This is a genomic window from Synechocystis sp. PCC 7339 (assembly GCF_019924095.1).
GTDB lineage: Bacteria > Cyanobacteriota > Cyanobacteriia > Cyanobacteriales > Microcystaceae > Synechocystis.
The window spans coordinates 1,321,753-1,377,219 of record NZ_CP063659.1; the positions used below are offsets into that span (position 1 = coordinate 1,321,753).

Annotated in this window: 61 protein-coding genes (2 of these 61 cut by a window edge); 26 read left to right on the forward strand and 35 right to left on the reverse strand. The window is 47.8% G+C overall.

The window, feature by feature from the left end; all coding sequences use genetic code 11:
- Window positions 1–338, forward strand: the 3' portion of a protein-coding gene (locus IQE94_RS06185) for an O-antigen ligase domain-containing protein (RefSeq protein WP_212716842.1). 934 nt of this gene lie to the left of the window's left edge; only the last 338 of its 1,272 coding nucleotides appear in the window; its start codon lies off the left edge, out of view; its stop codon occupies window positions 336–338.
- A gap of 14 nt (window positions 339–352) precedes the next feature.
- On the opposite strand, the gene IQE94_RS06190 is transcribed toward IQE94_RS06185, so the two are convergent.
- The 3 genes from IQE94_RS06190 to IQE94_RS06200 all read right to left on the reverse strand — a co-directional run bounded on the left by IQE94_RS06190 (window position 353) and on the right by IQE94_RS06200 (window position 3,977).
- Window positions 353–2,719: an NACHT domain-containing NTPase gene (locus tag IQE94_RS06190; RefSeq protein ID WP_223342928.1), complete on the reverse strand. Its 2,367-nt coding sequence runs from the start codon at window positions 2,717–2,719 to the stop codon at window positions 353–355.
- Between the two features lie 96 nt (window positions 2,720–2,815).
- On the reverse strand, window positions 2,816–3,748 hold the full coding sequence (locus IQE94_RS06195; protein WP_212716844.1) for a PleD family two-component system response regulator: 933 nt from the start codon (window positions 3,746–3,748) through the stop codon (window positions 2,816–2,818).
- An 82-nt stretch (window positions 3,749–3,830) separates the two neighbouring features.
- Window positions 3,831–3,977, reverse strand: coding sequence for a hypothetical protein (locus IQE94_RS06200; RefSeq protein WP_223342929.1), 147 nt, complete (start codon window positions 3,975–3,977; stop codon window positions 3,831–3,833).
- A gap of 154 nt (window positions 3,978–4,131) precedes the next feature.
- Here IQE94_RS06200 and IQE94_RS06205 point away from each other — a divergent pair, with 154 nt between their 5' ends.
- From IQE94_RS06205 to IQE94_RS06220, 4 genes are all read left to right on the forward strand, one after another.
- Window positions 4,132–5,172 (forward strand): glycosyltransferase family 2 protein, encoded by a 1,041-nt coding sequence (locus tag IQE94_RS06205; protein WP_212716845.1) that lies wholly within the window; start codon window positions 4,132–4,134, stop codon window positions 5,170–5,172.
- Between the two features lie 130 nt (window positions 5,173–5,302).
- Window positions 5,303–5,755: a PssD/Cps14F family polysaccharide biosynthesis glycosyltransferase gene (gene pssD, locus IQE94_RS06210; RefSeq protein WP_212716847.1), complete on the forward strand. Its 453-nt coding sequence runs from the start codon at window positions 5,303–5,305 to the stop codon at window positions 5,753–5,755.
- 82 nt (window positions 5,756–5,837) lie between these two features.
- Window positions 5,838–6,425, forward strand: coding sequence for a glycosyltransferase (locus tag IQE94_RS06215; RefSeq protein WP_212716849.1), 588 nt, complete (start codon window positions 5,838–5,840; stop codon window positions 6,423–6,425).
- A 78-nt stretch (window positions 6,426–6,503) separates the two neighbouring features.
- Window positions 6,504–6,818 (forward strand): STAS domain-containing protein, encoded by a 315-nt coding sequence (locus IQE94_RS06220; RefSeq protein WP_212716851.1) that lies wholly within the window; start codon window positions 6,504–6,506, stop codon window positions 6,816–6,818.
- Between the two features lie 61 nt (window positions 6,819–6,879).
- Here the strand turns inward: IQE94_RS06220 and IQE94_RS06225 are convergent, their stop codons facing one another.
- The 3 genes from IQE94_RS06225 to IQE94_RS06235 all read right to left on the reverse strand — a co-directional run bounded on the left by IQE94_RS06225 (window position 6,880) and on the right by IQE94_RS06235 (window position 7,825).
- Window positions 6,880–7,371 (reverse strand): transposase, encoded by a 492-nt coding sequence (locus IQE94_RS06225; RefSeq protein WP_212716853.1) that lies wholly within the window; start codon window positions 7,369–7,371, stop codon window positions 6,880–6,882.
- Between the two features lie 85 nt (window positions 7,372–7,456).
- Complete coding sequence (locus IQE94_RS06230; RefSeq protein WP_212716855.1) at window positions 7,457–7,636, reverse strand: hypothetical protein; 180 nt, start codon at window positions 7,634–7,636, stop codon at window positions 7,457–7,459.
- 45 nt (window positions 7,637–7,681) lie between these two features.
- Complete coding sequence (locus tag IQE94_RS06235) at window positions 7,682–7,825, reverse strand: hypothetical protein (protein ID WP_212716857.1); 144 nt, start codon at window positions 7,823–7,825, stop codon at window positions 7,682–7,684.
- 428 nt (window positions 7,826–8,253) lie between these two features.
- Between IQE94_RS06235 and hypA the strand changes: the two genes are divergently transcribed.
- From hypA to IQE94_RS06265, 6 genes are all read left to right on the forward strand, one after another.
- A complete protein-coding gene (hypA, locus tag IQE94_RS06240; protein WP_212716859.1) occupies window positions 8,254–8,595 on the forward strand; it encodes a hydrogenase maturation nickel metallochaperone HypA in 342 nt (113 codons plus the stop codon).
- A gap of 127 nt (window positions 8,596–8,722) precedes the next feature.
- Window positions 8,723–9,214: a DUF4079 domain-containing protein gene (locus IQE94_RS06245; RefSeq protein ID WP_223342930.1), complete on the forward strand. Its 492-nt coding sequence runs from the start codon at window positions 8,723–8,725 to the stop codon at window positions 9,212–9,214.
- Between the two features lie 12 nt (window positions 9,215–9,226).
- Entirely contained in the window at window positions 9,227–10,519 is a 1,293-nt protein-coding gene (locus IQE94_RS06250) for a lipid-A-disaccharide synthase (protein WP_249213892.1), read from the forward strand.
- Between the two features lie 169 nt (window positions 10,520–10,688).
- Window positions 10,689–11,063 carry a 50S ribosomal protein L21 gene (gene rplU / locus IQE94_RS06255; protein WP_212716864.1) on the forward strand — a complete coding sequence of 125 codons (375 nt, stop codon included), beginning with the start codon at window positions 10,689–10,691 and terminating at the stop codon, window positions 11,061–11,063.
- 106 nt (window positions 11,064–11,169) lie between these two features.
- Window positions 11,170–11,433, forward strand: coding sequence for a 50S ribosomal protein L27 (gene rpmA, locus IQE94_RS06260; RefSeq protein ID WP_194014495.1), 264 nt, complete (start codon window positions 11,170–11,172; stop codon window positions 11,431–11,433).
- Between the two features lie 112 nt (window positions 11,434–11,545).
- Window positions 11,546–12,271 carry a M15 family metallopeptidase gene (locus tag IQE94_RS06265; protein ID WP_212716866.1) on the forward strand — a complete coding sequence of 242 codons (726 nt, stop codon included), beginning with the start codon at window positions 11,546–11,548 and terminating at the stop codon, window positions 12,269–12,271.
- 52 nt (window positions 12,272–12,323) lie between these two features.
- Here the strand turns inward: IQE94_RS06265 and IQE94_RS06270 are convergent, their stop codons facing one another.
- On the reverse strand, window positions 12,324–12,755 hold the full coding sequence (locus IQE94_RS06270) for a VOC family protein (protein ID WP_212716868.1): 432 nt from the start codon (window positions 12,753–12,755) through the stop codon (window positions 12,324–12,326).
- Window positions 12,756–12,921: 166 nt separating this feature from the next.
- Between IQE94_RS06270 and dnaX the strand changes: the two genes are divergently transcribed.
- Complete coding sequence (gene dnaX, locus IQE94_RS06275; protein WP_223342931.1) at window positions 12,922–15,378, forward strand: DNA polymerase III subunit gamma/tau; 2,457 nt, start codon at window positions 12,922–12,924, stop codon at window positions 15,376–15,378.
- Window positions 15,379–15,416: 38 nt separating this feature from the next.
- On the opposite strand, the gene IQE94_RS06280 is transcribed toward dnaX, so the two are convergent.
- Complete coding sequence (locus IQE94_RS06280; protein WP_212716872.1) at window positions 15,417–15,641, reverse strand: hypothetical protein; 225 nt, start codon at window positions 15,639–15,641, stop codon at window positions 15,417–15,419.
- A gap of 194 nt (window positions 15,642–15,835) precedes the next feature.
- Between IQE94_RS06280 and ileS the strand changes: the two genes are divergently transcribed.
- Entirely contained in the window at window positions 15,836–18,709 is a 2,874-nt protein-coding gene (gene ileS, locus IQE94_RS06285) for an isoleucine--tRNA ligase (RefSeq protein WP_212716874.1), read from the forward strand.
- Between the two features lie 126 nt (window positions 18,710–18,835).
- Here ileS and IQE94_RS06290 read toward each other — a convergent pair whose 3' ends face one another.
- From IQE94_RS06290 to IQE94_RS06305, 4 genes are all read right to left on the reverse strand, one after another.
- Window positions 18,836–19,705: an aldose epimerase gene (locus tag IQE94_RS06290; RefSeq protein ID WP_212716875.1), complete on the reverse strand. Its 870-nt coding sequence runs from the start codon at window positions 19,703–19,705 to the stop codon at window positions 18,836–18,838.
- 2 nt (window positions 19,706–19,707) lie between these two features.
- Window positions 19,708–20,046 (reverse strand): antibiotic biosynthesis monooxygenase, encoded by a 339-nt coding sequence (locus IQE94_RS06295; protein WP_212716877.1) that lies wholly within the window; start codon window positions 20,044–20,046, stop codon window positions 19,708–19,710.
- A 142-nt stretch (window positions 20,047–20,188) separates the two neighbouring features.
- The gene (locus IQE94_RS06300) at window positions 20,189–21,040 is read right to left on the reverse strand and encodes a bifunctional 2-polyprenyl-6-hydroxyphenol methylase/3-demethylubiquinol 3-O-methyltransferase UbiG (protein WP_212716879.1); all 852 of its coding nucleotides are present in this window, start codon (window positions 21,038–21,040) and stop codon (window positions 20,189–20,191) included.
- Between the two features lie 101 nt (window positions 21,041–21,141).
- Window positions 21,142–22,425 (reverse strand): TldD/PmbA family protein, encoded by a 1,284-nt coding sequence (locus IQE94_RS06305; RefSeq protein WP_223342932.1) that lies wholly within the window; start codon window positions 22,423–22,425, stop codon window positions 21,142–21,144.
- Between the two features lie 243 nt (window positions 22,426–22,668).
- Here IQE94_RS06305 and IQE94_RS06310 point away from each other — a divergent pair, with 243 nt between their 5' ends.
- Window positions 22,669–23,136, forward strand: coding sequence for an ABA4-like family protein (locus tag IQE94_RS06310; protein WP_223342933.1), 468 nt, complete (start codon window positions 22,669–22,671; stop codon window positions 23,134–23,136).
- Between the two features lie 136 nt (window positions 23,137–23,272).
- On the opposite strand, the gene pntB is transcribed toward IQE94_RS06310, so the two are convergent.
- Genes pntB through pntA form a run of 5 tightly spaced genes read right to left on the reverse strand, consistent with a single transcriptional unit; the run spans window position 23,273 to window position 27,610 of the window.
- On the reverse strand, window positions 23,273–24,715 hold the full coding sequence (gene pntB / locus IQE94_RS06315; RefSeq protein WP_223342934.1) for a Re/Si-specific NAD(P)(+) transhydrogenase subunit beta: 1,443 nt from the start codon (window positions 24,713–24,715) through the stop codon (window positions 23,273–23,275).
- A 43-nt stretch (window positions 24,716–24,758) separates the two neighbouring features.
- On the reverse strand, window positions 24,759–25,103 hold the full coding sequence (locus IQE94_RS06320) for a DUF86 domain-containing protein (protein WP_212716884.1): 345 nt from the start codon (window positions 25,101–25,103) through the stop codon (window positions 24,759–24,761).
- Window positions 25,063–25,446, reverse strand: coding sequence for a nucleotidyltransferase family protein (locus IQE94_RS06325; protein WP_223342935.1), 384 nt, complete (start codon window positions 25,444–25,446; stop codon window positions 25,063–25,065). Before IQE94_RS06325 ends, IQE94_RS06320 begins: the two co-directional genes overlap by 41 nt.
- 5 nt (window positions 25,447–25,451) lie before the next feature.
- On the reverse strand, window positions 25,452–25,991 hold the full coding sequence (locus tag IQE94_RS06330; protein ID WP_223342936.1) for a hypothetical protein: 540 nt from the start codon (window positions 25,989–25,991) through the stop codon (window positions 25,452–25,454).
- Between the two features lie 26 nt (window positions 25,992–26,017).
- Window positions 26,018–27,610, reverse strand: coding sequence for a Re/Si-specific NAD(P)(+) transhydrogenase subunit alpha (pntA, locus tag IQE94_RS06335; protein WP_212716887.1), 1,593 nt, complete (start codon window positions 27,608–27,610; stop codon window positions 26,018–26,020).
- A 119-nt stretch (window positions 27,611–27,729) separates the two neighbouring features.
- On the opposite strand from pntA, the gene IQE94_RS06340 reads away from it, so the two are divergent.
- Both IQE94_RS06340 and menB read left to right on the forward strand, forming a co-directional pair.
- The gene (locus tag IQE94_RS06340; RefSeq protein ID WP_212716888.1) at window positions 27,730–28,113 is read left to right on the forward strand and encodes a zinc-ribbon domain containing protein; all 384 of its coding nucleotides are present in this window, start codon (window positions 27,730–27,732) and stop codon (window positions 28,111–28,113) included.
- 149 nt (window positions 28,114–28,262) lie between these two features.
- The gene (gene menB / locus IQE94_RS06345) at window positions 28,263–29,090 is read left to right on the forward strand and encodes a 1,4-dihydroxy-2-naphthoyl-CoA synthase (protein WP_212716890.1); all 828 of its coding nucleotides are present in this window, start codon (window positions 28,263–28,265) and stop codon (window positions 29,088–29,090) included.
- Between the two features lie 84 nt (window positions 29,091–29,174).
- Here the strand turns inward: menB and IQE94_RS06350 are convergent, their stop codons facing one another.
- From IQE94_RS06350 to IQE94_RS06365, 4 genes are all read right to left on the reverse strand, one after another.
- Window positions 29,175–29,438 (reverse strand): hypothetical protein, encoded by a 264-nt coding sequence (locus IQE94_RS06350; protein WP_194014515.1) that lies wholly within the window; start codon window positions 29,436–29,438, stop codon window positions 29,175–29,177.
- Window positions 29,439–29,804: 366 nt separating this feature from the next.
- Window positions 29,805–30,767: a glutathione synthase gene (gene gshB, locus IQE94_RS06355; protein ID WP_212716892.1), complete on the reverse strand. Its 963-nt coding sequence runs from the start codon at window positions 30,765–30,767 to the stop codon at window positions 29,805–29,807.
- Window positions 30,768–30,846: 79 nt separating this feature from the next.
- Window positions 30,847–31,110 carry a glutaredoxin 3 gene (gene grxC, locus IQE94_RS06360; protein WP_212716894.1) on the reverse strand — a complete coding sequence of 88 codons (264 nt, stop codon included), beginning with the start codon at window positions 31,108–31,110 and terminating at the stop codon, window positions 30,847–30,849.
- A gap of 111 nt (window positions 31,111–31,221) precedes the next feature.
- Entirely contained in the window at window positions 31,222–31,401 is a 180-nt protein-coding gene (locus IQE94_RS06365) for a hypothetical protein (protein ID WP_212716897.1), read from the reverse strand.
- A 132-nt stretch (window positions 31,402–31,533) separates the two neighbouring features.
- On the opposite strand from IQE94_RS06365, the gene IQE94_RS06370 reads away from it, so the two are divergent.
- The 3 genes from IQE94_RS06370 (at window position 31,534) to IQE94_RS06380 (ending at window position 33,536) form a co-directional block, all read left to right on the forward strand.
- A complete protein-coding gene (locus IQE94_RS06370) occupies window positions 31,534–32,424 on the forward strand; it encodes an alpha/beta fold hydrolase (RefSeq protein WP_212716899.1) in 891 nt (296 codons plus the stop codon).
- Window positions 32,425–32,925: 501 nt separating this feature from the next.
- Window positions 32,926–33,192 (forward strand): hypothetical protein, encoded by a 267-nt coding sequence (locus IQE94_RS06375; protein ID WP_190599430.1) that lies wholly within the window; start codon window positions 32,926–32,928, stop codon window positions 33,190–33,192.
- Entirely contained in the window at window positions 33,189–33,536 is a 348-nt protein-coding gene (locus IQE94_RS06380) for a type II toxin-antitoxin system PemK/MazF family toxin (RefSeq protein WP_194014527.1), read from the forward strand. Before IQE94_RS06375 ends, IQE94_RS06380 begins: the two co-directional genes overlap by 4 nt.
- A 32-nt stretch (window positions 33,537–33,568) precedes the next feature.
- Here IQE94_RS06380 and IQE94_RS06385 read toward each other — a convergent pair whose 3' ends face one another.
- Complete coding sequence (locus IQE94_RS06385) at window positions 33,569–34,936, reverse strand: cytosine deaminase (protein ID WP_212716901.1); 1,368 nt, start codon at window positions 34,934–34,936, stop codon at window positions 33,569–33,571.
- A 164-nt stretch (window positions 34,937–35,100) separates the two neighbouring features.
- Between IQE94_RS06385 and IQE94_RS06390 the strand changes: the two genes are divergently transcribed.
- The 3 genes from IQE94_RS06390 to IQE94_RS06400 all read left to right on the forward strand — a co-directional run bounded on the left by IQE94_RS06390 (window position 35,101) and on the right by IQE94_RS06400 (window position 37,428).
- Window positions 35,101–35,529 carry a GtrA family protein gene (locus tag IQE94_RS06390; RefSeq protein WP_212716902.1) on the forward strand — a complete coding sequence of 143 codons (429 nt, stop codon included), beginning with the start codon at window positions 35,101–35,103 and terminating at the stop codon, window positions 35,527–35,529.
- Between the two features lie 35 nt (window positions 35,530–35,564).
- A complete protein-coding gene (locus IQE94_RS06395; protein WP_223342937.1) occupies window positions 35,565–37,007 on the forward strand; it encodes a hypothetical protein in 1,443 nt (480 codons plus the stop codon).
- A 244-nt stretch (window positions 37,008–37,251) separates the two neighbouring features.
- A complete protein-coding gene (locus IQE94_RS06400) occupies window positions 37,252–37,428 on the forward strand; it encodes a (2Fe-2S)-binding protein (protein ID WP_223342938.1) in 177 nt (58 codons plus the stop codon).
- Between the two features lie 68 nt (window positions 37,429–37,496).
- Here IQE94_RS06400 and IQE94_RS06405 read toward each other — a convergent pair whose 3' ends face one another.
- From IQE94_RS06405 to IQE94_RS06435, 7 genes are all read right to left on the reverse strand, one after another.
- Window positions 37,497–38,039 carry a DUF192 domain-containing protein gene (locus IQE94_RS06405; protein ID WP_223342939.1) on the reverse strand — a complete coding sequence of 181 codons (543 nt, stop codon included), beginning with the start codon at window positions 38,037–38,039 and terminating at the stop codon, window positions 37,497–37,499.
- A gap of 36 nt (window positions 38,040–38,075) precedes the next feature.
- Window positions 38,076–38,957 (reverse strand): alpha/beta fold hydrolase, encoded by an 882-nt coding sequence (locus tag IQE94_RS06410; protein WP_223342940.1) that lies wholly within the window; start codon window positions 38,955–38,957, stop codon window positions 38,076–38,078.
- Between the two features lie 45 nt (window positions 38,958–39,002).
- Window positions 39,003–39,347 carry a histidine triad nucleotide-binding protein gene (locus tag IQE94_RS06415; RefSeq protein WP_212716910.1) on the reverse strand — a complete coding sequence of 115 codons (345 nt, stop codon included), beginning with the start codon at window positions 39,345–39,347 and terminating at the stop codon, window positions 39,003–39,005.
- 51 nt (window positions 39,348–39,398) lie between these two features.
- The gene (locus IQE94_RS06420; RefSeq protein WP_212716911.1) at window positions 39,399–39,566 is read right to left on the reverse strand and encodes a PCP reductase family protein; all 168 of its coding nucleotides are present in this window, start codon (window positions 39,564–39,566) and stop codon (window positions 39,399–39,401) included.
- A 262-nt stretch (window positions 39,567–39,828) separates the two neighbouring features.
- On the reverse strand, window positions 39,829–41,556 hold the full coding sequence (locus IQE94_RS06425; RefSeq protein ID WP_212716913.1) for a succinate dehydrogenase/fumarate reductase flavoprotein subunit: 1,728 nt from the start codon (window positions 41,554–41,556) through the stop codon (window positions 39,829–39,831).
- A gap of 177 nt (window positions 41,557–41,733) precedes the next feature.
- Window positions 41,734–41,997 carry a DUF6761 family protein gene (locus IQE94_RS06430; protein ID WP_212716915.1) on the reverse strand — a complete coding sequence of 88 codons (264 nt, stop codon included), beginning with the start codon at window positions 41,995–41,997 and terminating at the stop codon, window positions 41,734–41,736.
- Between the two features lie 128 nt (window positions 41,998–42,125).
- Complete coding sequence (locus IQE94_RS06435; protein ID WP_212716917.1) at window positions 42,126–42,662, reverse strand: SH3 domain-containing protein; 537 nt, start codon at window positions 42,660–42,662, stop codon at window positions 42,126–42,128.
- A 153-nt stretch (window positions 42,663–42,815) separates the two neighbouring features.
- Here IQE94_RS06435 and IQE94_RS06440 point away from each other — a divergent pair, with 153 nt between their 5' ends.
- Entirely contained in the window at window positions 42,816–43,820 is a 1,005-nt protein-coding gene (locus IQE94_RS06440; protein WP_212716919.1) for an NAD(P)/FAD-dependent oxidoreductase, read from the forward strand.
- Here the strand turns inward: IQE94_RS06440 and IQE94_RS06445 are convergent.
- The 5 genes from IQE94_RS06445 to purC all read right to left on the reverse strand — a co-directional run bounded on the left by IQE94_RS06445 (window position 43,806) and on the right by purC (window position 51,542).
- The gene (locus IQE94_RS06445) at window positions 43,806–44,669 is read right to left on the reverse strand and encodes a universal stress protein (protein WP_212716920.1); all 864 of its coding nucleotides are present in this window, start codon (window positions 44,667–44,669) and stop codon (window positions 43,806–43,808) included. The two genes, IQE94_RS06440 and IQE94_RS06445, sit on opposite strands and share 15 nt — an antisense overlap.
- A 99-nt stretch (window positions 44,670–44,768) precedes the next feature.
- A complete protein-coding gene (locus IQE94_RS06450; protein ID WP_223342941.1) occupies window positions 44,769–46,265 on the reverse strand; it encodes a SulP family inorganic anion transporter in 1,497 nt (498 codons plus the stop codon).
- A 49-nt stretch (window positions 46,266–46,314) separates the two neighbouring features.
- Window positions 46,315–47,958 (reverse strand): peptide chain release factor 3, encoded by a 1,644-nt coding sequence (prfC, locus tag IQE94_RS06455; RefSeq protein WP_223342942.1) that lies wholly within the window; start codon window positions 47,956–47,958, stop codon window positions 46,315–46,317.
- A gap of 114 nt (window positions 47,959–48,072) precedes the next feature.
- Window positions 48,073–50,583, reverse strand: coding sequence for a BamA/TamA family outer membrane protein (locus IQE94_RS06460; RefSeq protein WP_212716926.1), 2,511 nt, complete (start codon window positions 50,581–50,583; stop codon window positions 48,073–48,075).
- Between the two features lie 212 nt (window positions 50,584–50,795).
- Window positions 50,796–51,542: a phosphoribosylaminoimidazolesuccinocarboxamide synthase gene (gene purC / locus IQE94_RS06465; protein WP_212716928.1), complete on the reverse strand. Its 747-nt coding sequence runs from the start codon at window positions 51,540–51,542 to the stop codon at window positions 50,796–50,798.
- Between the two features lie 165 nt (window positions 51,543–51,707).
- On the opposite strand from purC, the gene IQE94_RS06470 reads away from it, so the two are divergent.
- A complete protein-coding gene (locus IQE94_RS06470; RefSeq protein ID WP_212716930.1) occupies window positions 51,708–52,454 on the forward strand; it encodes an HAD family phosphatase in 747 nt (248 codons plus the stop codon).
- On the opposite strand, the gene IQE94_RS06475 is transcribed toward IQE94_RS06470, so the two are convergent.
- The gene (locus IQE94_RS06475; protein WP_212716932.1) at window positions 52,451–53,938 is read right to left on the reverse strand and encodes a serine/threonine-protein kinase; all 1,488 of its coding nucleotides are present in this window, start codon (window positions 53,936–53,938) and stop codon (window positions 52,451–52,453) included. The two genes, IQE94_RS06470 and IQE94_RS06475, sit on opposite strands and share 4 nt — an antisense overlap.
- Window positions 53,939–54,331: 393 nt before the next feature.
- On the opposite strand from IQE94_RS06475, the gene IQE94_RS06480 reads away from it, so the two are divergent.
- Window positions 54,332–54,976: a MerR family transcriptional regulator gene (locus IQE94_RS06480; RefSeq protein WP_212716933.1), complete on the forward strand. Its 645-nt coding sequence runs from the start codon at window positions 54,332–54,334 to the stop codon at window positions 54,974–54,976.
- On the forward strand, window positions 54,973–55,467 hold the 5' portion of the coding sequence (locus IQE94_RS06485; RefSeq protein ID WP_212716934.1) for a macro domain-containing protein. 1,272 nt of this gene lie beyond the right edge of the window; the window shows 495 of its 1,767 coding nt (coding positions 1–495); it begins with the start codon at window positions 54,973–54,975; the stop codon falls past the right edge of the window. The genes IQE94_RS06480 and IQE94_RS06485 overlap by 4 nt, the downstream gene beginning before the upstream one ends.

Here is a 55,467-nt window from a genome sequence, read left to right on the forward strand (position 1 = left end):
CGGAAGCTCCCATTTGGGGCCATGGCATTGTGGAATCGGGACCCCACGTGGTGGAATATATGCCCATTGGCTCCCACCATACTTGGTACGGTTTGTTATTTGTCAAGGGCATTGTTGGTTTTTATGCTTTGGCCATTCCCATGGTTCTTAGTCTTTTTTTGTTATTAATTAAAGCCCAACGCTATGCAGTGGCGGAGGCGGGATTGGCAGTATTATTTATTCTTTTTCTCTACACTTTTGGGGAAAATTTAGAAATCCTCGCCTATCTTTATTGGCCTGGTCTAATTATCATGGGACTGGGTTTTTATGCTTCTGGCGATCGCCCGGATTATCAATGAGTCAATGTCACTAGCTAAGGTAAGTTGCTAGAAATTGATGGTGCATAGATCAAGAGATTATTTTCCAGTTCTGCCTGCACAGCGGGGCTAACATAACAACCACTGTGGAGACATTTATGGAAGAAAACTAGCCCATGGTAATATTGCCGCAAAAGATTAATTTGGCTGGGGCTTAGTTCAGCTACACAACCAAGCTGATGATGTTGACACACGATGGTTTTCATCCCCTGATACCAATCTGGCCCCTGCATCCGCCACCATTGCAACAGGGACGACTTCTCTTCCATGGGGGAAGGTAGTTGCTCTTTGCAAATTTGTAACGCTTTCGTCAAGGCAGGAGTGAGGGAAAATTTTCTTTCAATATCAAGGGCAAAGCCAAGGTTTAAATACTGCTCAAAAGTAGGATTTTGGGCGAGGGACTGGGCTAAGGAAAGTATACGGATCAATTGTAAATCTAGAGAAATTTCCTGGTGGGGATTTTCACTCAAACTCTGGTCTAGACGGGTAGCTAAATTAAGTCCAAAATCGTAGAGAATGCCCAAATAAAAAGCCCTAATGGCCACGGGTTTATGGTTAGTCTGGAGTAATTCACTTTTGGTATCTAAATATTTTATTACAGCAATTAAACCAGCATCACTGGCCACTAGGTGATCGAGCTCGAATTTCAGTTGCAGTAGAAAATCATCTGCTAGGGGAGCAAGGGAAATGGCCAGAGCAATAACTTCCTGCCAATGGGGATCAGTGAGCCGTTGGGCAATAATTTCGGGGTCATTAACTACGGAATCTGCAATGGCTAATTTTTTGCAAAAAACCCACTGTTGAGCCGTCAAATATTCCTGAAAAATGACATGGGAAAAGCAATACACTGCCTTGGCTTGCTCCACCAAAAGCCCATGTTGCACTTGAATAGCTCGTAGGACATTCTCGCTTTTGAGCCACAGCAAATCCCCACTAACGGGGGCGCTGGCAATGCTAGCTAAATATTGTTGAATAATTAATAAAACTTGATCTTTTTCAAAATAAAAATAACCCTGCGCAAACATGCGGGCAGCTATTTCTGATAATAGTTTTAACTTTTGGGGTAGAGTTAACTCGTTATAGCCATAGTCTGTTTGAAATGCCTGGGAGCGGGAACCCCGGTTAAGCAGAACGTTTAGCCCTTCTTTATACAGTTTGGCTGGTTTACTGGGCAGTTGGGCCCTTTCTTGGAAAGCACAGCAAATTAACTCTAGTAAAAGGGGCGTTTTGGCTAGTTCGAGGACGAAGCGATTTTCTGGTCGTCGAAGATGGGCTAATAACTGGTCGCTTTTGCTAATTTTGTCATTGTCTTCAGGGACAACGGACTGGTTAAACCAATTGTCAATATAGGATTTAATTTGGTGCTCATTGGCATTGGCAACTTCCAGGTATGTAAAACCAGTAAAAAAGTAATTTTGAGCAGCAATGCGGGAAGTAATTAAGATATTATTGTTGGGAAAAGATTGCACAAATTCCTGGATTTTTTGCAGAAATTTTTCACTGGTTTTGCGGGAAATTTCATCCAATGCGTCCAATAGTAACCAGAATTTGCCCTGTTGCAGTAACTCAGTTTGTAGCTCCGGAGTAATCTCTTCGATCACCAATAGGGTTTGGAGATAATCTGTCATACTCCAATCTGGTTCATGCTGTTGGTAGCGTTCAATGTCCCGCAGGGGGATGAAAACAGGGATATGATCGGGCTGAATTTGGCTGTTGTAACACTGTAGAGCTAGGTACTTCAACAAGGTAGTTTTGCCGGAGCCGGGCCGGCCCAAAATGATCAAATGTCCATGGTGGTCGATGGCCTCCTGAATGGATAAACCCATGGGCTGGGGCTGGGTCACACCTTGGAGCAAAGACCCTTGTAAATCATCTACCTCCAACCATTGTTGGTGGCTAAGGTGGGGCAACAAACTCAGATCAGTGTAAATTTCGTCTAAGGCAAACTGCTGGGTCAAGTTAAAGGAAGATTGTACCCTGCTGTACTGCTTAAAGAACTGGTATCTCAACTTAGCTTTGACCGCTAAATAGGTTTCCTCCAAGCTTGGTGGGGGCTGGGGCACGGTGGCTTCCATAACCAGGCGATCACCTGCCTCGATGCTAACGCCTTCATCTACATTGTCAGGGTCATCTTCTCCCTGGGGAAGATCGGCAATTTCCTCCCAATCTAGGCCCAACTGAAAACATAGTTCCATGAAAATGTAACGCTCCACGGGCCTGCCGCTGAGAAACTTCCAGACCGAATTGCGGGTGGAAAGTCCAGCTTCAGTCGCTAAATAAGCCTGGGTCCAGCCTCGTCTGGTCATGGCCTGTTTTGCCCTGGCTTGACCGCTAGAGGAAGACTTGAGGGAACGTTTGCTCATGAATTTTTCCACAACAACAGTTAGCCATCCCAAACCCCATCGCACTACTATTGTTAACTCGGCTGTAGATGGGGGAAGATGGTCGGCTATTCTTTATTATCCATCGGTTTCCTGGAGTAGGAATCCCAGAAGATGGGAAAGATTTTCCCCTTGTTGAGTTACTTCCGTCTCCGCCATATCAAGATCCGATCGCCATTGGATAATCACTAGTCCTAGGGGCTGACCCCGCCAAGCAATGGGCTGAACCGCCGTGGGAAATAGGGCCATGGAAGGCAACTTGGTTGACCAATGGTTCTTTGCCGAAGGAGTCACACCGGCTTTAAACAAAATGCCTCCATCTATTTGCAGGCAAACTAAGGCGGCAAAGTCATCATTAATAGCGGTGAAATCAATCCCCATAGATTCCACTTCCGGATCGATAACCACAAAAGGAATGGCATCGGCGATCGATGCCACCAGCACAATGCGCAATCCGTTGAAAAGTTTTAATGCCCCTGTGAGCATGCCGTTGAGGTAATTTTGGTTAGGATTAGTCTGGGCCAAAGACCGCCAATTTTCTTGCCAGAAACTATCCCAGTTCCTACGGGAAACCAACTCCTTCCGGGCGGCTTCTACTTCGTTGAACAAGGATTTGAGATTAATTAGTTGATGAATGCGACGACGGAAAGAAGACCAGTGGATCGGCTTATTGATGTAGTCCGTTGCTCCGGCCGTAAAGGCTTTATCAATGGATTCTTGATCATCCAAAAAAGTGATCATTAAAATGGGCACTTTATATCCTCCAGGCAGAAGACGGATTTGCTCGCAACAGGTGAAACCGTCCATACCGGGCATAATTGCATCCAACAGTACAATGTCCGGTTGTAACTGGATAAATTTATCGAGGCACTCCTGACCGTTAGTGGCTTCCGCCAACCGATAATTATCCTCTTTAAGAGCCATCAACAGCAGCGATCGGGTGACTCTATCGTCTTCAACCACAAGAACCTTAAAAGTGCGTTGCCCACCGGCCAGATCATCAGACAACATTATTGTGAATAAACCCTGAATTAACGAGAGATGATTGGTGTCATTGCTTGCTTAAAGAAAAAATCTCACTATTGCCTAATTTTTAGAGAAAATAAAGCCCCACAGACCGCCAAAAATAGTTTTCGTGCTGAGGAGGAGTGGTTTTTGTCTTCGTTTCCTGCACGGGTTCGGCCCCGTAAACGGTGAGATAGCCTTGATGGACAGATTTTATTGTAACTATTTTGGGCATGGCATTTCACCCCATTGGGTTAGACGTTTGGAACCGATTAATCAGAAGTTAGACAAATTTGCCCTGAAGTTAAACATTGGCGTCAACAGGAACGTAGGTCCTCGTCCTCCATCATTGGAGTTATGGAAAACGTTTCGCCCCGAGGATGCCTACGATGAAACTAGTCTCTGTGATTATTCCCCTCCACAACACCGAAGCCTACATTGCCGATACAATTCGTTCTGTGCTGGCCCAAACCTATACCAATTTTGAACTCATAGTTGTGGATGATGAATCCAGCGATCAGAGTGCGATGATCGTGCGTCAGTTCAAGGACCAACGGATTAAACTAATTCATCAGAAAAATCGGGGACTAGCGGGGTCGCGCAACACGGGAATTCGCCAAGCCCAAGGTGAATATTTCGCTTTTTTAGATGCGGATGACCTCTGGTTACCAGAAAAATTGGCCAGCCACGTTGAACATCTAGACCAAAATCCCCACATTGGGGTAAGTTTTAGCCGTTCTTCCTTCATTGATGGTCAAGGTCAACCCTTGGGTATCCATCAAATGCCCAAGTTAAAAGACATTGATGCCGGCCATCTCCTCTGCCGTAATCCCGTGGGCAACGGTTCTGCTCCAGTAATCCGTCGCCAGGTATTGGATGATATTGGTTTTTTGGACGATCGCCATGGTTTTCCCGAGTTCTGTTACTTTGACGAAGCGTTCCGGTTGCGGTCAGAGGACATTGAATGTTGGATTCGCATTGCCATTGTGACCGACTGGGTAATAGAAGGCATTCCTGCTGCGTTAACTCTCTACCGTGTCAATAATCAGGGACTGTCGGCGGATGTGGACTTGCAATTCCAGTCCTGGCTCCAGGTAATGGAAAAAACTGCCCAGTATGCACCAGCATTAGTGGCCCGATGGGGCAAACCGGCCAAGGCTTATCAATTGCGTTACCTGGCTCGGCGGGCAGTGCGCTTCCAAGACACACACAACGCCCTGAATTTATTAGGCCAGGCCCTCAGCACCCATTGGCAAATTATTCTAGTGGAACCCCGTCGCACCGGCCTGACCATTGCCGCTGCCTGTTTACTCAAAATCTGTCCCCCTACTTTTTATCAATCCATCGAGGCGATCGCCATTAAAGTTACCGGAGCTCTGCAGGCCAGAAAAATTGAACGGGAAGCCAACGCTTCGTTCCAACTGGTCTAGGGAATTTACTGGGAATTTCATCAAAAGCATTAGGTTAGACAATTACGTAAACACGACTGTAAACATGCCCCCCTCATACTGAAAATTAAGGAAAACGGGGTATGCCCCCACCATCAATGGGATGCAGACAATGAAACTTTTACTGATTAGCTCCAGCGGCGGCCACTTCAATGCCCTATGTCAACTGGCTTCCTTCTGGAAAAACCATGATCGCCAATGGGTCACCTTCCCCACCGCCACCACCTGCAATTACCTCGCCCAGGAAAAAGTCCATTGGGCCTTTGGCCCCACCAACCGAAATTTGCCCAACCTCTGCCGCAATCTGGGTTTAGCCGCCTGCATTATCTACCAAGAACGGCCAGACATGGTGATCACCACCGGAGCCGGGGTAGCAGTGCCCTTCCTTTTATTCGCCAAACTGTTGGGCATTAAAACTATTTTTATTGAATCCTTCACTAGGGTTAATGACCTCAGCCTCTCTGCCAAATTAATTCTGCCCTGTATTGATGTGCTCTATGTGCAGTGGAAACAGTTACAACAGCGTTATCCCCAAGCTAAGTTGATCGAAGTTTCAGTCCAATAAATAGCAATAATCTGATTATTTTTGCATCTTTTCTATTTAAATTTACTAAACCCAATACCCTTCCCAAAAACTAATTCAAGCCATGATTTTAATTACCGTCGGCACAGAAAAATTCCCCTTCAACCGTCTCCTGCAATGGATTGATTATCTAATTCAACAGCAATTTATTAATCCCCAACAAGAAAAGGTACTAATTCAATATGGCAGTTGTACATTTCTGCCCCAAGGGGGAGAAAAATATCAAGTTTTGGTAGAAGCAGATTTTAAAACCATGCTAGACCAGGCCCGACTAATTATTTCCCACTGTGGAGAAGGTAGTTTCGACATTCTCGCCAAACTAAACAAACCCTTTATTTTGGTTCCCCGTAGCCATGGGTTCGATGAACATGTGGACGACCATCAAGTGGAACTGGCCCAAGCCTTAGCCGAAAAGGGAGTGCCCATTGCCTATACCCCCGGTGATTTGGTGCGGTTTCTGACTAACCCTGTCCATGTTGTCGTCCCGGCTCCCAGTCATTGCTATGCCCAGGCCAGTCAGTGGTTAACCCAGACAGCCCAGACGGCTCAACCACCTCGCAGAAGTTCTGTTTATCCAGGCTGGATCAACGCTGTAGTCGAATTTGCTAAGGGCTTAGCCCGCCGTTTACCAGATTTTGCCCAGGAAGGCTAATGTTTTTCCCCAAGGTAATCTGCCAATAACTCGTTCCCCCCTCCCTAACCATATTGTTCACCTTACCAAAACTCCATTATGAATATTTCCTCCTTAGCCCCGATCCCTTACCAACTAGAAATTGTTAATCCAACAATCTATTGCCCGTCGGAGCACATTGCCCCCCAAGAAATGTTCGACTGGATTCACCATGCTCCTTTCTCCACATTGATTATTGATTTGGGACAAGTAAAAACTATCCATAGCAATTTACTGATGATCCTAGCCAAAGCCCAGCATCAGGCAAGAAAAATAAGCAAAACCATTGCCCTGACTTCCGTTTCTCCAGAATGGAAAATTGTCCTGGAGATTTCCAAACTGGATGGCCTATTCCCAATCTTGCCGTCGTTGTAGAGCCAGTTATTATTCACATTCAACCAATCTTCAACTGGGACGGTTACGGCGGATTTGGCGTCTAAGTGTCATAGTAGCAACAATGAGTAAAATAGTTCCGTCTAATTGTGGCAGAATTTAAGATAATGCCGATTGCTGCTAAGTTTTCAACAGATTCTTTGCCTTGAGGTCTAAATCTCCGAATAAAAGCCTTGAGTTCCCACCAAAAATGTTCAATGGGATTAAAATCTGGGGAGTAGCGTGGTAAATAAATCACCTTGGCTCCTGACGCTTCGATCATTTCTTTGACTCCTTGAACTTTATGAGCATTGAGATTGTCCATAACAACGACAGTACCTTCCCAGAGTTGTGGGATGAATTCTTCTTTGACAAAATCTATGAACAGTTCTCCATTCATAGATTTAGGTAATAATTTTAAGCATAAAATCCCCGACAAACTCATTGCTCCTGCATAGTTGAGGCGGGCGCCCCTGTAGACAGAATCAAAGTCATAGGCTCTAGTTCCCATAAGACTTCTCGGCATATCTCGCATAATTCCCAGTAAGATGCCCATTTAGTCAAGAAATACTAAATTTTCAGGTTTCTCTTTCACAATTAAATGCCAATATTCCTTTCTTTCTTGTTGAATTTCTTCTGAGCTAGCTTTGCGATTCCTTTTTGTTTTTTTTTCGTGTTAATCTCAGGGTTTGTAAGAAGCGACACATGGTAGGTTCGCTGATTTTAATACCAGTTTTTTCTAGCCATAGCTCACAGTATTCTGAAAGAGTATAATCGGGATATTCTGCCACCATTGCTATAGCCTGCTCTTCTTTACCCATCAGCTGACTAGGTTTCCCTCCACTTGGAGCTTTTGGACAAACTTGTCACATTTCTCGTTTTAGTTTAAGCAAATCCTGTACCGTTGTTTTGCTCACTTGAAACTGCTTTGCTACTTTTCTAATCGAGGTTTGATCGCCTTCATAGGTCTTGACTATTCTCTCTCTGATGTCCACTGATAGAGCAGACATTTTACTTTTCGGTGAATTTTTACTTATGTTTATCGCCTACTTTACCACTTCGTCATGGAATCCGCCGTATCCCTCTTGCGTCAGGCTGGGCAAGTCGATTTGCTGGAAATCATCGAAAGCCTTTAGCAACAACGGTTTTATGTGGTGTACTTAATAAGATATTGTCTCCCATGATTGTCGAGTCTTGAAAACATTGAAACGCCTCCACATTGAGACTTTTTATGTAGTACTGAAAAATATTCTTTCCGAGATTCAGGAAAGAGGTGCATTTACAAACGTTGTCAAACATTTCGACACTTTATCATTGATTGCTATGGTTCCTCATTGACTTTATGAGCCGAGCTAAACTTAATTTGTTTGAGCTTTTGTGAACATTTAAACTTGTTAAATAAAAGTGTTTTTAGGAAGAATTAGTTGAAGTCAGGTTTATGCATGAAGTTAGTCTGATGGAACAAACTTTGGAGATCGCCATTGCCCAGGCGGAGAACCATGGAGCCAGTAAAATTCACCGCTTAACCCTACGGGTGGGGCAACAGTCTGGGGTAGTGACCGATGCCCTGCGGTTTGCGTTTGAAGTGGTGCGACAAAACACCATGGCCGCTGAAGCTAGATTGGAAATTGAAGAAATTCCCGTTACCTGTCATTGCCAACGGTGCCAACAAAATTTCCAGCCAGAGGATTGGATTTACCGTTGTCCCCAATGCGACCAGATTAGCCAAACAGTACTGGATGGCAAACAATTAGAACTAGCATCTCTAGAATTGAGCTGAGCCTCTGCCAAGTCCCAACCCGGGGAAGAACCGCCGTCACCATGGGCTGTGTTAAATTTCTTTAAGCAACCGTAGCTCAGCTTTTCCCAAGCTGAATTAACTACGACCAATCATCAACTTGATTAAAATGATGTTTCCTCTACTTGCCCTTGAGATTCCTGAACCGGTTAAAATTTATAGCCAATTTGGCCATCCCATCATCATGTGGGCGCTGTTCTTTACTTCGATGTACGCCATGTGGCTGGGATTCCAGTCCCGAAAAATTCGCTCCGCAGAACCGGAAAAGCGGAAGGAGTTGATCCAAAAAGATGTTAAGGGTAAGCATTTTATCCTCGGCTCTCTCCTACTTTCTTTGATGGTTTTGGGCACCATTGGCGGCATGGCTGTTACCTATATCAACAACGGCAAACTGTTTGTCGGCCCCCACTTACTCGTTGGTCTTGCCATGGTCGCTTTAATTGCTACGGCGGCGGCGTTGGTACCCTGGATGCAAAAGGGTAATGAAACGGCCCGTTTAACTCACATCACCCTCAACGTTACCTTGATTGGTTTATTTGGTTGGCAAGCTTTCACCGGGGTGGAAATTGTCCAGAGAATTATTAGCAAATTGGGTTCCTAGGTTGTTACTGTTTTGCAAACTTTGCCCGTATTAACTAATCCCGTTGACGTTTTAATTCTGTCCAATGGCCCAGGGGAAGTGACCACCTGGGTTCGTCCCGTTGTCCATGCTTTGCGTCAACTGCCAAATGGCGATCGCCTGAGAATTTCGGTGATGCTTTCCCCCTGTCCCCATGCCATGGGTAAAGAAGCGGAGGTAGTGCGTAGCTATGGGGAAGTGAATCGGGTGCAGAGCAGTGAACATTTTTGGAATTTCTTGCTCTGGGGTAAAACGGCGGAGTCATGGCCCTGGCATGCCCACGGGGTGGTTCTTTTTTTAGGAGGGGACCAATTCTTTGCCCTGGCGATTGCCAAACGTTTAGGCTATCGTTCTGTGGTCTATGCCGAGTGGGATGCCCGCTGGCCCCGGTGGATTGACTCCTTTGGGGTGATGAATGGACAAGTACGCCAAGCTTTACCCCGGATTTATCAAGCAAAAGCCACCGTAGTGGGGGATTTGATGGTGGATGTGGATGCCACTGATTCCCCAGTAGATCCATCGGCCAAACCGTTAATCGGCCTACTGCCCGGTTCCAAGGCGACTAAACTTAGCCAAGGGGTTCCCCTGGAAGTGGCGATCGCCGTGGAGTTGCATAAAATCCATCCCCAATGTCAATTTGTGCTCTTTTTAGCGCCCACTGTGGATTTGGCCCAATTGCAAAGCTACGGCCAGGTAAAAACCAATCCCTTGGTTAGTGCCATGGGCAACATTGAAATAGAGGTGGTGGAAAAAGAGGGACAAGAACCCTATTTGTTGACCGCCACGGGGTTAAGAATTGATATCTGCCGCCAATTTCCCGCCCTGACGGCATTAAAAACATTAACCTTCGCCTTAACCACAGTGGGGGCCAACACCGCTCAATTGGGAGCTTTAGGTATTCCCATGGTGATTTTATTGCCCACCCAACACACGGAAGCCCTCAAACATTTAGACGGCTTGCCGGGATTAATTGCCCGTATTCCCTGGGTCGGGCCCCAATCCACCCGCTTGATTAATTACCTCATTGCCAAGAAAAAACGTCTTTTTGCCTGGCCCAATCTCTGGGCTGGTCGGGAAATTGTGCCGGAATTGATGGGGGATTTAACGCCCGCTGGGGTAGCTAGTCAATTAACACCTTGGTTAGATGATCCTGAACAGTTAACCCAGATACGCCAAGAATTACAGCAGGCACGGGGCCAATCCGGAGCGGCGATCGCCATGGCCGAGTTAGTCGCAGAACAAATTGCGGTTCAGCAAAAGCCAGTTAGGATGAGTTTGACAAAATAGCTAGCAACTTAGAAAATAGAAGATCGCTTGTCAACTATCCCGCTCGGATCAGGTTACGACAATCATCAGCAAAAAATGCCAAAGCTGGCGGGTTTTTCCTGAAATTCACTGGAATAAACCGGAAAACTTGACGGCGGCATACCTGTACGGCAATCTACGCAAATAAATTATGAGTTACGCCATTATTGAAATTGGGGGCACCCAAGTTCGGGTCGAGCCCGGCCGTTTTTACGAGATTAATCACCTCGACGGAGCACCGGAAGACAGCTATGTTGTCGACAAAGTGTTACTGGTCAAAGACGGCGACAATGTTACCATCGGCCAGCCCTACGTAGCCGGGGCCACTGTGGAAGGGGAAATTCTCTCCCACCGTCGGGGTCGCAAGGTCATTGTTTATAAAATGCAACCCAAAAAGAAAACCCGCAAAAAACGGGGTCACCGTCAAGAGTTAACCCGTCTGTTGATCAAGTCCATTTCCGTTAACGGTAAGGGGATCGCCGAGGCACCCGAAGTGGATGCCAAAACCCCAGTGGTGGCAGGTTAAGACTGACCAGCTAAAGCCACCCAAATTTGGCTAAATTGTAGATTGGGCTAACAAAAAAGCCCCTAACTACCCCACTAATCCAACCTAATCAGGATCATTAATAACCATGGCACATAAGAAAGGAACGGGGAGTACCCGGAACGGTCGGGATTCTAATGCCCAACGCTTGGGAGTCAAACGCTACGGTGGTCAAACCGTCACCGCCGGCAGCATCATTGTTCGTCAACGGGGCACCCAAGTTCACCCGGGTAACAACGTTGGCCGGGGCAGTGATGACACCCTTTTCGCTTTGATTGACGGCGTGGTTAAGTTTGAGCACAAAACCAGAAGCCGTCGTAAAGTGAGCGTATATCCCGCCACTGCTGAATAAAATTTCATTCAGTTAAAGTTTTGAAAATCCTCCAAATTTTGGGGGATTTACTATTTTTTATCCTTTTTTACCTTGGTAATCTGGTTTAAATACCCGTTTCTGCGTCAAATCAATGAAACTTTACCGTTCTGTTTCCATCCAAGATTGTGGTGAATTCCTTGCTCCCATCAATCTTAAAGGTGTTAAGTTGCTCGAGCCCCATCCCTACGAAAAATTGGGCGTCGACTATCAAGGGCGATCGCCATATATGTTACGCATCGGGGTATTAAAAAGATTGGATCAAGCCCGGTTGACCTTGGCTGAGATTGAACCGACATGGCAAATTTTAGTGTTTGATGCCTATCGACCCATCGCCGTTCAGCAATTTATGGTGGATCATACTTTTACCGAAATTGTGGCTAGAGACGGTTTACAGGGGCAAGTTTTAACCTCCGAGCAAAGGGAAAATATTTATCAGCAGGTCTATCAAATTTGGGCTATTCCCAGTTCCAATCCCCTCACTCCTCCCCCCCACAGCACCGGAGCAGCCTTAGACATAACGCTACTGGATCAATCGGGCAAACCTGTAGATATGGGGGGAGAAATTGACGAACTTTCGCCCCGTTCCCAGCCCAATTATTATCAAACAGCACAAGCAAAAAGTGATACTCAAAGGGAAGAATTTAAACGCTATCAACAGCGTCGGGAGCTTTTAAATAAGATTATGGAAAGTGCTGGATTTTTACGACATCCAGGGGAATGGTGGCATTTTTCCCAGGGGGATCAACTCTGGGCATGGCAATATAATCAACAACATCCCGATCGCCAAAAGATTGCCTATTACGGCCGGGTTGAATAATGTTTCAAATTTCGTTTACAAACTTTAAATTTTAAGTGATAAATTTATCTGCCTAGCGATCGCCAATGGCCACAAATTCTTTCACACCAAAAATTGCTTCCCGGTGACGATACCATTTAAATTCCAGGTAATTATGGAAGGGGTCAGCTAGGAAAAAAGTGCGATGCTCCGTCAACTCTCCTCCAAAACGGAGCTTGGGCGGCAAATGATAGGCAATGCCCTGGGTTTCCACTCTGTCACAGAGAGTAAACCAATCCGCCTCGGCGGTGAACACTAAACCAAAATGTCGGGGATAGATGCCCTGTTGTTTTACCAACGGCTCCAGGGTAACGTGGGCCACCACTTGATGGCCATAGAAATCCAGAATTACTGCCTTATCGGTTTCCCTACCGGCCTTGGCCCCCAGGCGATCGCAGTAAAATTCCTTGGTTTTCGGAATATCATTAACGGGGATGGCGAGGTGAAAAATAACAGGGGCTGTCATCGGCATTGCACTCCAGCCTTACAAATCGGCACTGACCCTCCTATTCTAAGCTTCTTGCCCCTTGCCTTTGCTCCCGCCGTCACAGGCTGTTAACTTGACTTCTTTTTTTGCCTTTTGGAGTTAGGCTGAGAATCCCCCTGTTTGTCGATCGCCCGGTTACTCCGCCATGGCTTACGAACCTCTGCACCATAAATATCGCCCCCAGACCTTTGCGGATTTGGTGGGTCAAACGGCGATCGCCGCTACGTTGAGCAATGCCATCGCCCAGGAACGCATTGTTCCCGCTTATCTGTTCACAGGACCTAGGGGAACGGGGAAAACTTCTTCAGCACGAATTTTGGCCAAGTCCTTAAATTGCATAAGTGGCGATCGGCCTACCGCTAGTCCCTGTGGTCAATGTGCCACCTGTCGCTCCATTACCAATGGTTCCGCTTTAGACGTAATTGAGATTGATGCGGCCAGTAATACAGGGGTTGATAATATTCGGGAGATTATTGAAAGGGCCCAATTTGCCCCAGTGCAATGTAGATATAAGGTTTATGTTATTGACGAGTGTTTAACGGGAGATTCACAAATCTTGACCCGCAAGGGCTTAATGTCGATTGATAATCCCCAAATTAAAGGACAGGAAGCTCTTAGTTACAACGAAAATTTACAGCAATGGGAATATAAAAAAATTTTAAGATGGCTTGACAGGGGAGAAAAGAAAACATTAATCATTAAAACAAAGAACTCCACAGTACGCTGTACGGGCAATCATTTAATTAGGACTGAAGAAGGATGGACAAAGGCAGAAGACATCGCCCCAGGAATGAAGATACTATCCCCTGTGAATGTGGATGTGGTACAAGCAAAATCTCTTCAATGGAATACAAATTTCGAGGAAGTTGAATCAGTTACTAAGGGCATAGTAGAGAAAGTTTATGATCTGGAAGTAGAAGACAATCATAATTTTGTCGCTAATGGCTTACTGGTTCATAACTGCCATATGTTAAGCACTGCGGCCTTTAACGCCTTACTAAAAACCCTAGAAGAACCGCCGGAACGGGTTGTTTTTGTTTTGGCCACCACCGATCCCCAGCGGGTGCTACCCACCATCATTTCCCGCTGTCAAAGATTTGATTATCGCCGCATTCCTCTAGAAGCAATGGTTAACCACCTGCGCTACATTGCCCAGCAAGAACAGATTTATATTGACGACCCAGCTTTGACCCTAGTGGCCCAAATTGCCAATGGTGGTTTACGAGATGCGGAAAGTTTATTAGATCAACTAAGTTTACTGCCCGATCTAATTACCCCTGATAAGGTTTGGGATCTTGTGGGGGCAGTGCCGGAGCAGGATTTGTTGACCCTCCTAGAGGCGATCGCCAGTGATAATGCAGAAACGCTGTTGAGCACCTGTCGGCAAATTTTGAACCGGGGACGGGAACCCCTGGTGGTATTACAAAACCTAGCAAGCTTTTACTTAAACTTACTCATTGCCCAAACTGCGCCCCAACGGTCGGATTTAGTGGCGGTGACAGCGGAAACTTGGCAAGCACTCTGCGGTCTGGCTCCCCAGTGGGAGAGGGGGGTAATTTTACAAGGACAACAAAAACTGAAGGAGAGTGAAATCCAAATTCGCAATACCACCCAACCCCGACTCTGGTTGGAGGTGACCCTGTTGGGCTTGTTACCATCAGCCTGTGCAGTGGCAACCGTTGCAGTTCAGCAATCTTCAGCCAAAACATCTGGGGGCCAACGGACAGCCCAGGTAAAACCCAGTAATGTGGTGGCCTTTCCCAATGGCCAGCATAACCATCTAACGGTGGTGGAATCCCCCATTACCCCGCCACCCCCCATTCCCGAAACCATCGAGCCGGAACCAACCCCAGAGTCCCAGCAATCTAGCCCTGGAGTGAGTGATGCCCATTGGGATCTGTCCCAAGTGTGGGAAGAAACGCTAAATAACCTGGGAGCCCTTAGTCAGTCATTATTTAAATCCTTTGGTGCTTTAGTTGGCTTAGTGGGCAACAATGCCACTGTGAGTGTCACCACCCAACAATTGCTGAAAATTGCGGCAGGCAAAAAAGACGAACTGGAAGCTGCTTTGGGGCAAGCCTGCGGCCAATCAATGAAAGTGAATTTGGTGGTGGGCAAACCTTCAGCCCCGGCGCAAACTCCAGCTAGTGCTTCTCCTGCCGCTAAAAGCCACCCTAAACCGCCTGCTTTCACCTCGGAACCAAGCCCTCCTCCGACAAAAACCGTAGCTTCCACTCCCCCGACGTCTCCACCGATCGCCTCTGGAACTGCCACTTCGGAAATTAAACCTTCTCCCCGACGGGAATCCCATGGTCAGCCCAGACCAATACCGCCACCGGAACCAGTCAGCGAAGCCCCTCCTCCAGAAAATATTAGTGAAACTGCTACCCGTAAGGCGATCGAGCAGTTCGCCAAAAATTTTGATGGGGAAATTGTGGCGTCCGATGCCACTCCCCAACAGGGAACTGATAATGGAGAGAATTTGCCGAAAGATCTAGATCAGCCTCCCATGGATCGCAACGAGCATCTTCAAGCGAACCAACCCACCGTGCTCAATCGACCGGCGATCGCCCCGGAAGAAGAAGAAGATTTACCTTTTTAGTGCCTGTTGCTCAGGTCTGACTTTTCACCTAACTGGACCTATGGCTTTTCGGCAAAGAAGCCCTTAACTTTTTCTACCCCCGTTTGCACATCCTGCCAGGAAAGTTTGAGCAGGGAAAACAGGCCCACAAATACCAGGGCAATGCCAATGAGAAAATTACTATCGGCCAAAACTAGCCCAACAACGACGATGAAATAGGGGGAAAGGATCGCGCTAACTTTTTCCACCACCTGGACGGTTTCGGTCTGTTTTGGTTCATTCATAGCCCGTTGTTCCGGAAAAATGAGCAGGTTGATAGAGGATTATCCCTTGGAATTATACTGGCCCGCCAGGGGAGATCAAGCAAAAACCAGCCGATGGCGATCGCCGAGGGGGGAGTAAAACAGCGGTGGATGGGTTAGGAAAACGGGGTAAAATCAGCAAGTATTCCTATGCACAATTCTGCCCTAAAGCCACTGTGACTGAAGCCAAAAGTTATAAAGACACCGTTAACTTGCCCCAAACCCGCTTTGATATGCGGGCCAATGCCAGCAAAAGAGAGCCGGAAATTCAGCAATATTGGCAGGAAAAAGGAATTTACGCCGACCTAGCAGAAAATAATCCCAAAGACTTGTTTGTGCTCCACGACGGGCCGCCCTACGCCAACGGGGCTCTACACATGGGCCATGCGTTGAATAAAGTTTTAAAGGATATTGTTAATAAATATAAACTATTACAGGGCCATAAAATCCACTATGTCCCCGGTTGGGACTGCCACGGTTTGCCCATTGAGCTAAAAGTTTTGCAAAGCTTGAAAAGCAGCGAACGGGCAGAATTAACTCCCCTCACCCTCCGGCACAAAGCCAGGGATTTTGCCCTCAAAGCCCAGCAGGAACAGGCGGTGGGATTCCAGCGTTATGGCATTTGGGGTGATTGGGAACACCCTTATTTAACCCTAACCCCCGAGTATGAAGCGGCCCAAATTGGCGTATTTGGGGCCATGGCGTTGAAAGGTTACATCTACCGGGGTTTAAAACCTGTCCATTGGAGCCCCAGTTCCCGCACGGCATTGGCGGAAGCGGAGTTGGAATACCCGGAAGGGCACACTTCCCGCAGCATTTACGTTGGCTTTCCTGTCACCCAGGCGGGAGAAAAGGCTACAGAAATTCTAGCGCCCTACGTTGATGATTTAGCGGTGGCGATCTGGACCACTACTCCCTGGACTCTGCCCGGTAACTTGGCGGTGGCATTGAACCCAGATTTAACCTACGCAGTGGTACAAACGGAATCCCATATTTTTCAGAACAGTCACCTAATTGTGGCACTGGATTTGGTGGAAAAATTAAGTGAAATCTTTGGGGTCAAATTAACTGTTAAAACCACCATCAAGGGGGAAGCCCTGGAAAATGCCCAGTATCGCCATCCTCTATATGATCGGGTTAGCCCCATTGTCATTGGTGGAGATTATGTCACCACGGAATCCGGTACAGGATTAGTTCACACAGCCCCCGGCCATGGTCAGGAAGATTACATTGTCGGGCAACGGTACGGTTTACCGATTTTGTCCCCGGTAGATGGAGCAGGCAATTTGACGGCGGAAGCGGGGCAGTTTGCCGGTTTAAATGTGCTCAAAGATGCCAATGAAGCGATTATTAATGCCCTCCAAGATCAGAAAGCGTTATTGAAGGAAGAGGCCTATGAGCATAAATATCCCTACGATTGGCGCACCAAAAAACCGACTATTTTCCGAGCCACGGAACAGTGGTTTGCCTCAGTGGAGGGTTTTCGAGACCAAGCCTTAAAAGCTATCAAAGAAGTTACCTGGATTCCTGCCCAGGGGGAAAATCGTATCACTCCCATGGTTGGCGATCGTAGTGATTGGTGTATTTCCCGGCAACGGGCTTGGGGGGTACCTATTCCCGTATTTTACGATGAGGAAACCAATGAGCCTTTGTTAACGGAAGAAACCATTAACCATGTGCAACAAATCATTGCCGAAAAAGGTTCTGATGCCTGGTGGGAGCTAACCGTGGAGGAGTTATTACCGGAAAGCTACCGTAACAACGGGCGTACTTACCGTAAAGGGGAAGACACCATGGACGTCTGGTTCGACTCTGGCTCCTCTTGGGCGGCGGTCGCAAAAGCAAAAAATCGGCCATTAAAATACCCTGTGGATATGTATTTAGAAGGTTCCGACCAGCATCGGGGTTGGTTCCAATCTAGTTTGCTCACCAGTGTGGCGGTCAATGGCATTGCCCCCTACAAAACTGTGTTGACCCATGGTTTTGTCCTGGATGAGAAGGGCCATAAAATGAGTAAGTCCCTGGGCAATGTGGTGGACCCTTACCAGATTATTAATGGCGGTAAAAATCAAAAACAGGAACCCGCCTATGGAGCTGATGTGTTGCGCCTTTGGGTCGCTTCGGTGGATTACGCCAACGATGTGCCCATTAGTCAAAGTATTCTCAAACAGTTAGTGGATGTACGCAATAAAATTCGCAATACCGCTCGATTTTTACTCGGTAATTTGCATGATTTTAATCCTGAAACCGATGCGGTGGCCTATGAAGATTTGCCAGAATTAGACCGCTATATGCTGCATCGAATGACCGAAGTATTTACGGAAGTGACGGAGGCTTATGAAAGTTTCCAATTCTTCAAGTTTTTCCAAACGGTGCAAAACTTCTGTGTAGTCGATCTATCTAACTTTTATTTGGACATTGCTAAAGACCGTCTGTATATTTCTGCTGCCAATGCTCCCCGCCGCCGCAGTTGCCAAACCATTCTCCAGTTAGCGTTGGAAAATTTGGTCAAGGCGATCGCCCCGGTGCTGTGTCACTTAGCAGAGGATATTTGGCAATTTTTACCCTACGAAAAACCAACGGAATCAGTGTTTCAAGCTGGTTGGGTAAGGCTAGAGCCCCAGTGGCAACAGCCGGAATTAGCCCAAACCTGGGTTAAGTTGCGCCAATTACGCACGGAAGTTAACAAAGTTATGGAATCGGCCCGCACAGCCAAGGCGATCGGTGCATCTTTGGAAGCTAAAGTATTAATCCACACCCACGATGAGCATTGGTCGCAGTTACTACAGTGTTATAACCAAGGAGAATCCAATCAAGTGGATACTCTGCGTTATTTATTGCTGGCTTCCCAGGTGGAATTGTCGGAGGATCCCGCTGGAATTAATGCCTTGCAATTCAAGGCGGAAACAGATGAGCTGACCTTAGGCATTACCAATGCAGATGGTCATAAATGTGAGCGTTGCTGGAATTATTCCACCCAAGTTGGAACCTTTAGCAATGACCCCACCATTTGTGAGCGGTGCAATGAGGCTCTCCAGGGAAATTTTTAGATCTCCATGGTCTGAACAGAGTTAATTGAGCCATAGTTCAAGGGATGGTTTCGGGGGTTTTCACGACCCCCTCCCTTAAGTTGGAACTGCCAACAGACTGTTATTCAAGGGAGAAAGACAGCAAAATCACTCCATTGATACCTGAAAATTCACCCAGGCGGAACGGGAAGAATAGGGTTCCACCCAGGCTAACTGCTCGCCGCTATTGAGGGCATTGCGGGGGCCACTCCAAGGTTCCAGGCAAAGATAATCTTTCCCGGCCACAGTCCACAACACCAGAGTTTGGTAAAGTTCGCTGAAGCTAACTTCTATCTTCACATTCCGGTCTGGGTCGACAAAATGGGCCCTTGGTTGGGAAATTTGGGTAAAGGCTAAATCCAATTCCGGGGCAGTGAGGTCCAGTTGGCCATCATAGTCATGGCGATCGCCAGTTTTTTGGTCTAGGTAATCATGGGCGGGAATTGCTAACGTAACCCTTTGCTTCTCTCGGCAAAAAAAGTAGGGATGCAATCCAAGGGAAAAGGGCATTCGGCGATCACCAAGATTGGCAATACGTTGTTCAATGCGGAGGTTATGGCCCTGGAGTTGATAGCTAAAAACTAGTTCAAATTCAAAGGGAAAAGCCTCGAGGGTGGCATCATTGTGGCTCAACCGTAAATCTAACCGGGCACTATCTTGGGCTTGCTGGCCAATTACTTCCCAAGGCAGATCCCTAGCAAAACCATGTTGTCTGAGACGATAACTTGTACCTGCATGGTCAAACTGATCATGGGGCAGATTGCCGCAAATGGGAAATAAAATCGGGATCCCCCCCCGCACCGACAGGGATGGATCTTGGAACCGCTCTTGATCAAAATATAGGACGGGTTGACCTTGAATAGTCCACTCAGTCACCAGGCCGCCCCGCCCCGGCACAAGGGAAAGTCGAGCCAAACTTTGATCGTCTTCCAGATGGTAGGTCAACGGGCGATCGGGAGTAAAACTAATGTTGTACATGGTTAGCAGAGCACCTTGCCGTAGGCTTCCACCTCACTACAAACTTCGTAAATATTGGTGACCGGAGGAACATTGAACAAAGGCCCCATTTCATCCAGAATTTTGCGGTGGACTTCCGTTTGATTCGCTTCCATGTCTTCGATGGTATTCCAGAGAATCACAGCAATGCCTTCATCGGAATTGGGTTTTCTCAGCAGGAAGGCGCCCTTAAAGCCGCTTTTATAGGTGGAAATAGCCTTTTCATACAACCGTTGGGCCTCTGTAAACCGACCGGGTTTAAATTCTCCGATCGCCACATAGGCGCATTTATGTTGTAGGCAGTCAAAAAATTCGGCGGACATAGTTGTTCTCTCCGGCGGTGAAGGGGCCTTACTCTACTTATAAGCCTAGGCTTTGGCCACCAAGACAAATTAGTCATTATTCTTAACTTTCCCCTGCCCAGGGTAAATCCCCACCACCACAATGGCGATCACCCCCAGAAATTTAAGCAAGTTTTTGCCAAAGTTGAATTTCATAGCATAAATGATCCCGAAAAATATTCCCGGCCTGTAATCCTTCCTTCACCAGAGCTTTGGCCTGTTTCCCTAAAAAGTAGTCGAAAATTTTATACAAGGGAGGGACTGCAATCCTAACTAAACTAGCCAAATAAGTTAAAGTCGAAACGCCAAAGGTTTGAAAACTTTGCACACAAAGATCCAGGGTCGGTACAATTTGTTGAGAAATATCATCGCTGTCGAGCAGAACAAAACCAGCCTTTGCCATCGCCATCTGCAATTCATCTTTAATCAAACAATTGGAAAACATCCCTGTTTGATACTGTCCATTTTTACGAAACATATCAGCTAGTAGAACATAACCTCCCGGTTTCACCAAGAATTTCGACCCATCAGCAATGGTGTCTGAAGCCATATATTGGGTACTTTCACTAAAAAGCAACAAGTCATATTTGGGAGCGGAATTAATCCGTTGCAAATCTTCTATAAATCCTTGGAAAGTATTGCTATTAAAGCGAGCTTTACCTGCGGTCTTTTGTAAAAAATTGGACTCCTGAAAAGGATCTGGAGCAATGCCTTCCACTTGTAAACCTTTGCCAATTAGTCGACTGGCATTATCCCCGTTGCCACAGCCCACATCCAGTACAGTTTCGATATTTTGTGGTAAAAATGAGAGCAAGTGGTCAGTATATTTTTCCTGGGCATGGCGAAGTTTGGCCATAGTTAAATCATCTTTTGTCTCCGGAACTGGTTGCCAATAACCATAGTGGAGATGGGAAGATCCTGTCAGATCTTGATAGTACTGAAGCGCGGCGTTTTGGTAGCGAGTAACATTATTCATTCAATTACAGTACCATCAAAGCCTAAACAACCGTTGCGCAAATTCCTGATCGGATTTTTTCAATGGTAGTCAAACTGAAATTTCAGTGCCCAAATATAGCGCTAGGCAGTGATGGATACCCCATCTAAAATAATTGATGGAGTAGCACAGGAACCCTGCCAACGGCGGTCTGACCCCAAAGCGACAATCTGACTTAATAGTTCATAAACATTACCGGAAACCATGGTGTCCTTCACTCTGCCGGTAATTTCGCCGTTCTGCACTCGATAGCCCAAATCCACATTGATGGAAAAATCCCCGGAAATATCCGCTCCTCCCCCAAGAATTTGATCGATAATTAAACCATTGTCCAATTTTTTCAGTAACTGATCAAAACTAGCACTTCCCGGTGTGACCAACATATTGACCAAACCCGGTTGGGGGGCACTGCTTAAGCTGGGACGAAAGCCATTTCCCGTGGTGCTTTTACCTAATTCTTCCGCTGTTTCCTGGTCAGTGTAAAACTGGGCAATTGTCCCTGCCTTAATCAAGGCAAGTTTTTGGGTAGGGCTTCCTTCATCGTCAAAGGGGCAATCAAAGGGAATAGCGGTGGGGTCTTGACTAATATTTAATTCCTCAATGGCTACAGTCTGTCCTAACCTTTCGGCCCAGGGAGAGGAACCTTCCACGATCCGTTGGCCATGGAGGGCTTCCCCCACTGTGTCCCACAGTAAACCGGCGGCTCCACTGGTGAGTAAGGCGGGCATTTTGCCCCCCTGGATTTGTTGATTAACCTGTGCCCAAAGTAGGCGTTGCCTCAGATTTTCCACTACCTGTTTGACGTCAGCCTGACCTCGACATTGCTCCCCATCGTAAATAGCCAGGAAATCTTCCCCCCGAATCCATTCCACCCCGAAATAGTAGCTTAAGCTTCTTTCTGTCCAGGTACAGTCTAAGCCTTCACTGTTGAGTAGGCGGGTGCTGTCGGTACTACAGGCTAATTCCCCACTACAAAGCACTTCCGCAAACTCTGACCGTAAACTGGCGATCGCCGTTTGGCCCCAATCGATTAACTGTTCTACAGAAAAACCTTCCCCTAAACTTTCCCGATATTCGTGCCGGGGGCTAGTAAAGCGGGGCGGATTGGGGGGATTCAGTGCGGCCAGGGCCAAGGCTTTTTCGACTAAAATCCCAGGTTCTACCGGCCCATAGGCCACCGCTAAACCGGCCTGACCATTTTTCCATAATCGCAGGGCTACCCCTTCCGATTCTGAACTTTCCAACTGCTTTAACCGATTAGCTTCAAAAAAAACTGGACGAGAAAAGGAACGAGAGCAGTAAACTTCCGCCGCCTCTGCACCGGCTCGTTGTGCTTGGTCAAGGTAAACCGATAGATCGGTGGTCATAGCAAAGATTTAAACTTAATTCTCTCCCCATTATCAACCTATCAACCCCCATTATCGGGTTGACGGCGATCGCCGCCACAATGCAATACCACCAAGTAGTTGACGGCCTAACCCCGTACAATAGACTTCCGTCGTCAACTGTAGTCGCTGGAAGTGCCCCAATCTCCTCAAAACCACAGTTGAACCTTGCCAGACCACTCAAAATTCGCCAGGATCAGTAACACTCCTGCGGACTATTTCTTTATGCTCCTTTCTTCGACGGCAACGGAACTTATTTTTAACGTTAGTAATCTAGGGGTTCTAACGTTCTGGGCCCTGATGATCCTTCTACCGGGATGGCAGGGAACCCAAAAGGTGATGCAGTCATTCATTCCCCTGGCCCTTTTGGCAGTTGTTTATTTGCTCTTATTCATTAATTCCCTGGGATCAACATCGGCCGCCGCCCTGGCTAGCCCGGAATTGGGGGTAATTGCCCAGGCCTTTAGCGACCCCAGTATCATGGCTGTCGGTTGGATACATTACTTAGTGATGGATTTGTTTGTCGGACGCTGGATCTATTGGCAAGGGCGAGAAACGGGCATCTGGACGACCCATTCCCTGATTTTGTGCTTGTTTGCCGGGCCCATCGGTCTTTTATCCCATCTCCTAACCACGGCGATCGTTCAAAAATGGCCAAAATCTTCTTCTTCCCTGGCCTCCACCGATACGTAAACCCGCCAGCCCCAATCTCTGGCCCACACCCGCCTAATTATCTTTGGTGTGGATAACCATCAATAACCGTTGGCAAAAATAGGGGAAATTGTCCACTTCCCCCATTCGCCAATTGATTATGTTTTCAGTGGTGATCCTAGGCAGAAACTAGAACCCTATCGCCACTGGTCGCCTCGTCCTTGGCCCGCAGTTGAGTCAAAATGGCATCGACATTTTTCTTGGCATCCCCGAATAGCATTTGGGTATTTTCCTTATAAAACAAAGGATTTTCCACGCCGGCATAACCGGAAGCCATACTCCGCTTCATCACCACCACTTGTTTGGCTTTCCACACTTCCAGCACCGGCATGCCTGCGATCGCACTGGTGGGGTCTTCCAAAGCACTGGGGTTCACCGTGTCATTGGCTCCAATTACCAACACCACATCGGTTTCGGGGAAATCTTCGTTAATTTCGTCCATTTCCAGCACCACATCGTAGGGCACATTGGCTTCCGCCAGTAAAACGTTCATGTGACCGGGAAGACGGCCAGCGACGGGGTGAATACCAAACCGAACGGCAATACCCTTTTCTTTGAGTAATTTGGTGATTTCTGCCACGGGATGCTGGGCTTGGGCCACTGCCATACCGTAACCAGGGGTAATGATTACACTCTGGGCATCGAGTAATTCCTCTGCCACTTCTTCCGCACTGGTTTTAGTGACTGTACCAGTTACCTCCTGGACTGGCCCTTTGGAAGCTGCACTAGAACCCTCCCCAAAACCACCAAGGATAACGCTGATGAAGGAACGGTTCATGGCTTTACACATGATGTAGCTCAGAATTGCGCCACTGCTTCCCACTAAAGCTCCGGTAATAATCAGCAAATCGTTGGAGAGCATAAAGCCTGCCGCCGCCGCTGCCCAACCGGAGTAGCTGTTGAGCATGGAAATTACCACCGGCATATCTGCCCCCCCGATCGCCGCAACGAGATGGAGGCCCAACACTCCGGCAATGGCAGTCATAATCAGCAGTGGCGTTAAACCAGCGGAATTGTCCAACTGCATGAATTGCACGCCCAAAATGACCGTAGCCACCAGCAGGGAAATGTTCAAAAAGTGCCTAGCCGGGAGCATGAGGGGTTTGCTGCCGATGATGGCCCGCAATTTACCGAAGGCCACAATGGAGCCGGTGAAGGTGACAGCCCCAATAAATACGCCCACATAAATTTCTATTTGATGAATGAAGGCTTCGGAGCCCGTTAGGCCATTTTCCGGAGCCAGGTAATTGGCAACTCCCACTAGGACAGCGGCTAAACCAACAAAACTGTGCAAAATAGCCACCAATTCCGGCATGGAGGTCATGGCCACCCTGGATGCCAATAGGAAACCAATCACGACAGCGGGGATAATAGCCCCCAACAAAGTGGCGTAACCGGTGAAACTTCCCCCCAAAGCCGTGGCTAAAAAGGCGATCGCCATACCGGCAATGCCGTAGAGGTTTCCCCGGCGGGCACTTTCTTGGTTAGCCAGTCCCCCTAGGCTAAAAATAAAGAGAATACTGGCGGCAACGTAGGCCACGGTCTGTAAACTGTTAGACATAGAAATGTTTGATTTTGATTAATGTTAATGATGAAAAAAATGGTCAATCATTTCCTGATTCAATAATGCTTTCCAGAGCGATTATCAAAGGAGGCAAGGAAAACTGAACGGTTTGCCAGATACGATCAATATTGAGACGATCATATTCATGACCAATACGATGTCTCATACCAATGACTTGTCGCCAAGGAATATCTGTAATTGCTTCTTTAGACTTAACTGATATTCTACGGGGCGCTTCACCAATAATTTCAAGTTGGCGAGTGACAGCTGATTGGCACATTAAATTATCTTGAAAAGATTCTAAACTAATGCCCATTGTAAAACTTTGAACCAATTTTGCCGCATTAAGCATATCTTTCGGGTAACTCAACTCGCGGGTTTGCATAAATAACCTGGCAGGATTCTAAAATTGCCTTTTTTCTAAAGGGATTTTGACTTTTTTCGATGCTGATTCGCTCTACTAAGTCAACTTTCCGGTTAAAGGTTTCTTCAAGTTGATCTTCCATATCCACTAGATCTAGAATTGTCCAGAGGATGTTAGACGCAAAAGAGACCAAAACGTCAATGTCACTGTTATCTAGATCAAAATCATCTCGAAGAACTGAACCAAATAGGGCAAGCTCAGTTATTTGCCATTGCTGACAAAATGTAGTAACTTTGCCTGGATCAGTAGTAACTTTGCCTGGATCAATGGAAATTTTATGTTTAAATGCTGGGGAAATTTGCATAGGAATTATCGGGCTATAACGTAGGAAACAGAAATATGAAAACCGGCCTCATGTTGAGTTAATTGGAAATCTTTGATAATTCTGTTGTCCTTAGGGAATACATCCAATTTGCGCTCAGTTAACTCCTCAACAAAATCTCTTAAATTCTGCGTCACTTCTATACTTTCTGGCTCGAGGGGATTGACCAGGCCTTCAAAAAAACTTTCCATAAGTTTTTCTCGTCCGCTTTCAGAAAATACAGCACAATTCCAGGCTAATACTGCCAACTCAAAGGAAAATTCCCTTTCTTCATAGGAATCTTCATCATCAAGAAAGGGGGAAGCAAATTGCTCTAAAACCACAGACATTTTTTTCATGCCCTTTGGTTTTTCAACAAAGGTAATTCCTTTATTGTCCTCGTCATTTGCAAGCCTTTTTTTAAATTGATCGTAGGCCGCTAATTCCTCTTTTCTAATAGATTGAGGAGTAGGCTCCCTTCTTGGTAATTTCTCGCCACGGGTTTCTTCGTGAAATAACCTTTGAAATTCTTTTGATTTTGTGGCCATAATTTAATTCTGATTAAAAAATAAAATTACTTCCGGAACATTTTTAGCATCCGTTGGGTAACTAAAAATCCCCCAGCAATATTGATTGTTCCCACCAAAATGGCGATCGCCCCCAGGATGGTGGTGGGACTATTCAATGGGCCGGAAATTTGGAGCATGCCGCCGATGATGATGATGCCACTAATGGCATTGGTCACGCTCATCAAAGGAGTATGGAGGGCCGGGGCCACATTCCAAATTAATTGCCAGCCCACCACACAGGCCAACACAAAAACTGTGAAATGGGAAAGGAAAGAAGTTGGTGCCCCCAGCCCAATGCCCACCAAGGCGATCGCCGCTAGGGCTAACCAAAGGAAATTACCAGAGCCGGATTTTTTGCCGGATTTGGCTTCACTGTCCACTACGGTCACGGCGGGTTTAGTCGGTTGGGGAGGACTGGGGGGATTAATTTTTGGCGGCGGCCAGGTAACTTTGCCTTCATGGGATACTAAAGCTCCCCGGATTACCTCGTCTTCCACATCCACCTTAAAGTCTTCCGAGCCCCCCATGTCCTTGAGCAAATGCCAAAGATTAGTGCCATACAGTTGGCTGGATTGACTGGCCATGCGACTGGGTAAATCGGTGTAGCCAATGATGGTTACCCCTTCGTAATCGTAAACTTCTCCAGGTTTAGTGACTTCACAATTTCCCCCCTGTTCCGCCGCTAGATCTACCACGACGGAACCGGCCCGCATGGATTTCACCATTGCTTCGGTAATTAACTTGGGAGCAGGACGACCAGGAATTAACGCTGTGGTGATAATAATGTCCACCTCCTGGGCCTGGGCCGCAAATAACGCCATTTCCGCCGCAATGAATTCTTCACTCATGGTCTTGGCGTAACCACCTTGCCCTGTGCCATCCTCTTTGAAATCCAGCAGGAGAAACTCGCCGCCTAAACTTTCCACCTGTTCTTTGACCACTGGGCGGGTATCAAAGGCCCGCACGATCGCCCCTAAACTTTTGGCCGCCCCGATCGCCGCTAGACCGGCCACCCCGGCCCCAATGACTAGAACTTTGGCCGGGGGAACTTTCCCTGCCGCGGTAATTTGCCCGGTGAAAAAGCGTCCAAACCGATTAGCCGCTTCAATTACAGCCCGATAACCGGCAATGTTGGCCATGGAACTAAGGGCATCTAGCTTCTGGGCCCGGCTAATACGGGGCACCGCATCCATGGCTAGCACGGTGATATTTTTGGCGGCCAATTTCTCCAGCAGTTCTGGACTCTGGGCGGGCCAAATGAAACTAATTAAAGTTTTCCCTTCCGGCAACTCTTCCACTTCCTCCGGAGCAGGGGGACGCACCTTGAGAATAATATCCGCTTGGTTAAATAACGTTTGGCGATCGCCAACGATTTGACAACCGAGGGCTTCGTAGAGTGCATCAGCAAAATCAGCCCGACTGCCGGCCCCCGTTTCTAGCAGGAGGTCAAAGCCCAACTTTTGTAGCTTTTTCGCGGTGTCAGGGGTCATGGCCACCCGACATTCCTGGTCAAAGCACTCCCTGGGCACCCCAATCTTTTTCGGGGCTGGGGCAGAAGTAAGGGGAGCAACAGCAGTGGCTGGGGCGGCAATGGTCATGGAAAAAAAATTGGAATAAACACTGGGTTCCTAACTTGCATACTAAGGCGATCATCAAAGTTTTGGGCCAATTTCTTAGAATTGAACAGTTAAGATTGTTTGACAACCAAGTTTCAGCTATGACTAGGCGTAAGGCAAAAAAGCAAAAATTGGAAGCCGCCAGACTCCGCCGAGTTAAGCAAAGAGGCCCCATAAATCCCTGTGATCCCAACGTTATTCCACCAGCGGAAGCCATCATGGCCAATCCCCAGGCATTGAGCCATAACAACACCTATGGCCCGATGCCCAGATTCTATGTGGACCAATTGGTGCAATGTCGTCAGTGCGGCAAGGAAGAGATCTGGAGAGCCGCAGCCCAGCAATGGTGGTACGAAGTGGCCAAGGGCAATATCAATTCCAAGGCCGTACTCTGTCGAGCCTGTCGGGCTGTGGAAAAACAAAGGAAAGCAGCGGCTAGAAAGCAACACCAGAATGGCTTAGCCTTGAAAGAAAAACGTGATTAGTCTGACTTTAGGATTGGGGGCAATGGTCATGGGGTGATTGATTGTCGCTTCAGATTCACTATTACCATCCAACGGCGATCGTCCAAAAAGAGAGTGAAACCTTCACCCTGCAACCGTAAGATAGGTAGGGATTGCTCAGGAGGGAACCCATGGATTGGCACGTTGCAAAAAATTACGAGGATATTCTCTATTACAAAGCAGGTGGCATCGCCAAAATTGTCATCAACCGTCCCCATAAACGCAACGCCTTTCGTCCCCAAACCGTTTTTGAACTCTATGATGCGTTTTGTAACGCCCGGGAAGATAGCCGCATTGGCGTAGTGCTACTAACCGGAGCCGGGCCCCACAGTGATGGCAAGTATGCATTTTGTTCCGGTGGTGACCAATCTGTCCGGGGGGAAGGGGGCTATATCGACGATCAAGGCACTCCCCGCCTTAACGTGCTTGATTTGCAACGGTTAATTCGCTCCATGCCCAAGGTTGTCATCGCCCTAGTCGCTGGCTATGCCATTGGCGGTGGCCACGTTTTACATCTGGTGTGTGACCTAACTATTGCCGCCGATAACGCTGTTTTTGGCCAAACTGGGCCGAAAGTCGGTAGTTTTGACGGAGGCTTTGGCTCCAGTTACTTAGCTCGCATTGTTGGGCAAAAAAAAGCTAGGGAAATTTGGTATCTCTGCCGGCAATACTCTGCCCAGGAAGCCGAACGCATGGGCATGGTCAACACCGTTGTTCCCGTCGACCGCCTGGAGAAAGAAGGTGTTCAATGGGCCAAGGAAATTTTGAGTAAAAGCCCTTTGGCAATCCGTTGCCTCAAAGCCGCTTTTAATGCAGACTGTGACGGCCAAGCCGGGTTACAGGAATTAGCCGGTAACGCCACCTTGCTCTATTACATGACCGCCGAAGGTAGTGAAGGCAAACAAGCCTTTTTGGAAAAACGCTCCCCCGATTTTAGCCAATATCCCTGGTTGCCATAACTCTAATAATGAACTTTTCGCGCCATCAGTCCCAAGCTATCTAGTTAATTCTAACCAATCCTGCCATGCCCAAAAACGCCTTACCTAGGCCGCTTCGGCGGTGATCATAGTTTCTGAAGGTTCTTCCACCACATCATCCTTGGTGGTGAGGGCATAGGCATGCTCCAAATGAACCACATCTTCAAGGTTTTCCCAAGAACCAGCAAAGGGCCTTGCCGCCAAAGAACAAGCTTTCCATTGTGCTTGCACTGGCACATTCAGTTGATTACAAATGCCTCCCCGCCTACCTTCAGCTTGGTAGTAACGGCAATAGCGACAGGAAGAAGTAACAAAGTTAGCGGTTTTCATTGGTGAGGCGTGGGGAAATTAGGCAGTTATTAAAGTGTTTGAAAAATATCAGCTCGAACTTTCTAGATGTTTATATTTTGCCCTATGCAACCAAGGGGGCAGATTCCCATTAAACTGTTACCCTGTCTGCGTTTACCTGTCCAACGGGAGCAAATTCTCTTCAGGTTGTCTTAATATTCGTTTTACAAATCGATACTTTTGGCATAGTACCTAACCTTAGCGCGTAACAAAATCTTTAAATAGTGGAATGGGATGGAATAAAAAAAGGCGGGGATCAAGAAAAAACAAGGCTAAAATGACCGGTTGCCCAATTAATAATCTTTTTTTTAATCAAACTTACTAAGATTGAGCTATCTTGATCCCAGGTTAAAATTGCTTTTCTAACCAGTAAATTACCTTTTCCCCCAGGCGCACTCCTTCGAGGCGGTCAATCTCCCGGATCCCCGTCGGACTCGTAACATTGACTTCCGTTAGGTAGCCTCCGATAACATCAATGCCGACAAAATATAGACCATCGGCCTGCAATTTAGGTTTTAGTAAAGCGCAAATTTCTGCTTCCCTGGAGGTAATGATTGTGGGGGCCACTCGACCACCGACTGCCATATTTCCCCGGAATTCCGCCCCGCTGGGAATGCGATTGACAGCCCCAATCGGATCACCATCCAGCAGGATAATCCGTTTGTCACCGTCTTTGGCAGCAGGTAAAAAACGTTGCACCATTACTGGTTCCCTACCTTGTTGAGTACTAATTTCAACCAGGGAGTTAAAGTTACGATCGCCAGGATCTAGGAATAAAATTCCCTCCCCAGCCTTACCACCCAAGGGTTTTAACACTGCCGCTCCCTGCTCTTCCAAAAATTGACGGATCAGACCCTTATCCAAACTAACTACTGTGGAGGGCATCATCGACGCAAATTGCAGGGTGTACATTTTTTCGTTAGCTTCCCGCAGCCCCTGGGGAGAATTGATTACCATGGTTTCTGTGGGGGCCAGTAACTCCAAAATGAAAGTGGCGTAAAGGTACTGAACTGTCACCGGCGGGTCCTTGCGCATGAACACCGCTTGGCATGTAGTCAGAGACATCCACTGGGACTCAGACACTTCGTACCAAGGTTGGGAAACTTGCCAGTGGCCATCCACCAAACTCACCGGCTGAAGACGAACCGCCGCCAACTTAGCCCAGGCTTGGCCATTGATAACCGATAAGTCCCCCACTGAGGTTACCAAAACTTCATGGCCCAGTTTTTGGGCTGCTTCCATCATGGCCACAGTGGAATCATGGCCAGGATCGAGTTTTTCTAGGGGATCGACAATAAAAGCCAGTTTCACAGGGTCAATATCCTTGGGATGGGGGCAAAAGCCGTAATGATTAAAGACAAATAGTACAAATACCGATTAGCTCGCCCAACTATTGAAGCAGGGGGTCTAATTTGCCGGCACTTTCCAGGGCGTAGATATCATCACAGCCGCCAATGTGTTGGTCGTCAATAAAAATTTGGGGCAAGCTCCTTCTGCCGTTGGCCCTTTCTGCCATGGACTCTCTGGCTTCGTTATCGCCGTCAATGCAATATTCTTGAAACTCTATCCCTTTACGTTTCAATAACGCCAGGGCTCTCATGCAAAAGGGGCAGGTGCTCCATGTATAAATTTCAACCTTTGCCGAAACAGCCATGGCCATGCTTAATGTAAAGATTTGTACAGTTATGATTATAGCTGACCCTGTTCGTGGTTAGCGGTGAGCGACAAGCAATAATTGGCTGATCCTAATGGGCCATGCTCAATCTTAAGGTAGCAATGGGCCGTTGGCGATCGCCGTAATGAAGGGAAACAGACCCATGGTTTCCATTGGCGCTGGCACCATTTCCCCACGAAAGTCGAGAATTTGTACTAAAACTAGATAGGCTACAGCTAAAATAATCGAGATGGCACCGGTGACAATGGCCACAATTTTGCCTGAATCCATAGTGAGCTCCGCCCCAATTTCCCTGGGGAGATCTGTTTTCGCCTGATCCTACCACGGCTTCTCCAGGGGTTTTGGGACAGGCTTGTTCCTCCCCAACCACCGATCGCCACTTTTGGCCAGCACCATTTGACTATGATTTTTTCCTTAACTGTCCCCGTACCGGCATTTACCGAAGCAACGTCCTTGGAATGTTGGCGACAAATGCAACAAGTTTCCTTGCCCGTCCATTGCTCCGATCGCCCCAGCCCCATTGCCGTGGACACTAACTATGTCGACCAGGGTCAGGGGGAAACGATGCTTTTCCTCCATGGCTTTGACAGTTCGGTGTTGGAATTTCGCCGCCTACTGCCCCTAATAAAAAAAGATTTTCGGGTGATCGCCGTCGATTTGTTGGGATTTGGCTTCACAACTAGATCTAAAACATTACCGCCTACTCCAGCTAACATCAAAATTCACCTAGATCATTTTTGGCAAACAGTTATTCAAGAACCAATTACCTTAGTGGGGGTGTCCATGGGGGGAGCAGTGGCCCTAGATTTTTGCCTCAGCTTTCCCGAACGAGTCAAAAAACTAGTGCTGATAGATAGTGCTGGTCTGGCCAAACAACCCTTTGCCAGTCGGTTGATGTTTGCACCGGTTGATCGTTGGTTGACTAAATTTTTAGCTAATCCTAACGTGCGACAAAGCATTGGCCAGGCCGCCTATTACGACCGGAATTTGGCCAGTGAGGATGCTCGCCGCTGTGCAGAAGCCCATTTAGCCTGTGCCGGTTGGAGTGACGGACTGATTGCCTTCACCAAAAGCGGCGGCTATGGCTCCTTTTCCCAGCAGTTGGGGCAAATTGCCTCACCGAGTCTGATTATTTGGGGTAAACAAGACAAAATTTTAGGCACTAAAGCCCCGGAGCAGTTCCGTCGCCTGTTGCCCCAGAGCCAACTACTCTGGCTTGATACCTGTGGCCATGTGCCTCACTTGGAACAACCGGAAGCCACCGCCGCTGCCCTCAGACAATTTTGTCTATGACCACCAAGGTATAAAATCTTCTCCCTGGCTTTTAGAATTGAGATTAATAAAGGATAACTGCATCCAGCCGGGGGGATTTTCTTTAGGAAAGAATGGGAAAGGAGTATTATCGTTTACTTTGGTTGGCGCCCCATGCTGGTTCAAAACGTGGAACAAAACTAATTTACAAGTGAACTTATCGGCCCAATTATCATCTTCAAGTAATGATTTTTACTAGTACATACTTTGTTCGTTATCTAGGGTTGAAGAGCCTGTCTAATAAAGGTTTTGTAAACATTGACAATACATGGTCTAACTGATTATGGTTGTCGGAGTTAAAAACAATTATAAAGGTGACTATCCCCACGAATTGTTTACTTTTCTGCTACTATGTCTTCTATCCAACCAAAGATTATTTTCTCCTCAGTATCTATTTTGCACTGGTTCATCATTGCCTAAGATAATGTTGAAAATTTAATAATCTTTTGGTTGCCAAGGGTCCACATTTCACACTGCTACATAATGTCTATCAATGCTTACAAACTAGCTACGACATTGACAGAAGATGGCACGCTCCTGCTCCAGGATTTGCCGTGTCCAGCTGGTACTTCCGTAGAAGTTATTGTGTTGGTCGCTCCCCAGGGAATGGTTCTTCCCCAAGCTGAGAGGGCCCAAGGCCCTGCCCCCGGCAAAGTGGGGGAATCTGGGGCTGACTATATGGCCGCCACTGCCGACACTATGACCGAATGGAATTCTGAAGCTGATAATTCTGCATATCGACACCTATGAACACAATTTACGAACAATTTGACGTCGTCATTGTCCCAGTTCCCTTCACGGATAGGCAATCTGATATTCGTCGCCCCGCTTTAATTTTGTCTGACGCCCCTGCTTTTAATAACCGCATTGGTCACAGTGTTATGGCTATGATCACCTCGGCTAAAAATGCTCCTTGGCCCCTCGATACTCCCATCGAAGATACCCGTTCAGCGGGCTTATTCACTCCTTCTGTGGTGAGAATGAAACTGTTTACCCTGGAGCATAAGTACATCCTCGACTGCGTTGGTTCCCTATCCAAGCAAGACCGATTGATGGTTAAAAGCGCCTTTCCCCACGTTTTTAAGCTGAGTTAAGTTAATTAATTCATGGGATTGTCATCGGGTTTTTATGACCCCACTACCCCAAACCCCATCAAGTTATCCAATTCTTGGTATTCCGGTGGGCGATGATGGGTGGGTTTTCCCCTGCGTATTACTAGGCGATCGCCTTGGGAACGGGAGAAAAGCTCACTGAAGTGACGGGCTGGAAAGATGACAAAATCTGCTGGGCCATCTACAGCGAGGCAACCATGACCGACAAGTCCCATTAATTGGGCCGGGGTGTGATTGACGGTGGCACACCAGCGACCGTAGGGGGGATCCAGTTGGCCAATGCGTACGGATTGGTTCAATACTTCCAGGCCATCATGGTCGCCAAAGGGAAAAAACGGATCCCGACAGTTATCACTGGCAAATACGAGGGGAATACCCTGAGCTTGAATGGCATGAACTTTGGTAATGCCCCGCCAGGCCGGTTCCTGGGGCTGATCGCGGCCCTGGAGATACAGGTTGCACAGGGGCAAACTAATGATGGCAATATTGGCCTGCTTGACTAAATCCAGAGTTTGCTGGACTTGCTGGGGGGATTGCACATCCAAACTGCAACAGTGCCCACAGACAATTTGACCGGTAAAACCAACTTTTAAGGCGATGGCGGCTACTTGATGTAACACTCGGGAGCGGCGATCGCCATTTTCATCGACGTGGAGGTCAATGGCTAAATTCCTGGTCTGGGCGAGGCTAAACAGACGGGTTAACTGGGCCTCCACCTGGGGGCCGGCATAGGCCACTCCCCCTAAAATTCCTCCCCACTCTGTCATCTGATCGGCCAACTTTTCTGCCTCTGGAGTGAGGTAATAGTCTGTGGTGACCATGGCCACCCCCTGCAACGTCAGGCGATCGACCCAGGTCTGGCGCAGTTGACGAAAAACCTCCCAAACCATTTGTCCCCTCTGCCCTGCGGATTCCAAGTGAGTCCGCACAGCCACTGTGCCGTGGGCGTAACTACACCGGAGACCAAATTCCATTCTGCGGTAAACATCCTCCGGCTGCCGATGGTTGGCCGCATCCCGTTGGGTGCTGGCAATGGCCCCGGCAAAGGTTCCATTCCCATTGGGCGATCGCCCCCAGATATGGCCCTTATCCAGGTGAGTATGCATATCCACAAAACAAGGCAAGATCATTCTTCTACCTAAATTCACCCTGGGGACATCATCGTCGGTAACTAAGTCGAGCTCTTCCCCTTGCCCAACAGCAATGATATTTTTGATTTTGCCGTCGGCAATTTCCAGATTATAAAGTCCTAAATCTTCCCAGGGACTGGGGAACTGAAAATTTTCGGGAAAATTTACCTTGATTTTAACCAAATTAGGAAGAATATGGGCATTTTCAAGCCAATAGTGGCCATTACTTGGAAAAGCCAGAGGGGAAGACATAAAAATTTTAATTAGTTTGCCGTTGGAGCAACTCAGGGCCAAGCCCCGGCGCCTTACATTACTCTCCAGAAAAAAATTTAGCCCCTGTTGGAGATTAGATGCCAATTTTCCTAGAACATTGACCAGTATAATAGCCGGATTATCTGCCCTTTACCGACTTTGCCATGATTACCAGGGAAACTTTGCCCATTTATCTACAACGCCTGTGGCGGAATGCAATGGTGCGCTGGTGGATCATCGGCATTATCGCCATGGTCTTTAACGTTGTCCTGCTGGATTGGTTTAAGGTGTCCCTCGGCATGACCCTTACCTGGGCTTCTGTCCTCTCTGCTGAAGTTATTACCATTATTCGCTACGGGGCGATCGACCTCTGGGTCTTTCGTAATCCCAGTCTTTCTTGGCAACGCTGTTGGGAATACCATGTGGCTAACTTTAGTGGCTTTTTTCTCTGGAGTTTCATTATTGTGATCTTGGGCAATAAGCTGGGCTGGGATCATAAAATAGCGGCGATCGTAGCCACCATGATTACCGTTTTTTGGAGCATGGCCACCAACTTTCTTTGGGTCTGGCGTAAACCAAAAAAGAAAGCTTAATTTACAGCCCATTGGTGTAAGGGAAGGGACAGATAATGGTAGGTAAAATTTTTTACTTCATTAACGACGAAAAAAATCTTAAATACTGCTTTTTAATCGCAATAGCTGTCACTTTAGGGATTTTTTTGCTCAAGTTCTTCGTCACTGGTTTTGGGGTGTACGGTGATGGATTAGGCTATTACACCCCCTTGAGGTCTTTATTATTTGATGGCAACCTCAGGGTAGATAACGAATACAGATATTACGCTGAAACGGCAGGACGATTTAACAGCAGTCCCCGGGTATTTGGCCCCATTCCAGAATACAGCAAATACACGGTAGGTCTAGGCATGGTTCTGTTACCATTCTTTGCCTTAGGCCATCTTGTTGCTCTGATTTTACATCAGTTTAATAGCACTATTTCCATCAATGGCATGTCCTGGCCCTATGAGTTATTTTACTGTTTAGGAAGCATTAGTTTAGGTATCACTGGTTTAGCCTTGAGTTATTTGTTTGCTCGGCGTTATTTTTCCCACCTCAATTGTTTATTGGCAGTGGCAGGAATTTGGTTTGCTTCACCATTGAGCTACTACCTATTCCTGGAAGTATCCATGTCCCACGCGGTTTCTGCTTTTCTGATCGCCTTATTTTTATACGGCATATTCACTAAACCTTGGTTAAACAATGGCCGTTGGCAAATTGTCCTTGGGATGATGATCGCCTTTGCCGCTTGGGTCAGGCCCCAGGATGTGCTGTTTTTTTTCGCACCGATATTGGTGGCAACGATTGGTTTTGAAGCGGAATTATCGAACAAAAAAGAACAGAATTTAGCAGCTATTAATTGGAGCAAAGCGAGTCAAACTATTTTTATCAATATTACTAAGAGAGAATTTTGGCAACCACTGCTAGTAATGCTGACAGTGGCTGTGTTAATGCAAATTCCCCAGCTATTAATTTATATTTGGCAGTATGGTGGCATTGACCGCATTCCCTATCTAGAGGAAGGACAAGCCACAGGCCATGGAAGCAGTTTTAATTGGTTGCAACCATCCCTTTGGCAAGTATTATTCTCCGGTCACCGGGGCCTATTTATTTGGCATCCCATAACTTTACTGGCGGTGGTTGGCTTCGTGCTGAGTTGGCGACTATTGCCCCGTTTAAACACTATTTTCTTGGTAACTTTCTTAGCTCAAGTTTATTTTATTGCCGCCTGGTGGTCTTGGTGGCAGGGGGCTAGTGTAGGGGGGAGAATGTTTAGTAATTGCACTTTTTTATTTGTGTTTGGGATAGCCCGTTTTTGGCAAAAATTTCCCCGTCAACGCTGGCAGAAATGGGCGGTTTTTGTCACAGCTATTTTTGCTTTTTGGAATATGCTAATTGTTTTGCAGTATCAGTCCGGCATGATTCCACCAGAAGCTCCGGTAACGTTAGTGGAACTATACCAAAATCAATTTAGGGTTATTCCTTTTTTTATTAATCATCTTCTGAGTAAGTTTTGAAGCTGAACTATCCAAAACTGAATTAAAAATTTCTTGATAATTAGTATTTGCAATACTTGGCAACTGATTTACTGATGTCGTGTAAAGTAGGGCAGTCACCCCGGATAGCCTATTTTCCCAAACTTTGAGCCTGTGGCAGGACAAACGCCAAAAAGATTGTTTTTTCTTGCTCCTTGAGGCATAATGAAAATAATTTGCAATAGTCTTTATTAAATTTCCCATCAAAATTTACGGAAAAGCCCTTATGTATATCTGCGTTTGCCGGGGTATCAGCGATAAGCAAATTGAAGCCGCCGCCCAGCAGGGTATTACTTCCTTGGAAGAGTTGTCTGAGTCCATGGGGGTAGGGGCTGACTGTGGCGTGTGTCAGGGCCATGCCTGTCAGGTGCTGGAGGCGATCGCCAGACAAAAAGCAACCTGAGGGTTCAAAAAAAACAAAAAGAGCCGGATTAAGGAAAATTATATCAACAACACATTAGACCATCGAGCCTACTGGGGAGGAACGTTCACTGATAGGGGTTGAAACTCTAACATTTGGTTAATCTTCAAACCCAGTTCTTCCGCTCGCCCAGCCCCCAATTCCAATACCTGATTAATCTCCTGGCTGAGGGGGCCGTAACTTGGGCAAGGATCGGCTTTGCAGGGGGGCACATTGGGAATAATTTGTTTAATCTGCCCATCTCGCAGAAAGATCATATCTAAGGGAATCAGAGTATTTTTCATCCAAAAACGGGCAATTCTTGGCTCTGGAAAAGTGAATAACATTCCCCGATCGCCGGCTAGTTCGGTACGGAACATCAGGCCTTGGGCTTGTTGGGCCTGGGTTGTAGCCACTTCTAAAAGAATTGTCTCTGCACCAATGGTTACTTGCGCCGTCAGGGGCAAAGATTCCACCACCGGCGATCGAGAGTAACTAGGACTACACCCCACCGTCCCCATTGCCAATCCGACACCAAAGCCAATGGTTACCAAAGTCCGCACAATAGATTGGGCCTTAGCTTGACCTAGGTTAGGGAAAGTCAAAGGGGTCATGGCAAACGATGGGGATTAACCCCAAGGGATAGGGAACTAACCAATGGTAGCTAACCAATCCCGCATCAGCCGATTGACGGTGGACGGATCTTCATCGTGGGGACAGTGCCCTGCTGGTAAAAAATGTTCCGTTAATTGGGGATAATGTTGCCGAAATTTGACGCTTCTTTCCTTGACCCGCATCCAGGGATCCCCCTCTCCCCAAATGACCAACAGGGGCGCTTGCAATTTAGCCAGCAGTTTATCTACCATTTCCCCCTGGGGAGATTTAAACACCGAGGCAAACACCTGGGCCGCCCCCGCATCGCAGGAAGGACGATAAATTTCCTCCACCAGGCGATCGGTTATCGCTGTTTGATCTACGTAAACTTTTTTCAGGGTTTTCCGAATGGTAGGTTTGCGGCGCAAATATTGGAACAGCAAATAACTAGGCAGGGGCTGGAGCATCAAACTTTGAATTGCTTTTTGTACGAGATTAATGCTGCGCTCACTGAGCTGATCCCCAAAGGGCCCGGCGCTATTGAGCAATACCACCCCGGCAATCTTGTCACCACCGTTGGCCGCGGCACAGAGGGAAGCGTAGCCCCCCAGGGAATTGCCCGCCACCACTGTTTTTTCGCCAATCACCTGGTCAATGAAATCCAACAATTGTTGTTCCCACAGTTGACCGCTATATTCCTGGGCTGGTTTATCCGATCGCCCGAAGCCCAACAGATCAATAGCCCACACCTGGAACTGCTCCTGGAGTTCTTCAATGTTTTTACGCCAGTGGTCAGTGGAGGCGCCAAAACCGTGCACCAGCAGTAGGGAGGGCCGATCTGCCTGGGGTTGTCCTGCCTGGACATAGTGAACTTTGTGCCCTTGCCATTGCCAATAATTACCTGTTGGTGCGGTGATCTGGGGCGAAAAGGACTGCATCTTGTTAAGAATTGTTAAGTGAGTTTATTTTCCCATCATAACCCTTCAACCCGGAGGCCAGCTAAAAGGGCGATCGCCGAGGATATGGAGGTGGAGATGGAACACAGTTTGTCCCACTTCGGCCCCGTTATTGATAACTAAACGAAACTGATCGCCAATGCCTAAATCCGCCGCCACTTCCTTAGTCTTGAGCAAAAGATGGCCCAGTAGGGCATGGTCTTCCGGAGTGGCCGCCGACAATTGGGGCAGGGGCTTTTTGGGAATTAGGAGCACATGGACTGGGGCCTGGGGGTTAACGTCCTTAAAAGCTAGACAAAGATCATCTTCATAGATGATCGCCGCTGGAATTTCGCGACGAATAATTTTGCCAAAAATGGTATCTTCTGCCATGGTTTGAACCTCAATTGCCACCATTCAGATTAACCCACCACCGGGGCACGGCTAATTGAATTTTTGTTTAGCCTGTTCATAAACAGCTTCCGTTATCTCTGTGATTCCCGCTTCCCTGGCAAAATTTTCTATTTTCTTGCGGGCAGCAGGACGAACGAAAAAAGGAATTTCCTTTAAACGATTGGTGGCTTCGTCACTCCAGATCATGGGATCACTCATTGAAAAAACGGTTTTTAAACTTCGCCCTTCAGGACGACTTGACAGGCACATTTTAACCCAGAGGCTTGGCCAAGACCATGTCCCACTAAAACTAAGAGCCTGTTTGTAAAGTCTTATTTTGCCCCCTAAATCTCCTCACTAAAGCTCCGGCAATACTGGGGAACTTTGCCTCTGTTTCCCCCCAAATTTGGAGAGTCCGAGGGGCTTTTCAAACACGTTCTAAGCGTGATCTGACACTGTACCCAATCTTGACCGCTAGTAACTAATATTTACGCTCCTTGGGCTCAAAGCGATTAATAACCACCGGCATATAGTCAACTTTGATTTTTTCTCCCTCAAAACTGGCTAAAGTGTGGCGCAAAAATTGTTCATCATCCCGACTGGGAAAATCTTCCCTGGCATGGGAACCCCGACTCTCCAGCCGTTGGATCGCAGAAGTTAAAATTAATTCCCCCACCGCCATAATACTTTGCAGTTCCAGAGCTTCAATGATTTCCGTATTCCATTGCGGTTGTTTATCATCCAGAAAGATTTGCTCGTATTGGGCTTTAAGATTTTGTACCTGGGCCAATCCTTCCGCCATAACGGATTCGGAACGAAAAACCCCGCAATGGCTGGTCATGCAATCCTGAAAAGCTTGGCGCAAGGCACTGATACGCACCGTACCCTGCTGGTTAAGAAGTTGATCGAGGCGGTTTCGAGCCTCGGTTTTATAAACGGTTTCATCAATAGTCGGGAGCGATCGCCCTTGGACATATTCGGCAATGCTGCGACCAGTACGACGACCATAAACCACACATTCCAACAGGGAGTTACTGCCCAAACGATTGCCCCCATGGACTGAAACACAGGCACATTCCCCCGCCGCAAAAAATCCTTCTGTTAACTCGTTGGCATTTTTCCTGACCCGACCATCGGTATTTACTGGAATGCCCCCCATGCAGTAATGCACCGTTGGCCGCACCGGCATTGGTTCTTCCACCGCATCAATGCCCACTAAGCGATGAGCTTCTTCCCAACAAAAAGGAATACGGCTCATAATTTTTTCCCGCCCCATGTGGCGCAGATCAAGATACACGTAGGGCCCTCCCGCACTGCCATCGGCATTCACGCCCCGCCCCGCCCGAATTTCTAAGGTAATCGCTCTGGAAGTAATATCCCTGGGGGCCAACTCCATGCGACTGGGGGCATAATCTTCCATAAACCTACGCCCCTCACTATTAATTAAATAGGCCCCTTCTCCCCGCACTGCCTCGGAAATTAGTACCCCTACCGGATATAAACCTGTGGGGTGAAACTGGACAAATTCCATATCTTCCAACGGTATTCCGGCGATCGCCGCCATGGCCAAACCATCCCCAGTGGAAGCATAATCATTGGAAGTGGTGTTATAAACCCGACCGTAGCCCCCCGTGGCCACCATCACCGCCTTGGCCCGGACAATTTCGATGCGACCGGTGGCAATTTCATACATTACTAGGCCCTTAGCCTGGCCATCTTCATAGATGAGTTTCATCACATACCACTCATCATAAATTTCCACCTGATTGCGGCGGAGATTATTAACCAATTCATGCAAAATCGCATGGCCAGTTTTATCGGCGGCGTAGCAAGTGCGATTGTGGGAATGACCCCCAAAGGCCCGCTGGGCAATTTTACCGTCCGGTAAACGGGAAAAAAGAACGCCCAAATGTTCCAGCTCAATGATTACTTCCGGTGCTTCCTTGGTGAGAATTTCCACCGCATCCTGATCCGCCAAATAATCCGATCCCTTGACCGTGTCAAAGGCATGAGCCTCCCAGGAATCCTCCGCATCAACGTTTTTCAGGCTGGCCGCAATCCCCCCCTGGGCCGCTACGGAATGGGAACGAATGGGGTGGGTTTTCGCCACGATCGCCACTTTGGTATCAGGAGCTAGACGCTTAACTTCCAGGGCGGCCCGACAACCGGCCAAACCCCCACCAACGATGACAACGTCCTGTTCAAGCATGGAAAAACCTTCAAAAGAAGCAACAACGACAATCCCCTGGGGTCTGCCTTCCCTAATGCTGAATCATTTTTGGTGATTGATCAATTTTTGCTCACCCTACCTGTGTATATTTTTCCAACTATTTTTAACTGCGGACTATCTAGACAAGTAATTGATCGACGAATTAACCGAATTTATCTAAAAGTAGTCATAGTCTTTTTCCGTTTCAAAAGCAGAATAACTAAAGTTGGAAGGATCTCTTAAAAAAGCAAAGACCTCTTCTTCCAGACGGTGGATCAAGTAGGGTTCAATTTGGTTGCTGTAACGCAGACAGGCAATAAACCCATCCACATAGAGGCGGATTTCATCCATCGAACGGCTACGGTTCCATAAATCCACCATCGCATCGGTTAACTTTTGATAAAAACGAATGACTTGGGGGTCTTGCAACATTATGGACATGGTTATGATTCACTGACTATTTCAGGCATTATCTCTGATTCTAACGAGACGGGAATACCTTTGGAAAGTTTTGTTGATCCCCGCTAGTTAACCAATGGTCAGCATCAACCGCCAATCTCTGTCTTTGTCTACGGGCACACATAACGTTCCGTCACCCAGCCTCTCATGCCATTCATGGTTTCCACCAAGAAAAACCCATTACTATAACCCTCAGTGCTAACCGCAGTGCCATTGCTCAGAGTTCGGTTGGCATTTTGGCTGGCATTACTGGGGCGAGCGCGCAAATATACCCGTCCGGTTTCGGCGCCGCAAATATAAGCCGGAGAGCCACCAACGGGAGAACCGCCACATAGATAGCGTTCTGTGACCCACCCGGAAGAACCATTGGCAGTTTCCACAAACACAAAGCCGTTGCGGTATTCGTATCCCTGCACAGGGGTGCCATTGCGGAGGGTGCGGTTGGCATTTTGACTGGCATTACTGGGGCGGGCGCGTAAATATACCCGTCCGGTCTCCGCTCCACAGACAGTGAGGGCATTTTGGCCTAAGGCAGGACCCTGCACCCCAAAAACTTGCCCCAACAGACCAAACACCGCCATTAAGTTAACAAATTTGAAGATAAGGTGAGGAGAAATTTTTGCTGTGGCATTGATGGGACTTTGCATGGTGAGTCACCAGTAAATTCGATAAAAATCCTGAAAAGATTTTAATTTCCATCTAACATTATAGTTGACTAGTTGTTGTGGTCTTACCAAAGGGTTAACTAGCTCAATAAATGAAACAATTAGGTAATCAAAATTAACAAAAAGTTAACAGAAATGAAACAAATATCTGTGGTTATTGTGGGTGGTGGTCTCTGCGGTTTAATGGCGGCGGTGGTGCTTCAACGCCAGGGCTTGGGGGTAACGGTGTTGGATAAGGGCAAGGGCATTGGGGGTAGATTAGCCTCCCGGAGATTACGCCACAGAGTAGCGGTGGGGTGTTTTGATTTTGGCGCCCAGTATTTCAAGGCTCAGGATCCTCTCTTTCTCGCTTGGGTAGAGGATTGGCTCAATGCCGGGGTGGTCAAGGTTTGGGCAGAAGGCATGGGCACAGAAACCGGCGCAGTCCGTAGTCAGGGGGTCAAGCTATATCGGGGGGAACCAAGTAATCGTAGTTTGGCCCAATACCTCGCCCAGGATTTGAGGGTGGTTAATGGGGAAAGGGTTAATGCTTTTCATTGGCAGGATAATGTTTGGCAAGTTCACTGTGATTCAGGGCAGGTTTATCCAGGCGATCGCCTGGTGGTGACAGCGCCGTTACCCCAAACCTTAGACCTATGTGAGACTTCGGCTATTAAATTACCCGCCCATGTCCACCAAACCTTAGCAGCAGTGACCTATGACCCTTGCTTTAGCTTGTCCTTACTGTTGGAGCAACCTAGTTTAGTGCCTGATCCCGGTGGTCTCTGGTTATCGGGGGAACCCTTGGCTTGGATGGCTTGCAGCACGAAAAAAGGCATTTCTCCCCAGGGCTATGGAGTGACGGTGCAGGCAGGCCCGGAGTTTAGTCGTTATCATTTAGAAACCGATGCCCCCCAGGTAATCCAGTTGATGACCAAAGCGGCCCAGCCCTGGTTAGGGTCAGCCGTGTTAGCTTCCCACTTACATCTCTGGCGCTATAGCCATCCCCAAAACCCCCTGGATCAACCTTTTCTCTTTGGGGATTTTCCTGGCCCAGTTTACTTTGGGGGAGATGCTTTCCATGGTGGCAAAGTGGAAGGGGCGGCCCTATCCGGATTGGCGATCGCCGAGCATTTATTGAATTCCCTAGCGAAAGGTTAGAACCGGAATGGAAGTTTTTCGTAGAACTTGGGCGGTGGTACTGCCGATGACCAAATGGCGAATACGGCTATGGCCATGGGCCCCCATTAACAATAAATCAATGGCGTTATTTTCCTGGTAACGGACAATGGCTTCTTCCGCATGGCCCACCAACAATTCCACCTCGATCTTAAAACCAGCTTTTTCCAAAACTTTTTCGGCTGTACCCAAATTGGCGATCGCCTGGGGGTCTTGGTTGGTTTTCCCCACCATGACAATGTGTAGCGGTAAATCAACCAACAGGGAGGAACTGGCCAAAAACTGCAGAATTTTTTGGCAACTGGCACTACTGTCATAGGCAAAAAGAACTTTGGTAATGGTTTGAAACTGCTTTGGGGTGACCAAACAGGGCTTGGGAATACTGCGAATAATTCTCTCCATATTAGCTCCCAAATGGCCCTGGGCAAATTTAGCTGTTTCCCCTCTTTTCCCAAGGATAATTACATCAAAATCGCCCTTCAAATCTTCTAGACAATCCAATAAGAAACCTGTTTTGTGCATAACCTGCACCGATTCTATGCCAGCTTGCTGGAGAGTGTTTTTAGCCGTTGCCAGGAGCAGTTTCGCCTTTTGATGATTAAGTTTGGCTTTAGTATGTTCTAAATCCACCAATTGTTTTAATAATTCTTCAGAAGTTCCTAAGCCAATACTGCCACTTAAATTGACCGATTCCACTGCCTTTTGAGCCCGGATATCAGTAACATATAAAACCTTGATATTGCCGTCTAATTTACTGGCTAACCAGGCGGCGTAGGGATAACTTTGCTGGGCGAAATCCGATCCATCAGTGCAAAGCAAAATATTTTTCACAATGGTAGCATTCCCAAAAAATAATTAGTGATGTGTAAGTTCTAAAAACGCATGGCCAGTTCCCCCAATTTCGCTCTAGTTCAGTGCCGATATCAAACCTTAACTTTCAGCAGAAGAATTAATCAGTTTTAGTTCCGGTTCCTTGATCAACTTTTGCCAAAGGGTCGCACTCGCTTCGTTTAAGCCCACCAATTCCACATCAATGCCATTGCGCCGGAACTTGGTCATAATTTGCTCCACTGTGCCCACTGCCCCCTGGTCCCAGAGATGGGCATGGGTTAAATCGATGGTAACCCGATCCACCAATTCATCAAAATCAAAAGCTTCAAGAAATTCTTCTTTGGAAACGAAGAAGATTTGACCAGAGACATTATAAATACGGTGGTTTTCATCCTCTGTTAAAACCCTATCCACAAAAACAAGTTGGGCAATTTTGCGGGTAAAAAATATCGTACTCATAATAATACCCGCCGCCACCCCCAGGGCAAAGTTACGGGTGATAATAATTAGCCCCATGGTGGTGAACATAACAATGTTTTCACTCTGGGGAATTTTACGGAAGTCCCGCAGGGAAGACCAACGAAAAGTGCCAATGGAAACCATAATCATCACAGCTACTAAGGTTGCCATGGGCATTTGTTGCACCCAGTCCTTTAACCCCAAAATAGCAATTAAGAGAAAAATTCCCGCCGCAAAGGTTGATAACCGGCCCCGACCGCCGGATTGCACATTGATGACTGATTGGCCAATCATGCCACAGCCAGCCATGCCACCAAAAAAACCAGTGACAATATTGGCAATGCCCTGGCCTTTGGCTTCGCGGTTTTTGTCGCTGGGTGTATCGGTCAATTCATCCACTAAAGATGCGGTTAAAAAGGAAGCCAGCAACCCAACGATCGCCAGGGTAAGGGAATAGGGCAAAATAGTTTGTAAGGTTTGCCAATTAAAAGGAATTTGGGGTAGTAAAAAAATTGGTAGACTCCCAGGTAAATCCCCCATATCTCCCACAGTGGGTACATCTAGTTGCAAGAAAATGGTGGCATTGGTCATCACAAATAAAGCCACCAAAGGAGAAGGAAAAACCTTGGTAAACCTGGGCAGAATATAAATAATTGCTAGGGAACAAGCCAGGATTAAATAAACTAGCCAATATTGACTAACTTTAGTCGGGTCTAGCTGGGGTAGCTGGGCAAAAAAAATTAACACGGCTAAAGCATTGATGTAACCCAACACCACCGCCCTGGGGACGTAGCGCATTTGCTTAGCAACTTTAAAAACCCCCAACAAAACCTGAAAAATTCCCGTCAGTACGGTAGCGGCCAGCAGGTACTGCAAACCGTGGTCTTTGACCAAATCCACCATTAATAGGGCCATGGCCCCTGTAGCGGCAGAAATAGACCCCGATCGCCCACCAAAAAAAGCCGTCAACACAGCAATGGTGAAGGAAGCATAGAGTCCCACCTTGGGGTCAACCCCAGCGATGATGGAAAAGGCGATCGCCTCGGGTATGAGGGCCAAACCTACCACAGCCCCGGCCAACAAATCTTCCTTGGTATTGCGAAACCACTCCCGCTTTAATATTGTCCAATTGATCATTATTTCGGTCTAAAACTTAGTCTTTTACAGGATTTTTCGCGAGAATTTTTTATAAGGAAGGAGGAATGGCGATCGCACTCAATTTTAAATCGGGACAATCTCCTGCCACCTGTTCTAAATTCCACTGATTTTTAAACAGTAAAACTGGTGCATCCCAGCGGTCTTTGACCACTACCGTATTGAATAGCCGTCCCGCTTTTTCCAGGGCATCCCAACCTTCTACCACCCAGCGGGCCAGGGAAAAACCGAGGGGCTCTAGCCTAGTTTCCACCCCATACTCTTCCTGGAGCCGGTACTGCACCACTTCAAACTGCAATTGCCCCACTGCGGCTAAAATCGGATCCCGTTTACTTTCATCCAGGGATTGTAGAATTTGCACCGCCCCTTCTTCCTGTAACTCTGCTACTCCCTTTTTAAAGTTTTTATACTGACTAGGATCGGTGGATTTAAGGTAGGCAAATAGCTCCGGAGAAAAGAAAGGAATGGGAGGGTAAACTAACTTTTCGCCAGTGTGGACCGTATCCCCAATGGTGAACGCCCCTGGATTATTTAAACCAATCACATCCCCCGCATAGGCAATGTCCACGGATTCCCGTTCCTGGGCAAAAAGTTTTTGGGGTCTGGACAAACGCACTGTTTTTCCCGTTCTGGGATGTTTTACCACCATGTCTTTTTCAAATTTGCCAGAACAAACCCGCAAGAAAGCAATGCGGTCCCGGTGTTTGGGGTCCATATTGGCCTGGAGTTTAAACACAAAACCGGAAAATTCAGGATAGGTGGGGTCAATTTTTCCCCGGTTACTATCGTGGGCTTCGGGCTTAGCCGCATACTGCAAAAACGCTTGCAAAAATAGTTCCACCCCGAAATTATTCATGGCACTGCCAAAAAATACTGGGGTCATTTCTCCGCCATGAACGGCGGCTAAATCAAATTCGGCCCCTGCTTCTTCGATTAATTCCAACTCATCTTGAAATTCGGCGTACAGATCACTACCTAGCAAAGCTTCCAGGGCCGGATCATCTAGGGCTATGGTCTGGTCCGCAGCTTTTTTGCTACCGTGGGTGCCCGTACGTTCAAACAAATGAATAGTTTGAGTTAAACGGTTGTAAACGCCCCGAAACCGATCGCCAGTGCCAATGGGATAGTTGACGGCATAGGTCGTCATGCCCAATTCCTGCTCAATTTCGTCCATCAACTCCAAGGGGGTCAGGCTAGGGCGATCAAGCTTATTGATAAAAGTAAAAATGGGCAGATGGCGCAGGCGACACACTTCAAACAGTTTGCGGGTTTGGGTTTCTAAGCCCTTAGCGGCATCAATTAACATCACCGCATTATCCGCTGCGGCTAGGGTACGGTAGGTATCTTCACTAAAATCTTGGTGCCCAGGGGTATCGAGTAAATTAAGAATTTTGCCCCGGTAGTCAAACTGCAACACAGTGGAAGTGATGGAAATACCCCGCTGTTGCTCCATGGCCATCCAGTCGGACGTGGCACTGCGCTGAGTACGGCGGGCTTTTACGGCTCCCGCTTCTTGAATGGCGCCCCCATACAACAATAATTTTTCCGTTAGGGTGGTTTTCCCCGCATCGGGGTGGGAAATGATCGCAAAATTACGACGGCGATCGACCTCTTTCAAAAGATCGTCCAGGGCTTTGTCCGAAGACGGCGCAGTTGAAGATAGGGAAGTTTGCATGCGATGGAAAAAAATAAGCGGGCATTAGCAATGGGCCCACTCTTTCTAGGCTCTAGCTGGAAGTATTGTCTCAAGTTAGCGGTGGATCTGTCCAATGGTGGGTTGGGTTTTGCCCTAGAACTTCTCACCAATGCCGAAGTTAATGCGGGACTCTCCCTCTCCGGTAAAGCCGAGGTCAATGCGGATGGGGCCCACCGGAGATTGGATCCTTACTCCCAAGCCGTAACCCACACCGGAACCGGGTAAACCCCGGACGATCGCCGGAAAGCCTGGCACAGCCCCTTGGGAACCGAGGTTAGAGCCGTAGTCCACAAACAGAGCTCCCCCCACCGCCGCAATAATGGGAAAACGATATTCCGCCGTAGCTTGGAAGAAACTGCGACCATTGCCCAGTTCCCCTTCCTGGTAACCTCGCACGGAGTTACTCCCCCCCAAAATAAAGGCTTCATAGGGCGGCAAATCCCCTAACACAGTCCCCGCTTGCACGTTGAAAGCCACTGTTTGGGGTTGGGTGGACTCCACAAAACCAAAGCCTGTCAAATCCAGCCAGTTAACAGGGATGTAGTAGCTATAGCTACCCCGCAACCGGGTCATCATAATGTTGCCGGTGCCAACGGGAATGGTTTGCTCCGCCCCAAAGCGCACCAGGGAACCACTAGTGGGTTGCAAGGCATTGTTGCGGTTATCTTGGGAAGCGCCAAAGGAGAGGGTGAACAGCTCATCTACCCCGTAGTCACTGAAGGAGAGCGGCTGGGAATCAAAGCCATTTAAAGGCGCAGAAAAGGGAGACAGGGCACCTGCGGCATTTTCAATGCGGACATTCTGGTAGCCAAAACCCGCTGACAAACGCCAATCCGGGGGAGAAAACACATCATCGGCGATCGGTCTAAAAAAAGTCATTCCTAAGCCAGTACGCACTACCCTGGGACTGTCAAAGCCGTTAAAAGTACGAATGGAAGAATCGGCCCCGTCAAACACGAGGGAAATGGTTCGGCGGCGGAAAAGGTTAGCAGTGTAGGAAGTACGGAATGGATCACCACCAATCCAGGGGTCGGTAAAGCTAACATCAAACAACAACTCCCTTTGACCCACCTGGGCTTCTACCCCAATGGTTTGGTTGTTACCCCCCAGGTTTTTTTCTTGGTAACTGATAGTACCAAACAGGCCACTGGTGCTACTAATCCCTCCCCCGGCGGCGATGGAACCCGTATTGCCTTCCACCACATCAACGTTGACAACTACCTCGGTGGGATCGGTACCCGGGTTAAATGACAGCCTAACATCTTCAAACAGTCCCAGGCTATACACCCGCTGTAAGTCCGTTTGGGCCCGATTGCGATTAAAAACGTCCCCTGGCTTGAGGCGCATTTCTCTGGTGATAATGAAATCCCTGGTTCTGCCGTCCACTGGCTCGTCTTCCGAGTCAAAAAAGCGCACCTGGATATTCTCCACAATGCCCTCGGCAATGACCAGAGTGACCTGGCCATCGGCTCCCACTTGGGGAGAACCCACCACCTGGGCGAGGTCATAACCCTGGCTGGAATACCATTCATTGATGGTTTTAATCCCCTCTTGCAATTCTCGTAGGTTGAGAATTTTACCGTACTGGTTCCCAAAGGTTTCGTCCACCACTTCCTGGGGCAGAATTCTTTCCTTCCCTTCGGCTACTTCGGGCACTGTGCGTATATCCAAGCCGGTGAAAACGGGGTTGGCCTGTACTTCAAAAGTCACCCTCACCCCTAAGGGCGTATCACTGGGAGCCACCCGCACATTACTAAAGTAACCGGTGGCATAGATGGCATTAACGTCCTCTTGCAACTGACTGCGGGTAGTGGTGCGGCCCGGCTGGGTGCGAATGGCGTTATAAACTAACAACTCCAGTTCTGGGGTGGTGCCGGTAACCAATACTTCACTGACCAATACCCTTGGTTCTTCCTCGGCCGGGGCTGGAGTGGTGGTACTCGGGCTGGCCGGAGGGGTAAAACTGGGTAGAGTCTGGGTTGGCCCTGGAGTACCTTCGGTGGTGGTGGGAGGAGCATCGGGGGTAAAGGAGGGAGTTTCCTCTACTGTTTCTTCAGTAGTAGTCTCTATTTCTACCTCTTCTACTTCTTCCACCTGGTCCCCAACAGGAGCTTGGGCTATTAATGGAGACTCGCTCCCTGGTGCATCAATGGTACCGATTGCTGTCGCTGTAGTTGTTACATCGTCCTGTGCCCCTTGGGCCGTAGCGAGAGGGGATGCCGTATCTTTGACTGACTTGACGGACTCAATAGACGCCATCAGGGCAAGATCATCAACCTCGGCATCTAAATTGCCAGCCCCAACCTCCATGTCTGCAGTTTCCAGGGGCAGAACCTCGATCGCCGTATTGGCTGTGTCAATGGAGGAAACAATTTCCTGGGGGAAAGACGATCCAAAGGCCTCCGATTCGGAAGTGGGGCCGGGGAAATTAAGCTCTGGAGATGGGGAAACTAATAGCTCCGTGCTGTTCCCATCGGCCAACATATTGAGGGGGGAAAATGGCTGAGTTGCCTGGGCTGGAGATGCCCCCAGAACAAGACCACTGGTTAACAAAAGAAGTCGATAGTAAGGAGAAAGAGTCACGCTTTTGTTCTGGTTTGACACGTCCTGACACCCAATTCAAGCCATTAATATTGATACAGACACAGGGGGTACGAAAAAATACCCAAAAACAACGCCGCGATGGCTAGGGATTCGCCGCGATTGCTTGCCCATTATCGAGTCCCGTCGGTTTCCTGACAAGCCGTTTGTGCAAGGTTTTAAACTGGTAGGTTGACCCAGACCCGTTGGAAAGGTTCCAAACCAAGTAAGGGCAATCAGGAGGCACCCATTTGGGACTGCAGGCGCTCAATTTGGCTTAAAACCCGTTTTTCCACCGTTTGGTAAGCGGATTCAATTTCGCCCAAATCCCGCCGGAAACGATCTTTATCCAATACCCTGGCCTGGGGATCGGTCTGGGTGTTATCCCACAAACGACAGGTATCCGGACTAATTTCATCGGCTAAAATAATCCTCCCTTGGCGATCGCCGCCGAATTCTAACTTGAAGTCCACCAGGGTGATATCGCACTGGGCAAAGAACCGTTGGAGATGCCGGTTAATGTTCAGGGCCAAGTCCTTGAGGGTCTGTAACCCTGCTTCATCAGTGACCCCCAACAGCAAGGCCCGTTCCCAGGTCAGGAGGGGATCCCCTAGGGCATCATCTTTGAAATAGAACTCCACCAAAGGGTTGGCCAATACCAAGCCCTCTTTCAAACCAGTTTGCTTACAAAGACTACCGGCGGCAATATTACGCACCACCACTTCCAAGGGAATAATGTCTACCGCTTTGACCAACATTTGATCATTTTGGGGACAGTCAAGGTAATGGGTGGGAATCCCCAGGGTTTCTAGCCAACGGAATAGGGATGCTGAAATGGCGCAGTTGATGGCTCCTTTGCCCTGGATCTGGCCTTTTTTTTGGGCATTAAAGGCGGTGGCATCGTCCTTAAAAATAGTTAGCAGTACATCTGGATCCTCTGTGGGGTAAAGGATTTTAGCCTTGCCTTCGTACAGTTTTTCCATGGAAGAGTTACCAAAATTGACAGCGAACTAACCTTGGGGCTGACCTGACCCTGAACCGATTTTAGCGGAGATGGGTATTAATACTTGGCTCTAGCAAAGGAAAGATTACCATGGTGATATGTGGCGTCAGTCCCATCGGCCGAGGGAACAAGAGGAGACAGTCAAATGTTAAAGGCAGTGTTATTAGACTTCAATGGCGTGGTGATTAACGACGAAGCCATTCACCGGGCCCTAATTGACGAGTTGCTCCTAACGGAAAATTTGCGTCCCCTCACCCCGGCCGATTACCAACAGTTTTGTTTAGGCCACAGCGACCGAGCCTGTTTGGTGGATTTGTTTGAACATCGGGGTCGGGGGCTAACGGAAGGCTATCTACAAAAGTTAATTGACCGTAAAGCGGAGAGCTACCATCACAAACTGGTGGCCCTGGAAACCCTACCCATTTATGAAGGGCTGAAGGAGTTTCTGGAAAAGTTGCAGTTACAACGATTGGCGATCGCCTTGGTGACGGGGGCCGTGAGGGCGGAAGTGGAATATGTCCTAGACCGGGCCGGGCTAGCATCCTACTTTCCGGTCATTGTGGCCGGGGATGACATCACCAGCAGCAAACCCCAACCAGACGGTTATCAATTGGCCATTACCAAACTCAATCAATGGCGTCAAAGCCAAGCGGTGGCTGATAGCCTCTTGGATGATACCGCTCCCCTGTTGCCAGAAAATTGTCTGGCGATTGAAGATACCTTTGCCGGCATTGAAGCAGCGAAAAAGGCTGGCATTGGGGTGGTTGGTATCGCCCACACTTACCCCTATCACTTTATGCAACGGCAAGCGAACTGGGCCGTGGACCGCTTTGATGAGTTGGATCTAGACCGTTTACAGGTAATTTTTTCTCGGCCCAAAGTGGCAGTTTAAACCTTACTTAAAACCGCAAATAATAATTTGAGAATTAGCAAAAACAGAGCAATGCTGGCCATAACGACGATCGCCCCGGCCAGAGCGGCAATAATGACCGTGACTAGGACGGGGAAATCAAGTTGGGCAGCCAGTTCGACAATCCTGGGCCAGCGGCTCAAGCTCGGTACAGCCAACAAAGCCAAAATGGTTAAAGTATTAAGGCTCAACATTTCTGTTACTTCTAACCAGCGCTTAAATTGGGCAAAAATTATCCCCGCCACCACCATGCCCAAAATACCTAAACTAATATTGGTTTGGGGAAAGAGGCTGACAGCAATAATGCCCCAGAAAACTACGACGGAACCGGTTAAAGCCCCTTGGAAAAGCACTTTTACAACCGGTAAATTGCGCACCGCTTGGCTAATTTTACCCGGGTTTTTGGGGGGTGCTAGGGGTGGAGCAGAACTTGCTGGAGTTGGCTGAAGTTGGGTATTGGCACCTTGGGGAGTGGACGCTACGGCCCCAGGGGAAGATTTACCCTGATTACCCTTACCGCCGTTGAGCACCGCCAGAACTTCCTCCGCACTGGCGTAACGATCCTTGGGGGTGGGTAAAAGTAAACGGTCAATCACATCAGCCAATGGTTGGCTAACCTGCAAACCAGGTGATCGCCAATTCCACTGGTTATGGTAGGCGTCGTACAAATCCTGAGCTGTTTTGCCCGTTAACAAGTAAAGACAGGTTACAGCCAAAGCATATAAATCCGTGGCGGGATAAACCTGGTTGCCAGCCATCTGTTCCGGCGGCGCAAAACCCATGGAGTAAATACCTGTGGAACTTTCGTTGCTTGCCCCCACCCCGGCGGTGGCCTGCTTTACTGCTCCAAAATCCAACAGGTACAATTTACCCTCTTGGTCCCGCATTAAATTGGATGGCTTAATATCCCGGTGAATGGCTCCGGTACCGTGGACGAAACTAAGAATTTTGAGCATTTCCGTCAGCACCCAACGCACTTCCGCTTCCGTCATGGGGCCATGTTTTTCAACGGTCTTTTCCAAATCCTGACCGTTAATAAATTCCTGCACCAAATAAAAAAATTGATCCTGTTTCCCGGTGCGGGGATCGTCCACCAACAGTGGAAAGTAGGCAAACAAATCGGGAATCTGATCATGGTGATTGCCCAACTTTTCCAACACCACCGCTTCCCGTTCAAACAGGGATAAAGCTAAATCCAATTGCTCTTGATTTAAATTCCCCGACGGTTGAAATTGCTTAACCACGCAAAAACGCATGGTGGGCGTAAATCGGTCCAGGGCCAGATAGGCCGCCCCAAAGCCGCCCTGTCCTAGAAGTTTCACCGGCAAATATCTGCCTGCCAAAATCAGCGGCATCCGACAACTGGTGCAAAACCTTTGTTGCACTGTTTGCAGAGTGTTGCGATTATCCAGGTCAGGAAAAGAATTTAAACGGGCACAACCGGGGCGGGTGCAGAGCAGATCCATTGGCTAGTAAGGGTCTGATAGGTTTGGGCGGACTCAGCCTCAGTTTATCTTGTTTTTTTGTTGATCTCAGTTCAATGGTGGGGAAAATTGCCCCCTATAAATGGGGGGAGGCTTTAAACAATCTGGGCCCCCATGTTCACCCAGTTGCTTTTCCCTCGATGAAATATCACCAGACTCATAAAGTATCTGTCACCAGTGTGACGGTAAAGACGATATCAAGCTAAAAGATTGTTTAGGGAAAATTGAGAGGGAAGAAACCTGCTCTTTTTCTGGCGAGACTGGACAGCCAGATTGTCAGGCAATCGCTCGTTTTCTTTAGTATTATTGTTCGTCACAATAGTGCCAACTAAATTTGTCATTGACATTTCTGGTGGGAGTGACTAGGATAGTTCCATGAGCACATTGCAACAATTCAGCCAAGCGGTAAAACCCTGGTCTCTGGAGGAATTTGTGGAGATAGTCAACGGATTATTGCCCCAATTTCTACCGGAGGAAAAGTCCCATACGAGGGTGCGGGAGGAAATAACTTCCCGGTTGGTAAGGCATTACGCCGGCATGGGATTGTTGGATGAACCCCTCAAAGAAGGCCGAGAAGCCCGCTATATCTACCGACATCTTTTACAAACCCTATTGGTAAGGCGTTTATTGGTGGAGGGTTACGGCGCTAGTGCCATCGATAGCTTAGCCAAATCGAAAACCAATCAAGAATTAGAAGCATTACTCCAGGGCGGGGTGGTGCTAACCCTAACCCCCGCTAATCCTGCCCTTAATTTTCTGGAAGAAATTCAACAAAGGTCAGCTAAATCTGTTCCAGGTAAATATCAGTCCAGGGAAGCTCAGGAATCCGCTGGTTCTAAGTCGGAAAAAACACTATTACCAACCCCTTCCGTTTGGACGAGGCTAGTGATTCTGCCTGGTTTAGAAGTCCATGTCCGCAACGATTTTTTGTTACCCAGCACCCATCAGGAGCAACAGAATCTTTTGCAACGGGTTTTACAAAGTCTTTTATCAATCAAGAAAAAAAGGTTTAACCAATGAACACGCCCCAAGTTAGTTTTATTCCCCTCAAAAATGCCGTTTGTTCTGAACGGGCAACAACGTTGGATTTAATTATCCGCATTAACCCACCGCCCCCACCGGAAACCAATAAATCCCGACCGAGCTTGAACCTTGGTTTTGTCATTGATCGTTCCGGCTCCATGGAAGGCCATAACAAAATCACCTATGCCCGCCAAGCTGTGTGCTACGCCATTGATCAACTATCTCCGGTTGATCGCCTGAGTGTGACCATTTTTGATGATCAGGTGCAAACCCTTATTCCTAGTACGCTAGCAAAGGATAAAGCCCAGCTAAAACGCTTAGTGCAGGGGGTAAGTCCTGGGGGATGTACTGATTTGCACGGTGGTTGGCTTCAGGGGGGCATCCAGGTTAGCCAGAATCTCAATGCCGAATTGAACCGGATTATTTTGTTGTCCGATGGTTTAGCTAATCGAGGGGAAACAAACCCCGATGTCATTGCCACCGATGTC

Excerpts from the sequence above, each read along its gene's own strand:
- IQE94_RS06195 (WP_212716844.1), bottom strand. The coding sequence starts at position 3,748 with ATGTTGTCTGATGATCTGGCCGGTGGGCAACGCACTTTTAAGGTTCTT.
- IQE94_RS06340 (WP_212716888.1), top strand. The coding sequence starts at position 27,730 with ATGACTAGGCGTAAGGCAAAAAAGCAAAAATTGGAAGCCGCCAGACTC.
- IQE94_RS06475 (WP_212716932.1), bottom strand. The coding sequence starts at position 53,938 with ATGGATCTGCTCTGCACCCGCCCCGGTTGTGCCCGTTTAAATTCTTTT.
- IQE94_RS06310 (WP_223342933.1), top strand. The coding sequence starts at position 22,669 with ATGCTCCTTTCTTCGACGGCAACGGAACTTATTTTTAACGTTAGTAAT.
- IQE94_RS06245 (WP_223342930.1), top strand. The coding sequence starts at position 8,723 with ATGATGTTTCCTCTACTTGCCCTTGAGATTCCTGAACCGGTTAAAATT.
- purC (WP_212716928.1), bottom strand. The coding sequence starts at position 51,542 with ATGGAAAAACTGTACGAAGGCAAGGCTAAAATCCTTTACCCCACAGAG.
- hypA (WP_212716859.1), top strand. The coding sequence starts at position 8,254 with ATGCATGAAGTTAGTCTGATGGAACAAACTTTGGAGATCGCCATTGCC.
- pntB (WP_223342934.1), bottom strand. The coding sequence starts at position 24,715 with ATGTCTAACAGTTTACAGACCGTGGCCTACGTTGCCGCCAGTATTCTC.
- IQE94_RS06410 (WP_223342940.1), bottom strand. The coding sequence starts at position 38,957 with ATGCAGTCCTTTTCGCCCCAGATCACCGCACCAACAGGTAATTATTGG.
- IQE94_RS06300 (WP_212716879.1), bottom strand. The coding sequence starts at position 21,040 with ATGAATAATGTTACTCGCTACCAAAACGCCGCGCTTCAGTACTATCAA.
- IQE94_RS06365 (WP_212716897.1), bottom strand. The coding sequence starts at position 31,401 with ATGGATTCAGGCAAAATTGTGGCCATTGTCACCGGTGCCATCTCGATT.
- pntA (WP_212716887.1), bottom strand. The coding sequence starts at position 27,610 with ATGACCATTGCCGCCCCAGCCACTGCTGTTGCTCCCCTTACTTCTGCC.
- IQE94_RS06270 (WP_212716868.1), bottom strand. The coding sequence starts at position 12,755 with ATGACAGCCCCTGTTATTTTTCACCTCGCCATCCCCGTTAATGATATT.
- IQE94_RS06395 (WP_223342937.1), top strand. The coding sequence starts at position 35,565 with ATGGTAGGTAAAATTTTTTACTTCATTAACGACGAAAAAAATCTTAAA.
- IQE94_RS06225 (WP_212716853.1), bottom strand. The coding sequence starts at position 7,371 with ATGGGCATCTTACTGGGAATTATGCGAGATATGCCGAGAAGTCTTATG.
- IQE94_RS06215 (WP_212716849.1), top strand. The coding sequence starts at position 5,838 with ATGATTTTAATTACCGTCGGCACAGAAAAATTCCCCTTCAACCGTCTC.
- IQE94_RS06350 (WP_194014515.1), bottom strand. The coding sequence starts at position 29,438 with ATGAAAACCGCTAACTTTGTTACTTCTTCCTGTCGCTATTGCCGTTAC.
- IQE94_RS06280 (WP_212716872.1), bottom strand. The coding sequence starts at position 15,641 with ATGAATGAACCAAAACAGACCGAAACCGTCCAGGTGGTGGAAAAAGTT.
- IQE94_RS06235 (WP_212716857.1), bottom strand. The coding sequence starts at position 7,825 with ATGTCTGCTCTATCAGTGGACATCAGAGAGAGAATAGTCAAGACCTAT.
- IQE94_RS06305 (WP_223342932.1), bottom strand. The coding sequence starts at position 22,425 with ATGACCACCGATCTATCGGTTTACCTTGACCAAGCACAACGAGCCGGT.
- rplU (WP_212716864.1), top strand. The coding sequence starts at position 10,689 with ATGAGTTACGCCATTATTGAAATTGGGGGCACCCAAGTTCGGGTCGAG.
- IQE94_RS06330 (WP_223342936.1), bottom strand. The coding sequence starts at position 25,991 with ATGGCCACAAAATCAAAAGAATTTCAAAGGTTATTTCACGAAGAAACC.
- prfC (WP_223342942.1), bottom strand. The coding sequence starts at position 47,958 with ATGCAAACTTCCCTATCTTCAACTGCGCCGTCTTCGGACAAAGCCCTG.
- IQE94_RS06200 (WP_223342929.1), bottom strand. The coding sequence starts at position 3,977 with ATGCCCAAAATAGTTACAATAAAATCTGTCCATCAAGGCTATCTCACC.
- IQE94_RS06220 (WP_212716851.1), top strand. The coding sequence starts at position 6,504 with ATGAATATTTCCTCCTTAGCCCCGATCCCTTACCAACTAGAAATTGTT.
- IQE94_RS06450 (WP_223342941.1), bottom strand. The coding sequence starts at position 46,265 with ATGATCAATTGGACAATATTAAAGCGGGAGTGGTTTCGCAATACCAAG.
- IQE94_RS06370 (WP_212716899.1), top strand. The coding sequence starts at position 31,534 with ATGATTTTTTCCTTAACTGTCCCCGTACCGGCATTTACCGAAGCAACG.
- dnaX (WP_223342931.1), top strand. The coding sequence starts at position 12,922 with ATGGCTTACGAACCTCTGCACCATAAATATCGCCCCCAGACCTTTGCG.
- IQE94_RS06230 (WP_212716855.1), bottom strand. The coding sequence starts at position 7,636 with ATGGGTAAAGAAGAGCAGGCTATAGCAATGGTGGCAGAATATCCCGAT.
- IQE94_RS06290 (WP_212716875.1), bottom strand. The coding sequence starts at position 19,705 with ATGTACAACATTAGTTTTACTCCCGATCGCCCGTTGACCTACCATCTG.
- IQE94_RS06405 (WP_223342939.1), bottom strand. The coding sequence starts at position 38,039 with ATGACCCCTTTGACTTTCCCTAACCTAGGTCAAGCTAAGGCCCAATCT.
- IQE94_RS06265 (WP_212716866.1), top strand. The coding sequence starts at position 11,546 with ATGAAACTTTACCGTTCTGTTTCCATCCAAGATTGTGGTGAATTCCTT.
- IQE94_RS06435 (WP_212716917.1), bottom strand. The coding sequence starts at position 42,662 with ATGCAAAGTCCCATCAATGCCACAGCAAAAATTTCTCCTCACCTTATC.
- IQE94_RS06390 (WP_212716902.1), top strand. The coding sequence starts at position 35,101 with ATGATTACCAGGGAAACTTTGCCCATTTATCTACAACGCCTGTGGCGG.
- IQE94_RS06400 (WP_223342938.1), top strand. The coding sequence starts at position 37,252 with ATGTATATCTGCGTTTGCCGGGGTATCAGCGATAAGCAAATTGAAGCC.
- IQE94_RS06320 (WP_212716884.1), bottom strand. The coding sequence starts at position 25,103 with ATGCAAACCCGCGAGTTGAGTTACCCGAAAGATATGCTTAATGCGGCA.
- IQE94_RS06295 (WP_212716877.1), bottom strand. The coding sequence starts at position 20,046 with ATGTCCGCCGAATTTTTTGACTGCCTACAACATAAATGCGCCTATGTG.
- grxC (WP_212716894.1), bottom strand. The coding sequence starts at position 31,110 with ATGGCTGTTTCGGCAAAGGTTGAAATTTATACATGGAGCACCTGCCCC.
- IQE94_RS06415 (WP_212716910.1), bottom strand. The coding sequence starts at position 39,347 with ATGGCAGAAGATACCATTTTTGGCAAAATTATTCGTCGCGAAATTCCA.
- IQE94_RS06430 (WP_212716915.1), bottom strand. The coding sequence starts at position 41,997 with ATGTCCATAATGTTGCAAGACCCCCAAGTCATTCGTTTTTATCAAAAG.
- IQE94_RS06470 (WP_212716930.1), top strand. The coding sequence starts at position 51,708 with ATGTTAAAGGCAGTGTTATTAGACTTCAATGGCGTGGTGATTAACGAC.
- pssD (WP_212716847.1), top strand. The coding sequence starts at position 5,303 with ATGAAACTTTTACTGATTAGCTCCAGCGGCGGCCACTTCAATGCCCTA.
- IQE94_RS06205 (WP_212716845.1), top strand. The coding sequence starts at position 4,132 with ATGAAACTAGTCTCTGTGATTATTCCCCTCCACAACACCGAAGCCTAC.
- IQE94_RS06380 (WP_194014527.1), top strand. The coding sequence starts at position 33,189 with ATGAACACAATTTACGAACAATTTGACGTCGTCATTGTCCCAGTTCCC.
- IQE94_RS06190 (WP_223342928.1), bottom strand. The coding sequence starts at position 2,719 with ATGAGCAAACGTTCCCTCAAGTCTTCCTCTAGCGGTCAAGCCAGGGCA.
- menB (WP_212716890.1), top strand. The coding sequence starts at position 28,263 with ATGGATTGGCACGTTGCAAAAAATTACGAGGATATTCTCTATTACAAA.
- IQE94_RS06420 (WP_212716911.1), bottom strand. The coding sequence starts at position 39,566 with ATGAGTGATCCCATGATCTGGAGTGACGAAGCCACCAATCGTTTAAAG.
- IQE94_RS06375 (WP_190599430.1), top strand. The coding sequence starts at position 32,926 with ATGTCTATCAATGCTTACAAACTAGCTACGACATTGACAGAAGATGGC.
- rpmA (WP_194014495.1), top strand. The coding sequence starts at position 11,170 with ATGGCACATAAGAAAGGAACGGGGAGTACCCGGAACGGTCGGGATTCT.
- IQE94_RS06440 (WP_212716919.1), top strand. The coding sequence starts at position 42,816 with ATGAAACAAATATCTGTGGTTATTGTGGGTGGTGGTCTCTGCGGTTTA.
- IQE94_RS06480 (WP_212716933.1), top strand. The coding sequence starts at position 54,332 with ATGAGCACATTGCAACAATTCAGCCAAGCGGTAAAACCCTGGTCTCTG.
- IQE94_RS06325 (WP_223342935.1), bottom strand. The coding sequence starts at position 25,446 with ATGCAAATTTCCCCAGCATTTAAACATAAAATTTCCATTGATCCAGGC.
- IQE94_RS06425 (WP_212716913.1), bottom strand. The coding sequence starts at position 41,556 with ATGCTTGAACAGGACGTTGTCATCGTTGGTGGGGGTTTGGCCGGTTGT.
- IQE94_RS06385 (WP_212716901.1), bottom strand. The coding sequence starts at position 34,936 with ATGTCTTCCCCTCTGGCTTTTCCAAGTAATGGCCACTATTGGCTTGAA.